Source organism: Larkinella arboricola (genome assembly GCF_003259745.1).
GTDB classification, from domain to species: Bacteria; Bacteroidota; Bacteroidia; order Cytophagales; family Spirosomataceae; genus Larkinella; species Larkinella arboricola.
The window spans coordinates 1-57,671 of record NZ_QLMC01000001.1 but is presented as its reverse complement, the minus strand read 5'-3'; the positions used below and the strand labels follow the sequence as shown (position 1 = coordinate 57,671).

Here is a 57,671-nt window from a genome sequence, read left to right as displayed (position 1 = left end):
CAGCATCCGGGTCTACGCACAGGGTCAGAATCTGATGACCTTAACGAAATACACCGGCATGGACCCCGAAGTACTCGGACGCAATGGCACCACCGGCCGGGGTATTGATGCTATTTACTCGTATCCGCGCACCACGCTGCTATCGCTGGGCATCGACGCCAGTTTCTAATTCACCAGACCTTAATCCGTTGAAAAACGATGTTTCATATCATGAAGCCATTCCTGAAAATAACCCTCTTTATAGCACTCGTCAGTCTGGCAGGCTGTAAGGAAGATTTCATTGACGTAACCAACCCCGGCGCGTTGTCGACCAACAACTACCCGAATACCATCACGGACCTGGAGCAATTGCTGACGGGCGTTTACGGTACGCAGCACTCGGCGGGCCTGTATGGGCACAACATCTACGGCAAAGGGTTTTATATGTGGGATCACACCGCCGACCTGAGCTGGCAGGGCACACCGACCTGGATTCAACTGGCACAGAACAACTCGCAACCGAACGACGGTTTTCTGTCGGAAACCTGGCGCGATAGCTGGAAAGGTGTGCAACGGGCTAATACCCTGCTGATCAATATCGAAAAATTCCGTCCCAAAGCGACGCAGGAAGCCGATAAGAAATCCCTCGACCTGATTAAAGGGCAGGCGCTGTTTTTGCGGTCCTGGTATTACCAGCACCTGATAACGATCTGGGGAGAGTCGTTCATTATCAACAATCAGGGCGGAGACAAAATGGGCGTTCCGATCATCACCGAAGCCGCGACGAGCCTCGACCAGACGCAGGTGCCGAGGGCCACGGTGAAAGAGGTCTGGGATTTTATCATCAACGACCTGAAAGCCGCCGAAACCCTGCTGGCCGGAAAAACCTGGCCGGGTGCGAATGAAAAACACAAGATCAGCGGATGGGGCGCCAAAGCCGCGCTGGGCAAAGCCTATGTGTATACGCAGGACTGGACCAACGCCAAAACCGCGCTGGCTGACGTGGTCAACAACAGCGGAAAATCGCTCGTTTCGTTCGAGGTGTACAAAGATATGTTCAACGGCAAAAACGAGTTCAATTCCGAATCGCTGGTGGAAATGAACCTGAACGTGGACATGACCGCGCGGGGCAATACCGAAAACTCTATGGGTACGAGCATAGGCATGGTACTGGCCCCGACTTACGTAGGCGACAACAACCTGCCCGCGGCTTCGGCCTGGTCGAACGTGTTTCCGCACGCCAAAAACATTGCCCGCTTCGGGTTTAACGAAGGCCATTATTTCAAAGCCGGAACTACGCAGCCGCTGGCAACGAATGTTGATCCGACCTACGTTACCCGTTCGCTCCAGGCCCGTCGGAACAAAACCGTGGACCCGCGTTTGTGGGTATCCTGCTGGCAGCCTTACGTGGATAGCATGACCGTCAGCAGCCGCAAACGGCCTCTGTCGCACTTCCTTGACATCAGTGAGATGGACATGGAAGCCTGGAGTTTCCGCAAATACCTGACCATCGACGCAACCGAAACCGAGGTCAATATGGCCAACGGCAACAACATTCTGCTTCTGCGGCTGGCCGATGTGTACCTGCTCTACGCCGAAACGCTCATCCGGACTGGCGACAACGCCACCGCTTTGGAGTACATCAACAAGGTGAAACGGCGAGCCTACGGGTATCCGGTCAATGGCGCATCGCCGGTTGATTACAAAAGCCTGACCGACGCGACGAAAGCGCCCGACCCGGTCCTGAAAAACGATCCGCTCAAGTACGAACGCTGGGCCGAGTTGTTTGGTGAAGGTCACTGGTGGATCGATGTGCGACGCTGGCAGATCGGGCCGCAGGAAGCCGCTTATTACCAGCGCATCCGGGGCGGGGCCATTCAGTGGGAAGATACCGATTACGCCCAGCCGATTCCTATTGATGAAATTAATTCGAATGTTAGTATGAAGCAAAATTCGGGTTACTAGCCTGACGGATTACGAGCGGAGCAGCCCCCGAAACCGCTGCTCCGTTCCTGCTTTATGAGTCAGGGTTTGTATGTCCATTCTATGAAGAAAGTCCTATTTCTTGTTAGTGCGCTGGTCAGTTTTGCCAGCATGACGCGGGTAGCGCCTTTTCCACAGGCCGAAATCTCCAACGGTATTCTCCGGGCTACACTCTACCTGCCCGATTCGGTCAACGGGTACTACCAGGGCGTCCGGTTCGACGGGTCGGGCGTGATCGCCAGTCTGGATTACAAAGGCCATTCCTATTTCGGCCCGTGGTTCGAGAAATACGACCCGAAGCTCCACGATGCCATCAGCGGCCCGGTGGAAGAATTTACGCCCATCGGGTACGAAGAAGCCAGACCGGGTGACGAATTCCTGAAAATTGGGGTGGGTTCGCTCCGCAAAGCCAAAGACCAGCCGTACCGGTTTGCCACACCCTATGCCCTTGTTAATCCCGGTAAATGGACGGTAAAATCCAATCGTGATGCCGTAATCTTCACCCACGCGCTAACCGATGCCGCCGGTTATTCCTATCTCTACCAGAAAACCGTTAAGCTGCTGAAAGGCAAACCCGTTCTGGTATTGGAACACAGCCTGAAAAACACCGGCCAGAAAGCTATCGCAACCACCGTTTACGACCACAATTTCTTTGTGATAGACAACCAGCCAACCGGCCCGGATGTATCGGTTACGTTTCCCTTTCAGCTTCAGGTGAAACCCACGCGCGGCATGGGCACCCTGGCCGATGTGCAGGGCAACCGGTTTGTTTACCTCCAAGAATTACCAAAAGGCGAAAGCACGCACTGCTACCTGACGGGTTTCGGCGATTCAGTCAACGATTACGATTTCCGCGTCGAAAACCGCAAAACCGGGGCCGGTGTCCGGGTCGTGGGCGATAAACCGATTGTGCAACTGGCGTTCTGGTCCATTCCGACCACGGTTTGTCCCGAACCCTACATTCAGGTGAAAGCCGAACCGGGCCAGACGTTCCGGTGGACGATTTCGTACGAATTCTATCAACTACCCAAAACCGCATCCGTCAAGTAACATTTCCAGTAAATAACCATGAAATATGCGCAACCAATCGTAGTCGGGCTGTGGCTCCTGATGGTCAGCAGTTCGTCCATTACTCCCATTCGGGAAGCGGGCGGCACCGATCAGCCGGGCGGACGAGACTGGCCTACCTACGGCGGTAATAAAGCCGGAAACCGCTATTCATCCCTGAATCAGATTAACCTCCGAAATGTCAAAAACCTGAAAGTTGCCTGGACGTATAATGCCGCCGGAGCTGATGGCCCCGCCGAACGGCAACTCGAAATTCAGTGCCAGCCTATCGTCATCAACGGTATTCTGTACGGCACCACGCCGATGCTGAAGGTGTTTGCGCTGGATGCCGGAACCGGCAAACAACGCTGGCTTTTCGATCCATTTAAAAACAAATCACCGCGCTTCAACCAGAGCCGGGGCGTTATGTACTGGGAAAGCGGTGCCGATAAACGCATCCTGTATACCGCCGGTTCGACGCTCTACGCCCTCAACGCGCTTACCGGCGAACCCGTGGCCACGTTCGGCAAAAACGGCGAAGTGGATTTACGGCAGGGGCTGGACGATGAATCGAAGCGGGATCTGAGCAAAGTGTCGGTAACGTCCACGACACCGGGTGTTATTTACAAGGACATTCTGGTAATGGGCTCGACGGTTTCGGAGCAGGGCGATGCGGCTCCGGGCCACGTTCGCGGATTCGATATTCGTACCGGCAAAGTCCTCTGGGTGTTCCACACCATTCCGCAACCGGGCGAACCGGGGTACGAAACCTGGCCGAAAGATGCCTACAAACGCATTGGTGGGGCCAACAACTGGGCCGGTATGGTGCTTGACGAAAAGCGGAAAACCGTCTACTTCGGAACGGGTTCGCCGTCTGTCGATTTCTACGGCGGTATTCGGGCGGGCCAAAACCTGTATTCCGACTGTATTCTGGCGCTGGATGTGGAAACCGGTAAGATGAAGTGGTTTTACCAAACCGTTCACCACGACCTCTGGGACCGCGACATTCCCTGCCCACCTAATCTGATGACGGTAAAACACAACGGCCGGATGGTGGATGCCGTTGCGCAGACCACCAAAGACGGTTTGGTCTACGTGCTGAACCGCGACACCGGCGAATCGCTGTTTCCGGTGGAAGAACGGAAAGTGCCGACCTCGCCCGCCCTGCCCGGTGAGGTGCCGTGGCCGACGCAGAAATTTCCGCTGAAACCCGCACCCTTTGCCCGGCAGGTTTTTACCGAAGCCGACATTACGGACCTGACGCCCGAAGCCCACAAATTCGTTAAGGAACGGTTTCTGAAAACCCGTCATGGTGATAAGTTTATGCCGCCGAGTCTGGAGGGCACGCTGTTTTTCGGGATTGGCGGGGGCGCTGAATGGGGCGGCAACGCGTCGGACCCGGACGGTATTCTGTACCAGAACTCCAACGAAATGGTTTGGGATCTGAAAATGTCGGACCTGGCGGCCCGGAACGCCGAAATTGCGTCGAAAGGGAAAACGCTTTATCAGGCTAATTGCATGGCCTGTCACGGCCCCGACCGCAAAGGCAGCGGGCAGGAATACCCCAGTCTGGTCGATATTGGCAAACGGCTTTCCGCTCCCGAAATCAATGCCGTACTGAAATCCGGCCGGGGCCGAATGCCGTCGTTTCAGCACATTTCCGACCAGGATCGCTTTACGCTGATCCGCTATCTGCTCAATGCCGATACCCAGGCACCCGCGCCCAGACCCGCCGAAAGTCAGGACAATCACAACGCACCGGTATTGACCCAAGCGGATAAAAGCAGCGAATTTCCGTACATTCCGCCCTACATCAACAACGGGTATACCCGCTTTTTCGACCCGAACGGTTACCCGGCCGTTAAACCGCCCTGGGGCACGCTCAACGCCATCGACCTGAATACCGGCGAATATCTGTGGCGGGTTCCGCTGGGCGAATTTCCGGAGCTAACGAAAAAAGGCATTCCCATTACGGGTACCGAAAATTACGGCGGACCAATTGTGACGGCGGGTGGCCTGATTTTCATTGCCGGAACCAAAGACGAACGCATCCGGGCCTTCGACAAAAAAACGGGCAAAGTCGTCTGGGAATACCAGCTTCCGGCGGGCGGTTTTGCCACCCCGATTACCTACGAAGTGGCCGGCAAACAATACGTGGTCATTGCCGCCGGTGGGGTCAAAAATGGTCATAAACCGGGCGGTTCCTACATTGCCTTTGCGCTGCCCTGACCAATAAGCAGTAACGAAACCCTTTCTGGTGCTTTTATAAGCATATTCTAAATAAACCTTTAACTCCTGAATCATGAAAGAAATCGAAAACCCCGCCGAATGGAACAGCCGTCGTGAGACGTTGAAAAAAATAGGCTTCGGCTCCGGAGCCGGTTTACTCGGTTTGTTCGGCGGCATTTCCAGCGCCGAAGCCCGCGAACGGCAGGGTACGCCCCAATACGCTAAAGGTCTGGCACCGGTCAAAATCAAATCCGTCAAAGCCATTGCCACGGCTCCGCAGGGCTCAAACCTGATCGTTGTGAAAGTGGAAACCACTGAACCGGGCCTGTACGGTCTGGGTTGCGCCACGTTCACGCAACGGGCCGTTGCCGTGGTGGCCGCCATCAATTCCTATCTGAATGACTTTTGCGTGGGCAAGGATGTGGATAACATTGAGGATATGTGGCAGGCGGCTTATGTCAGCTCCTACTGGCGGAACGGCCCGGTCCTGAACAACGCGCTCTCCGGGCTGGATCAGGCGCTGTGGGACATCAAGGGCAAGCGCGCCAACATGCCGGTGTATCAACTGCTGGGCGGAAAAGTGCGGTTTGCCGTTCCCTGCTACACGCACGCGGGCGGTAACACCCCCGAAGCAGCCGCCGAAAGCGTGAAGAAATTTATGGAGCAGGGCTTTCGATACATCCGGATTCAGCAGGGGGGCTACGGCGGTGTTGGCAGCAACCTTGACAAGCCCGATTTCCGGGCCGCCGGTTTTGGGTACGAAGGCGATGCCTACATGAACGTTTCGGGATACCTGAAGTCCGTGCCGAAAATGTTCGACTACGTTCGGAAGCAGTGCGGAGAGGAAGTTGAACTTCTTCACGACATCCATGAGCGGGTACAGCCGATGGAAGCCATTAATATGATCAAGCAACTGGAAGATTACCGTCCGTTCTTTATCGAAGACCCCTTCTCGCCTGAAAACATGAAATGGTTTGCGCTACTCCGTCAAACGACGAGCGTCCCCATTGCAATGGGCGAGTTGTTCAACAACATCAACGAGTTTAAAGAGCCGATGGTCAACCAGTGGTTCGACTACATCCGGATTCACGTTTCGCAGATTGGTGGTATCACTCCCGCCATGAAAGTGGCCCGGCTGGGTGAATGGTTCAACGTCCGCACGGCCTGGCACGGTCCGGGCGACGTATCGCCGGTCGGTCACGCGGCCCACGCGCACATCGACCTGGCGGTCTGGAACTTCGGGATTCAGGAAGCCGTGCAGTTTTCGGATAAAATGAAGGAAGTCTTCAGCGGCTGTCCGACCATGAACAAAGGGTATATGTCGGTCAACGAGGTGCCGGGGCTGGGCGTCGACATCAACGAGAAGGAAGCGGCCAAGTATCCGATTACAACCAAATCGAACTGGCAGGTCCGGAAAGCCGATGGAACCATTATCCGGCCATAAAAACGAGTAATTCTGTTCCGAAAACCTCTTTCAAATCCGACGGTGCTTCGGTTTGGAAGAGGTTTCGTTGGTCTAATGCTGTATTTCCCTCTCTTATGAATAACCCCAAACAATCTACTGATCGTCGATCGTTTCTGAAATCGGCGGCTGGTCTTGGCGCCACGGGCGCTCTGGGTAGCGTAGTACCCGCATCGGTATTGGCCCGGAATCCGTCGTTGCAATCCCCCGATCCGGCTAAAGGCCACGTTTTTCTGAGCGAACCGTATCTGCAATATACCGGACCGGGTTCCATGACCGTTATGTGGATCGCTAATCTGCCTTCTTACAGTTGGGTAGAATACGGTGAGAATGAATCGCTCGGCAAAAAAGCGCATAGCGTTACTGACGGGCTGATCGACGCCTATAACCGGATTAACAAAATCACCCTCAACGGCTTAAAGCCCGGTACAACCTATCAATACCGCGTTTATTCCAAAGAAATTACGGAATTCAAGCCGTATAAACTTACCTACGGCACTACGATTGACAGCGGCCTACTAAGCTTTACAACGCCCAACGAACAGGCCGACACGGTAAGTTGTCTGGTACTGAACGACGTCCACGACCGGCCCGACACCATTACGCATTTATTGAGTCTGAAAGGCAACGATCCGTTCGACTTTGTGTTCCTGAACGGCGATCTTTTCGATTACCAGACCAATGAGCAGCAACTGATCGACCACCTGCTGGTGCCGTGCTCAGCCGGTTTTGCCAGGGAAAAACCGTTTCTGTTCGTTCGGGGCAACCACGAAACCCGGGGCAAATACCGGGGCGAAATTCACCAGTATTTTACCAATCCGCAGAATAAACACTATTATAGTTACACCTGGGGTCCGGTTCATTTTACCGTGATCGACACCGGCGAGGACAAACCGGACACCGAACCCGTCTACGCGGGCATCGTGGATTTTGACGCCTACCGGGAAGAACAGGCCCGCTGGGTTGATCAGGTCATGCAAAGTACGGCGTACAAAAAAGCTAAATTCCGGGTGGTTTTCATGCATATTCCGACCCATCACCACAACAACTGGCACGGTCCCATGCATTGCCAGAAACTCTTTACGCCCCTGTTCAACAAGCACAAGGTCGATCTGTGCATCAGCGGTCACACGCATCGATACGGGGTCCACGAGCCGGTTGCGGGCCAGCACAACTACCCAATCATCATCGGCGGTGGATCGAGAGACGGGAGCCGGACGCTGATCAAACTGAAAGCGGATCGGAAAGACCTGAACCTGAGTATGCTGCTGGACGACGGAAAAGAGGTTGGCCGGTATCATCTGACGGCCAAACGGTAAACGGTTTTAGGCATGAACAAGCGATTGTGGCTGTTTAAAGGACTCGCGGCCCTTTCGCCGTTGCTGGCGCTGGTGCTGGTCGAAGGGCTGCTTCGGCTGTTTGGTTATGGCCACGACTACCGCCTGTTTGTGGAAGACCCACAACGGAAAGGCTACTGGATCATGAATCCACACGCGTCGGAACGGTATTTTACCGAAACCGACAACGCCACCACTGGTAATTTCGAACCCTTCCGGCAACGGAAAGCGGAGGGCACGTTCCGCATTTTCGTGCTGGGCGAATCAACAACGATTGGCTACCCCTACTTTCACAACGGCTCGTTCCATCGCTGGCTGCACTACCGGCTGATGCACACGTTTCCGAACCGGAATTTCGAGATTATTAACCTGTCGCTGACGGCGGTTAATTCCTACACGGTTTTCGGTTTCGCGCAGCAACTACCCGCGTATGAACCCGATGCCGTGTTGATTTACACGGGTCATAACGAATATTACGGGGCAATGGGCGTGGGTTCTACCAGTTCGCTGGGCGGTCATCCGGCGCTGGTGCGGCTGGTGCTCAAACTGCGCGAACTCCGGTTGATGCAGTTGCTGAACCGCACGCTGGCAGGCATCCGTAAAACCATGTCGGGCGGGAAAGTGGATTTGCGCGAAAACCTGATGAAACGCATGGCCGCCGATCAACAGATTGCTTACGGTTCGGCGACGTATCAGCAGGGCATCGAGCAGTTTAAAACCAATCTGAATGACCTTTGCCGGTTATTTTCCGAAAAGCAGATTCCCGTTTTTATCAGCAACCTGGTCAGCAACGAGAAGGATTTAAAACCGTTTGTCAGCGCACCGGGCAGTACGACGGCATCGGCCCAGCACCAGTTTACGCAGGCCACCCACGCTTATGCGAACGGTCAGTTTGCGGAGGCCAAACAGCGGTTTGTGCAGGCGAAGGAACTGGATTTGCTACGGTTTCGGGCGCCGGAAGCCATGAACCAGGTGATTCAGGAGCTGGCAAACCGGTATCCAGAGGTTACGGTGGTGGAAGCCAAAGCCGTTTTCGAACACCATTCGCCGAACGGTATTCTGGGTCAGGAAACGCTGCTGGAACACGTTCATCCGAACTTATACGGATATGCGCTGCTTTCGGACGCGTTTTACGAAGCCCTGAAAAAGAAACGACTGATTGCTCCAGAGTGGAAAAAGGAACTCTCATTTGCTCAACTCCGCCAGCAAATGCCGATTACGCCGGTAGATTCGCTGAAAGGAGTGTTTGAAATGCTGATTCTGAAGGAAGGCTGGCCGTTTAACGAACCAATGGCACCGGAAGAAAACCGTCCCAAAACCATTGAAGAACAACTGGCGGGCGCGCTGGTGGTGAAGCAGATTACGTGGCCCGACGCCATGCAGCAACTTCTGGCCCATTATCAGAAAGCGCAGAACCCGCAGGCTGCGTTGGAAGTCACCGAAGCCCTGATGCTGGAATATCCGTATGATCCGGCTTTTTATGGACAAGCCGGAAAATTGGCCCTAAGCCTGAACCAGCCGGAGCGGGCGGTCTGGTTTCTGAAAAAAGCATTCCAGTTGGAAGAAACGTTTGCGGTCGCGCAGAACCTGTTTATCACCCTCCTGAAGCTCGACCGCCCGGACGAAGCCCTGCCGTATCTGCGCTACGCAGCGGCTCATAACGAATCCGCATTTAGTCTAAACGAATTACAAAACTTTGTCGATCAGCTTGTTTCGGCCAAAAACCAGTATCTCGCTGACACAACGAACGTAGCCCTGAGCAATCAGCTAGCGGCTGGTTACCTGAAATTTGCCAATACCGCCGGGGCCGCTAAATACGTGGCTAAATCGCTCCGGCTGGATCCGCGCAACCCGGTAGCGTTGCAGTTAAAAGCCCAGCTTCAAACTCTTAAACCGTAATCCAATGGAGTTCTTTCAGGAATTCTGGCTTTTCATGCGAACCCGCAAACGGTATTGGCTCTATCCGCTACTGGTTCTGCTACTCCTGCTTAGCCTTTTGACCGTCATGACCACCGGTTCGGCTCTCGCGCCGTTTATCTATTCGCTTTTTTAAACTAAGCCAGACAACATAGTCCTTAAAAAAACCGCCCACGGTTTAGACCGTGGGCGGTTCAATTACCCTGCAACTCAGCTGCGATTGGTTCTTAAGCCCTATTATCGAGCCAGCTTAAAACGCGCTTCTTTCACCTACTCGCCAAACCATACAGGATTCATTTTATTGATTATCTACACCTTGATGAAGTGAAATCTTAACACGCTGCTTTGCATCACCCTGCGCCCATTCAAAGTCATACTTTCCGTCCGGAAGCTGAGCGGTTAGTTGGTGCGTACCTTCGGGATAGGCTTTGTTATCAATCAGTTTTTGCACCTCCCGCCCGGTTGCGTCGCGCACCGTCAGCGTTACGGGCTGGGTTCCTTTTACGGCAAAATCCAGTAGGTAAGCACCCCGGTCAGGATGTTTCCAGAGATCAATATAACCGGTGCGGAAATCGGGCGCGTAGGAGTAAAAACCGGTCGGATAGCTTGGTTTTTTGATGCCCATTTTGCCCAGACCCGCCCACAGTTCCGGCGTTTTTTCGCCCAGTTTCCAGATCAGGCCCGAGCGGTAATTTTCCATCATCACCACAATCGGTCCCTGGTCAATGGCCAGATACTGATTCGAATACCAGTTCAGCCCTTTGTTGTACGCATCGTAAAAACCGTAGGGACCAAACAGGCGGTTGCCTTCGCGCAGATACAGGTTTCGCAACACCTGCATCGAGTAATAGGGCGTATAGGGGAAAGACGACAAAGCCGCCGTCGGGCTGATGGTGCCGTTGTCGTTCGTGGGCGAATGGGCATCGTAGAAGTTGTAATCATCACTGGCGGTCAGGCCCCAGTTGCCCGGTCCGTAGCCAAACATCGCCTGACGCGGTTGCAGGCAGTGCGCCCGGTTGATGAGCGTATGGTTCATGTTCTGCTGCCAGTAATTGGTCTGCTCATCCTGCATCAGCCGCGGATCGAGGCTCAGGAACGAATAATGCGTGAAGAACAGCGGCCCACCCATCGGAAAACCCAGTGGTAGTTTGTAACCAAAATAGGTCTGGTTATTGACGTAATGGTCGCTTTGTTTGTAGGTATTCTGGTAAACCTCCGGTTTGATGGCGTGCGTCGGGGAGCCCAGCGCCAGCACATACGTGATCAGGGTTTCGTCGTGTCCCCGCAACGGGTGGTTCATTTTCCATTCGTGGTTCGGTGACCAGTGCCAGAGCAGTTTGCCGTCGCGGACATACCAGTCCCACTCTACTTCGCGCCAGAGTTTGTCGATCCGTTGGCGCAGGTCTTTTTCGGCGGCTGTGTTGCCATCAAAATACGCTCGGGCACTCAGCAAACCGTTGACCAGAAAAGCCGTTTCGACCAGATCACCCCCGTTATCATACTGCGAAAACGGAATGACCTTGCCCGAATTACCGTCGAGCCAGTGCGGCCAGACGCCATGAAACCGGTCGGCTTTTCCCAGAAAACCGACAATCTTCTGCATCCGCTGAACGGCTTCGGCGCGGCTTACCCACCGGCGTTCGGCCCCGACTACGATGGCCATGATGCCAAAACCCGTGCCGCCCGTCGTCACCACGTTGGGCGTGGCCGTCCGTTCGGGGGCCAAACCGGAAACCGGATGAGCAAAATCCCAGAAATAGCCAAACGTGGCCTTCTGAACGGTTTCCATGTATTCGCTATACTCGTTGGCAAGGGGCGCGGCTGGTGGATTCGATTGCGCCCGGCAGGTCAGTTGACCGAGTATACCCGGTAAAAAGAGGAAAACTATTTTAATGTGTTTCATTCGATTGCGATTTAAAAGGAAAAGAGGCTATAAACATCGCTATAGCCTCTTCGGCATCTGGTTGATGCAAAATAAATCCGGTTTAGTAACCCGGGTTTTGGGTCAGCACGCCCCCGCTGGCATCAATCTGCGGCTGCGGAATCGGCATCAATTCGCTTTTTCCATTCACAAACTTTTTGCCCAGCGCCCGCAATACCGTTCCGGCCCGGCCTTGCCGAACCAGATCCCAGAAGCGGTCGTGCTCCATCGCCAGCTCCACCCGGCGTTCTTTCCAGATGGCCGCTTTCAGTTGTTCTTTGCTTGTGAAGGTTACATTCGGCAGAATACCGGTATTGCTACCCCGTGCCCGCGCCCGAACCGCGTTCAAAGACGTTACGGCCTGCTGCGATTGGTTCAGCTCGTTAGCGGCTTCGGCGTTCATCAGGATGATGTCGGCATAGCGTAGCAGCCGGATGTTCTTATTGGAATCCCCCAAACCGTTGGGCGACCTGGTCTCGTTCTGAGCCACATATGCTTTCTGGTTGTAATACGGGTTGACCGCATTCGAAATGATTACCACACCGTCGGGCATGGTTTCGCCCCGCTCGATAATGGTCGCATCCTTGCGAGGGTCGCCGGGTTCATAGGCTTTCACGAGGTCTTCGGAAGGCACGTTGAAGCCCCAGCCAAATTGCCCGCGGACGCTCTGCACCTCGGCGTACTGTGACCCTCCACCCCCTTGCGGCAAGGCGGCTGCCTGTACTTCGAACAACGACTCCGACGAGTTTTCACCGGCTTCGGTAAAGATCACTTCGTAAGGCGTTTTCAGGTCGTACTGCCCCGACTGCATAATTTCGTTAGTCAGCCGGAGTACTTCGCTCCATTTACCCTGGTACATCGACACCTTCGCCAGCCACCCTTTGGCGGCTCCTTTGGTAGCCCGGCCCAGGTCCGTCGCTGCGTAGGCTGATTTCTCCGGCAGCACGGCAATGGCGTCGTTCAGATCCTTTTCAATCTGGGTGTAAATCTCCGCGCTGGTTGCCCGTGGTACCGCCGGAGCGTTGTCGTCCTGAAGCTGCGTAATCAGGGGAACACCGCCAAACGTCCGGACGAGGTTGAAATACAGGTAAGCCCGGATCATCTTCGCTTCACCGATCAGCCGTGCTTTCAGCGTTTCGTCCATCGCAATGGCCGGAACCCGTTCAATCACCTGATTGGCTTTGGCAATGCCGAGGTATTGCCCCGTCCAGAAGTCGTTTACTCCGCCATTCGTTGGCGTTAGGGTAAACTGGTCAAACTCACTCAGAAAAGAGGCATCCCCCGGTTCACTGCCCTTTTCGGCATCGTCGGAAGTCATACTCGACACGGCCAGGAAAGCAAACACGTGCGTCGGCCACTGGCGAAGCTGCCAATAAATCGCGTTGGTAGCCTGAACAGCCCCTTCCTGGCTGTTGAAAAAATCGTCGGTGACCAGTTCGCCCTGCGGTCTTTTTTCCAGAAACTCTTCACTGCACCCCTGCCCCGTCAGCATCAGGGAACTCAGCAGCGCGATTTTTAAAAACTGTTTTGATATCGAAATCATGGTTGTTGCCAATTAAAAATTAGAACCCAATTTGTAAACCGACGGTTGTTGTACGGTAGACCGGTACGACGTCCAGATCGACACCCCGACTTAATGTGGCGCCTTCGTTACCGCCCACTTCCGGCGAGAATCCGGAATAATTGGTGAACGTAACCGGGTTCAGGGCATTGACGTAAGCCCGGATGGAACGGATTCCAATCGAACTCAGCAAGGTCGACGGTAAGGTGTACCCAATCTGAATGTTCCGAATCCGGACGAATGAGCCGCTTTCGATGAAGTAATCCGACACGTCGTAGTTCGGGCCACCGTTGGTCAGGCGCGGCTGGGTATTCGACGGGTTTTGCGGTGTCCAGCGTTCCAGCGCAATCCGCTCGTAATTTTCGTTACCGAAGCGCACGGCCCGCCGACCGTTGTAAATTTTATTGCCGTGTGACCCCTGGAAGTCTACCCCCAGATCAAAGCCTTTGAAGGAGAAATTGGTGTTGAAACCCCAGAACATCTTTGGAATGGGTGTTCCCAGAAAAACCCGGTCGTCGCCGTTAATCACACCGTCGCCGTTCACGTCTTCGTACCGCAGATCGCCGGGCTTCGCATTGGGTTGGGCACTGCCCCGAACCTCATCCGCGGTCTGGAAAACGCCCGCCATGCGATAGCCGTAGAAGGCACCAATGGGACGGCCAACATCCGTCAGCGTCGCCGTACGGCCGTTACCGAGGCTACCGCCGATGATCGGAATACCGCCGTTTCCGAGGTTGGTTACTTCGTTCTGAACCGTGGTCAGGTTGGCATTCAGGCTGTATTTCAGATCGCCTACGTTATCATTCCAGCCCGCCGTCAATTCAAAGCCCCGGTTATAGGCACTGGCGGCATTGGCCTGCACCTGCCGACCGTTTCCGATGTTGACGTTCAGAATCATGTCGGAGGTCTGGCGGTTGTAATAGTCGATTTCCGCCGTCAGCCGGTTATTCAGAAAGCCCATCTCCAAACCAATATCCGTTTGGGTAACGGTTTCCCAGAGCAGGTTCGAGGTGGTAGTACTTTCGAGCGTAGCGCCCTGCTGAATGGCCTGTCCGGGTCCGAAAATAGCGTTCTGACCGCTGCTGATCCGGGAATAATACAGGTAGTTCGGAATGTTGGTATTCCCCAGTTTTCCATAGCTGGCACGCAGTTTCAGGTTGCTGAACAACTGCTGATCTTTCATGAACGATTCGTCAATAATCCGCCAGCCCAGACCAACGGCCGGGAACGTTGCCCAGCGGCTTTCGGGCGGGAACCGTGACGAGCCATCGCGCCGGAGGCTCACCGTCAACAGATAGCGATCCAACAGGCTGTAATTGACCCGGAACAGGTACGATGCGTAGGTAAATTCATAACTCGGAACGTCGGTTGTTTGCGCCCCGACCGTGCTACCCAACGAAAGGAATTTAACGTCGTTGCTGTAGCCCGGTACGTTAAATCGAATACCTTGCAGGAAATCGGCCCGGGTATTCTGGGCGGTTGCACCTAGCAGGGCGTTGATGTTGTGGATTTTGCCAAATGTCCGGTTGAACGTCAGCGTGTTTTCCCACAACCAGGTGGTATTCAGACCATATTCGCGGGTCAGTTTGCTCTGATCATTCCTTTGGCTGGCCGAAACGAAATACTGCGGCAGGTAAATTCTGGTGTTGTTCAGCCCCAGATCCACCCCGAAGCTGGAGCGCAGCGTAAACGATTTCAGGAAGTCCAGTTCACCGTAGATATTTCCAACTAGTTGTCCACTCTTGACGATATCGTCGGTTTGGTAAGCCAGCGTGGCCGCCGGGTTGGCAACGGTGCTAACGCTCGAAAAGCCGTACGACCCGTTGGCGTTCCTTGGCGTAATGGTCGGGTCGGCATTATAAGCCGTCTGGACAATACCAGACGGTATGTTATTGGACTGTGACCGCGAGAAAGCCAGGTTGTTACCGAGCCGGAAATTGCTCGTCAGTTTGTAAGTATTGTTCACCCGGAAGGTCAGACGGTTGTAGGCCGATTGCTGAACAATTCCTTTTTCGTCGTAGTAACTTCCACTAACGTTGAACGTCACGCGTTCATTACCGCCCGAAGCCGTGATCTGGTGGTTCTGGATGCTTCCCGTCCGGAAGATGTAATCAAACCAGTCGGTTCCGGCCCCCAGCGAACCGGGATTTGGAAACTTGGGTTGTCCGCCCTCATTCACCGCTACTTCATTAACCAGCGTGGCGAATTCACTGGCATTGGTCATTTCCAGCTTCTTGCTAAGTTGCGTAACCCCCGCGTACCCTTCGTAATTGAACGCCGTCCGACCAGATTTTCCGCCTTTTGTCGTAATCAATACTACCCCGTTGGCACCCCGTACACCGTAGATGGCCAGTGAAGAAGCATCTTTCAGAACATCGATGGTTTGAATATCCGATGGGTTCAGAAACCGGATGTCATCGACAAACATACCGTCCACGACGTAAAGGGGATTACTATTCCCCACGGTTCCGACACCCCGGATTCGGACGTTTGGAGCCGCACCGGGCAAACCCTGGTTAGTCGTAATCAACACCCCGGCGGCTTTTCCCTGCAATGCCTGCGTAGCCGATGCCACCGGGCGGCTGGCAATATCCTGCGCTTTTACCGACGAAATGGAACCGGTTACGTCCGCTTTCCGCTGAACCCCGTATCCCACGGCGACCACTTCCGTCAACGTCGTTACATCTTCCTCCAGTTGAATATCCAGAGACGAACCGCTCACGGTGCGCTCGGCCGTTTTCATCCCGATAAAACTAAACACCAGTACATCGCCCTGATTGGCTTCTATGCTGTACTGCCCGTTGGCATCCGTGTTAGCACCATTCGTTGTGTTTTTGATCTGAACACTCACTCCGGGCAGGCCGGTCCCTTCACTATCCGTTACTCTCCCACTTACCCTTTGCTGTGCCCACGTTGTGGTTGCCATCAGCAAAAGCAGAATCAAAAGCCGTATACTCCTCTCCATAACTTTTCCTGTAAAATATTTTATTTTTTGAAGCTCAAATATAAACTAACACAGGGCATAGAGTGTTACAAAACCGGTACATCACTACTACATCATTTTAACTAAATCCTTAGTTAAATCCCTTCAAAAAGGTTCCGCCCCTCGTATTACGCATTAATAGTGAAGCTGTTGTATTTTTGATAAATTTTTTCGTGAATTTCGTTACCCATCATCATGTGTTGCTTTTATCGGCTGGATACGTATTTATTTGCGCTTGTCTGGTTTTTAATACTATTCGGGGCAGAGGCAGCTCCGACTTCCAGGAATCACTTTTTTGCGCCTTACATCCGCAATTTCACTAAGCAGGATTACCAGGGTTATAACCAGAACTGGTCACTCTGTCAGGATACCACTACCGGTTTTCTGTATGCCGGAAATTCTAAGGGCCTACTGGAGTTTGACGGTACACGGTGGCAACTTTATCGACTGCCCAAACAGGCAATTGTCCGCGCTGTAGCGGTGGATCAGACGGGAAGAATCTTTACGGGCGGTTTGGGCGAAATCGGTTACTGGCAGGCGAACCAGACCGGCATTCTTCAGTATCATTCACTGACGAAGCTGATCCGCAACAAACGGTTTGCGAAAGAAGAAATATGGAATATTGTTGTCGGTTCTGATTTTGTTTTCTTTCAGTCCTTCTCAACCGCTTTTCTTTATCGCCTGGGTCGAATGGAAGAACTCCGTCTGCCCGGCAACGTTCTTTTCCTGTACGCCGTTAAGGACCGCTATTATTTGCAGGCTATTGGAAAAGGGCTGTATGAATTAGTTCACGGAAAGCTGGTGGCCCTCCCCGGCACCGAGACCTTAGCTCCAACGGCTGTTCATACCATTTTGCCGCTCGGTTCAGACGGGTTATTGATTGGAACGCACGACCACGGTTTATTCAGCTACCGGAACGGACGGCTTTCGCCTTTGCGTCACGCTGCCAGCCAGCTGCTACAGCGGTATCAGTGTAACAAAGGTCTGGCGCTGCCGGGTGGGCAATACGCTTTTGGTACCATTTCGAACGGTATTCTCGTGACCGATACAACCGGAGTGGTTCTGTATTCCGCCAGCCAGCGGGAAGGCTTGCAAAACAATACCGTCCTTTCGCTAACGCTGGATAAACAGGGCAGTTTGTGGGCGGGGCTTGACGACGGTATTGATGCCATTGCTTTTAATTACCCGCTGAAATACTACAGCGACCCCAACGGGCAGTTGGGTACACCTTATAATGCTGTTCTTTACCATAACCGGCTTTACCTGGGTACCAATCACGGGGTTTACTGGTGCAACTTTCTGCCGTCCGGGATGCCGGTTTACCACCTCATTGAAGGCTCACAGGGGCAGGTCTGGGATTTAACGGTCATGGATGATCAACTGCTATGCGGGCATAATTCCGGTACGTATCGAATTACGGACAACGGTGGGTGGGAGCGGCTTTCCAGTCAGGTCGGTGGATGGCGGCTGCATCCGCTCACTTCGCGCCCCGGTTTTGCCCTTCAGGGAACCTATACGGGTTTGGGGGTGTATCAGCGCGATGGCAGCGGGCAATGGAAGTACAGCCACGCAGTAAGTGGTTTGAACGAACCGATCCGGGATATTTGGGAGGATTCAGCCGGTCAGATCTGGCTGCGTCATGCCCATAATGGCGTGTATGCCATCAAACTGTCGTCGGATTTGCGGAAAGTGAGCAGTTTTAAATGGGCCCCGGCTTATCCGGAAGAAGCGCAACTGAAACGCGATTTCGGGCTTTCCGGCGGCATCCGGCGGGTTTTTAGGGGCTGGCAGGACGAAGTTCTCTTTCTGCGGCAGGACGGCAATCTGCTCGTGGCCAGACCCGACGGCCTGAAAGCTGAATTTACGGTGAGCCATTTTTCCTGGATGGATGACTACGAAAACATTGTGCCGCTCGACTCGGCTTATTACCTGCTGTGTTTTGAAAAAGGGTATGCACTCCTGCCACGCCGGGAAATTTTGACGGTGCGTAACCGGCAACTAACCACCAAACCGCTGATTCGGCAACTGGCGGTGGTCAGTGGTTCGGAACAACGGTCCTTTACGTTTCGCGATGCTTCTTCCCTGTTGGCAACGCTGCCGGTTCTGGATGCGGGGGAAAACCATCTTGTTTTTCGATTCAGCCTGCCCGAGTCAATTCAGGAACCGTTATTCAGCTACCGGCTGGTTGGCCTGGACGAGCATTGGTCGGATTTGAGCAAGGTCGCCGAAAAGGAATACGCGAGTTTACAACCGGGCCAGTACAGGTTTCAGGTGCGGTCTAATGCCGACGATACGTTCACGTCTCTCTCTTTTGAAATCCTGCCGCCCTGGTATCAAAGCGTTTGGGCCTACTGGAGTTACTTTTTCCTGTTTTGCGGACTCGTTGGCCTAAGCTTTTATGTTCACCGCCGACAGGTACGCACCCACCAGCAGAAAGTGCGGCAGCAAATGGAAGAACAACTGGCCCGCGAACAGGAACGGCACCGGCAGCAACTGGTTCAACTTCAGAAGGAAAAGCTAGAGCAGGATGTTATTAGCAAAGCGGAAGAACTCGCCAATACCACCATGAACCTGATTCACAAGAATGATCTGCTGATTAAATTAAAAGATGAAGTTGAAAAACTGAAAGACGAGGTGCAGCAACGGCAAACCATCGATCAGGCCACCGGCCACATCAACCAACTGGTCAAGCTGATTGATTCAAACCTATCCAGCCGGCAGGACTGGAAAGTCTTTGAAAAGAATTTCAACAAAGTTCATGAACAGTTTTTCAAGCAACTGCTCAACCAATACAGCGGTTTAACACCCGATGATTTGCGGCTGGCGGCCTACCTGCGCATGAACCTTTCGAGCAAGGAAGTGGCTAAACTACTCAATATTACCGTGCGCGGGGTGGAATTAAAACGGTATCGACTGCGCAAACGCCTGAATCTGGAACCGGAAGCCAACCTGAACGAATTCATGATGGCGTTTTAAACAAAAAGACCTCCCGTTGGGGAGGTCTTTTCAAAAAATTACACAGGGTTGGATTAGAACCGGAAGTGCGAGAATGCCTTGTTGGCTTCTGCCATCCGGTGCGTGTCATCCTTCTTCTTAACGGCAGCGCCTTCACCTTTTGATGCGGCTATGATTTCCGCAGCCAGACGATCCACCATAGTTTTTTCACCACGTGAACGGGCATACTTGATCAGCCATTTCATGCCTACTGATACCTTACGATCAGGACGCACCTCCGTTGGAACCTGGAATGTTGCACCACCCACCCGGCGGCTTTTCACCTCGACTGAAGGCATTACGTTGTTCAATGCCTTTTTCCAAATATCCAGACCGTTATCGTTGGTTTTTTTCTCAACCAACTCCAGCGCATCGTAGAAAATGGCGTACGAGAGGCTCTTCTTGCCTTCGTACATGAGGTTATTTACAAATTTCGTTACCAGCGTCTCCTTGAATTTAGGATCGGGTAATACGTATCTCTTTTTTGGTTTTGCCTTTCTCATGATCTTCAGATGATAAATCTTACTCTAAGCGCTGCGCATCGTTGATTCAACGCTCAGTCAATTTATAATGAAGGGGTTACTTATTTTTTCTTACCTCCTCCTTTTCCGCCTTTCGTCGGAGCCGCTACCTGACCTGGTTTCGGACGTTTTGCACCGTATTTCGAGCGAGCCTGTTTCCGACCGTTTACACCGGCCGTATCGAGGGCACCCCGAACGATGTGATAGCGTACACCCGGAAGGTCTTTCACCCGACCACCCCGTACCAGTACGATTGAGTGCTCCTGCAGGTTGTGGCCTTCGCCCGGAATGTAGGCGTTAACTTCTTTGCCGTGCGACAGACGCACACGGGCTACTTTACGCAAAGCCGAGTTTGGCTTCTTGGGGGTGGTGGTGTACACGCGCGTACACACGCCACGACGTTGTGGGCAAGAGTCCAGCGCCGGTGACTTCGATTTGAATGTCAGCTTTTCGCGGCCCTTGCGTACTAATTGTTGTATCGTAGGCATTTTATCAGAATTGGTATTACTACAGTCCTCCGCAAAAATAGGAGTGCAAAATTAGTCAAACCGGACGGAAAACCAAAACGCCCGGTGAATTAATTTTCAGTATTTCGCTGGACATTACCGAATTAGGCTTCGCCAATGGGACCGCCAAACTGCGTCGGGAACCGAAAGGCTTCTTCCGCACTGTTGATGGCACCGTAACTATCTTCAAATTTGCGGATGTTTTCTTTCAAAGCCGTTAACAGCCGCTTGGCGTGTTCGGGCGTTAGAATAATGCGGGATTTGACCTTGGCTTTGGGAACGCCGGGCATCAGTCGAATAAAGTCAATGATAAACTCACTGTTGGAATGAGCGATCATCGCCAGATTGGCGTAGATTCCTTCCGCAATTTCTTCGGTCAATTCGACGTTGATCTGACCTTCCTGATCAGGTTCTTGGTTTTCCATCTGCTTTGTAGGTAAGAATCAAATATACACAACTCCCGACGGTTTTCCGCAGTTCAAAGTTGACAGGTTAATTTATTGTATGATCAATAAGTCAGGCGGTGTCAGTCGGTGGTGCGCATCGCGATTCCCTGATTACTCAGATACCGTTTCAAGGCCGGTATTTCGATTTCCTTGAAGTGGAAAATGCTGGCCGCCAGCCCGGCATCGGCTTTTCCGTCCGTAAACACCTCCACAAAATGCTCCATCGACCCGGCCCCGCCCGACGCAATCACCGGAATATTGGCCGCGCCGGAAATCTGCGCTGTCAGTTCAATCGCAAAACCGGCTTTGGTGCCGTCGGTATCCATCGACGTGAGCAGAATTTCGCCCGCGCCCCGGTTTTCAATTTCTTTCGCCCAGGCAAGGGTCCGGATTTCCGTCGGCTTCCGCCCGCCATGTGTGTGAACAATATGCTCGCCGTTCACAAACCGGGTGTCGATGGCTACCACAATACACTGACTGCCAAACTCCTGCGCCAGCTCGTCAACCAGTGCCGGATTCCGAACCGCCGAGGAGTTGATCGACACCTTATCGGCCCCGGCGTTCAGCAAGGCCGACACATCGGCTTTCGACGAAATACCGCCCCCGACCGTAAACGGAATATTGACGACGTGAGCCACCCGCCGGACCAGTTCAATCAGCGTTTTGCGTTCATCGACCGTCGCGGTAATGTCCAGAAAAACCAGCTCGTCGGCCCCTTGGCGGGCGTAAATTGCGCCCAGTTCCACCGGATCGCCCGCGTCGCGCAGGTTGACGAAGTTCGTCCCTTTCACCGTCCGGCCATCTTTAATGTCGAGGCAGGGAATAATGCGTTTAGTCAGCATATTTTAAGGTGCTGTTACACAGAGTTGATCAGAGATAATCAGGGTTTATCAGAGAAGTCCCCGATTACCTCTGATAAACTCTGATCAACCCTGTGTAATAATTCATTTTAAAAATTTCGATAACTCCTTTAACGTTACCCGGCCCTCATAAATGGCTTTTCCAACGATGACGCCAAAAAGATTCATGTCAGCCAGCACCTCAATATCCTCCATCCCACTGACGCCCCCGCTGGCGATGATGTTCAGGCTGGGGAACTGATCCTGCATATTCCGATACAGTTCGAACGAAGGCCCTTGCAGCAAACCGTCTTTGGCCACATCGGTGCTAATCACGTATTTTATCCCTTTTTCCACATAGTTTTCCACAAAGTCATACACCCAGACTTCGGTGGCTTCCTCCCAGCCGCTGACGGTAATCTTCTCGTTTTTGGCATCCGCGCCCAGAATGATTGCTTCCGGGCCATACTGACTCAGCCAGCGTTCGAACACATCCGGTTTTTTGACGGCGATGCTACCGCCCGTGACCTGTTTAGCCCCGCATTCAAACACAATCCGCAGGTCTTCGTCCGACTGAACGCCCCCGCCAAAATCGATGTGTAGCCGGGTTTTACCCGCAATAAGCTCCAGCACTTTCCAGTTGATCACGCGTTTTTCTTTTGCTCCGTCAAGGTCAACCAGGTGCAGGCGCGTCAGACCAGCATCTTCAAACTGCTGGGCCACTTCGAGCGGGCGGGCGTTGTATTCTTTTTTCTGGTTGTAGTCGCCCTGTGTCAGCCGGACGGCTTTGCCTTCAATGAGGTCGATAGCGGGTATAATGTGCATTTTTTTAGACAAAAGAGGTTAGACAAAAGAAGAGAGACAAAAGGGAGCAAGACGGTTTTCGTCTGTATTCTCCTGTCTAATTTCTCGTGTCTATTTTCAAAAAATTTTCCAGAATCCGCTGACCGATGTTGCCGCTGATTTCGGCGTGAAACTGGGCCGCGTAAAAATTGTCCTTCTGCAACATGGCGCTGAACGGTCGGACGTAATTACAAACCGCCGACGTTTCCGGGCAAACATCGGCGCAATAACTGTGTACGAAATACACGTACGCATTCTCCGGCAAGCCCTCGGTTAGCGGCCCTTTCAGATCGGTCAGACTGTTCCAGCCCATGTGCGGCACCTTAAAACCGGGTTGGGCCGGAAACCGCCGAACATCCACATCAAACACGCCCATGCAGGTAGTATCGCCTTCTTCCGAATACCGGCAGAGCAATTGCATTCCTACGCAGGTGCCCAAAACCGGCTGTTTCAGGGACGGAATAACCCGGTCGAGCCCCCGTTCGCGCAGGTAGGCCATAGCCGTGCTGGCTTCCCCGACGCCGGGGAAAATCACTTTGTCGGCCGAACGGATTTCAGCTTCATCGTCGGTCAGCAGGTAGGTCGCGCCAATGCGGTCCAGCGCGTACATCACCGACTGCACGTTTCCGGCGTTGTATTTGATAATGACGGTTTTCATAACAAAAAACCCGGCTCGTGGCAGAACCGGGTCTGGTATCGGGAATTTCGTTGTTTCTTATTCAACCCCAAAAACGCATCCGTTCTGCCGTACTAACAGACAGAATGATGATGGTACCAAATGGTTTTTGCGGGATTCATACGGCAAATGTAAACGGGTTGATTCTAAAATCAAAACAAACTGCCCTGAACCACTTCGGGCCGGATTGTCGGTTCCTGCAAGTTCAGTCCGCAAACCGCATTTAGCCGCTGCACCCAATACCGAATCAGTTCGGGGGCCGTATCGTTTAGCTCCCCGCCGTGAATAAACAGGTAAGCGGTTTGCAAGCCCTGCCCAAACCAAGTTTTCAGCCGCTCCACCCAGGCGTCCGTGCGTTCGTAATCCGTCTTATGGCCTTCATTGGCGACAAAACGCAACACCAGATTCGGGCTGGTCAGGCTCATGTGCAACACGTCGCGCCGACCGGCCACGTCGCTAATGACAACATGACGGTGCAGGGCGCAAAGCCGTTCGAGCGTCTGCTGCCAGACCGCCGGTTTGCGAAACCAGTCGGGATGCCGAAACTCCACGGCCACTTCCAGATCGTCGGGCAGGCTTTTCAGATACTTCTCCAGCACCGGCCACTTATCCGGCCCAAAGTTCGGCGGCAGTTGCAGAAACGTCGTGCCCAGAAATTCTTCCAGACTCAAAACCGCATTGACGAACTCCTCCGTCAGCGATTCGGCGGCAACCAGCGCCCGCTCGTGGCTGATGGCCTGCGGAAATTTCGGGCAATACACAAACCGCGGACGAATCGGTGAGCTGGCGGCTTCGGTTTTCCACTTCTCGATCATCCCCGGCGTCGGAATCTGGTAGTGGGTGCTGTTCAGCTCAATGGTATTGAACTGGCGGGTGTAATAGTGCAGAAAATCCCGTTCTTTGGCCTGAGACGGATAAATCCGGCCCACGTACGATTTATTCGCCCAGAGCGGTCCGCCGATGAACACCTGCGGAGATGCGGTCGGCTCCACTTTGTCCCAAACCGTTTGATTGAACAGCGAATCGGCTGGTAGCGTAAAGTCAACGGTATCGACGTTGGGCAGTTTTCCGAAGTCCATGGGCGTAAAAGGATGGTAGTGTGCACGTAAAACCACCAAATCCGGTGTTTCGTTTTCGCACCCGTTCCGAATTGACTAATTTTGTGGAAGAATCTAACCTCTGATTATCTCTGATGACCTCTGATAAACCCTGTGTAACCGCATAAACGTTTTTCACAGAGTTGATCAGAGAACATCAGAGATAATCAGAGCAACCTAGTTTATGATTTCGAAAACATATAATCCGAAAGACATCGAGGATAAGTGGTACCAGTACTGGCTGGAAAACCGCTTCTTTCATTCCACCCCCGACGAGCGCGAACCGTACACCATCGTCATTCCGCCCCCGAACGTAACCGGCGTGCTGCACATGGGCCACATGCTGAACAACACGATTCAGGACGTGCTGACCCGCAAAGCCCGGATGCAGGGCAAAAATGCCTGCTGGGTGCCGGGAACCGACCACGCATCCATTGCGACGGAAGCCAAAGTGGTGGCGATGCTGAAGGAACAGGGCATTCATAAACAGGACATTGGCCGGGAAAAATTTCTGGAACATGCCTGGGAGTGGACGCACAAATACGGCGGTATCATTCTGAAACAACTCCGGAAACTCGGCGCGTCCTGCGACTGGGACCGGACACGCTTCACGATGGAACCGGCCCTGTACGATGCCGTCATTGATACGTTTGTCGATCTGTATAACAAAGGCCAGATTTACCGGGGTGTCCGGATGGTGAACTGGGACCCGCAGGGCCGCACCGCCGTTTCGGATGAGGAAGTGCTTACCAAAGAAGTCCAGCAGAAGCTGGTATATATCCGGTACGAAATTGCCGGAAGCGCCGAAGCGGGTAGTGAGCCGGATTACATCACCATTGCCACGGTCCGACCCGAAACCATCATGGCCGATGCCGCCATTTGCGTCAATCCCAACGACGAGCGGTATACGCATTTACACGGCAAAAAAGCCCTGATTCCGCTGATCAACCGCGAAATCCCGATCATTACGGACGAATACGTGACGATGGATTTCGGGACCGGTTGTTTAAAAGTGACGCCCGCCCATGACCCGAATGACTACGAACTGGGCATCAAACACCGACTGCCGGTGATCGACATTCTGAACGATGACGGTACGCTGAACGAAAAAGCGCAGATTTACGTCGGCCAGGACCGGTTTGCAGCCCGGAAAGCCGTCATCAAGGAACTGGAAGAAAAAGGTTATCTGGTTAAAACCGAAGAATACAAATCGAACGTCGGCTTTTCGGAGCGGACCAACGCGGTGATTGAGCCGAAGCTCTCGCTGCAATGGTTTCTGAAAATGAAGGACATTTCGAAACCGGCGCTGGAAAACGTGATGAACGATACCGTTCAGCTGCACCCGGCGAAATTCAAGAATATGTACCGCTCGTGGATGGAGAACGTTCACGACTGGTGTATCAGCCGGCAATTGTGGTGGGGCCATCAGATTCCGGCGTTTTACATGAAAGACGGCACCATCATCGTTGCCAAAACCAAGAAAGACGCCCTGCGAATTGCCCGCGACAAATACCAGTTGTTTGCCCTGAGCGAAACCGATCTGACGCAGGATGAGGACGTGCTGGATACCTGGTTTTCGTCGTGGCTCTGGCCGATGTCGGTTTTTCTGCCGTCTAACGACCCGAACGATCCAAAAGCCGCACCGGGCGATCTGGATTATTATTACCCGACAAACGATCTGGTAACGGCCCCCGAAATCCTGTTTTTCTGGGTCGCCCGGATGATCATTGCCGGTTACGAGTACAAAGGCCGCGAACCGTTCCGGAACGTGTACCTGACCGGTATCGTGCGTGATAAACAAGGCCGCAAAATGTCGAAATCGCTCGGCAACTCACCCGATCCGCTGGATCTGATCGAGCAGTTCGGGGCTGATGGCGTGCGAACGGGGATGTTGTTCAGCTCACCGGCGGGTAACGACCTGCTGTACGACGAAAAACTGGTGGAGCAGGGCCGTAATTTCTGCAACAAAATCTGGAATGCCTTCCGGCTGGTGAAAGGCTGGCGGGTGAGCGAGGATACGGCGGTGGCGGAAAAACCGTTGGCGGTTCAGTGGTTTGAATCGAAGCTGAACCAGACGCTAATCGATCTGGAAGATCACTTCAGCAAATACCGGATGTCGGACGCCCTACAGACGGTTTACAAGCTGATCTGGGACGATTTCTGTTCGCAGTACCTCGAAATGATCAAGCCGGGTTACGAGCAGCAGGATCAGGTTCGGCCCATCGACAAAGTTACCTACGACGCGACGATTGACTTCTTCGAGCGATTGATGAAGCTGGCGCATCCGTTCATGCCGTTCATTACGGAAGAAATCTGGCAGGAAATCAGCGAACGAAAAGAAGGCGAAAGCATCTGCGTTTCGGACTACCCGGACGCCGGAGCCGTTGACAAAGCGTTGCTGGCGGATTTTGATACCTTATTCGAAATTATTTCCGCCGTTCGGAACCTTCGGAACAGCAAGCTGATTAGCCCGAAAACCGCCCTGCCGCTAGCGATCAAAACCGACGATGCGGGCCGTTTCCGGCCACTCGAAGGGCTGATTCAGAAACTGGCGGTGGTTTCTGAAATCAGTTACGTTTCCGAAAAAGCCGAGGGCGTTTCCTTCCTGATTAAAAGCACCGAGTTCTTCGTCAACATCGCCGGGGAAATCGACGTGGAACAGGAACGCGCCAACATTGAGAAGGAGTTAGCCTACACGAAAGGGTTCCTAGAGTCGGTGATGAAAAAGTTGTCCAACGAGAAGTTTGTTGCCAACGCCAAACCGGAAGTCATTGAACGCGAACGCCAGAAACTGGCCGACGCCGAAGCGAAAATAAAGGCTCTGGAAGAAAACCTGGCCGCCCTTTAAATTTACTAGAACCGAACCGGTATCTGTGTTCTGTAACGGCATGGATACCGGTTCGGATTTTTTAGTCCATCATTTCAGGGCAAAGGCGATGTAATTTCCGCCGATCTTCTGCCCTCTCCCACCGCCAGCGGCAATGACCACGTATTGTTTGCCGCCCACTTCGTAGGTAATCGGGGTGGCAAAACCGCCCGCCGGAAGCTGATATTCCCAAACCACTTTCCCGGTTTTTCGGTCGAACGCCCGGATTTTTTCGTCTTTGGTTCCGGCAATAAACACCAGTCCACCCGCCGTAGATACAGGTCCGCCGTAGCTATCCGTTCCGGTGGTTGGCACGCCTTTTTTCGCCAGTTCCGGGTATTCGCCCAGCGGCACCCGCCAAAGGTATTCACCGGTATTTAAGTCAATGGCGTTCAGCGTACCCCAGGGTGGTTTGATACCGGGATAACCGTTCTGGTCTGTAAACCGTCGCCAGACTTTGCTTACGTAGGCCGGTTGATACGGAAAACCGCTTTTGCTGCCAGAAGCCGCCTTGTCCGGCTGATTACTGGCCACCTTCGGACCGGTTTCCCGGTTCAGCAAAAAGCTCACAATGGCGTCGCGGTCCTTTTCCGACAGATGCCCAAACGACGGCATCCGACCGCTCCCGGTTTTCAGAATGGCCCTGATTTCGTCGGCCGAGCGTTTTTTACCAATGTCTACCAGGGGCGGCAATTCGGGGCCGCTGCCTTTGCGGTCCTGCCCGTGACAGGCGGCACAATTGGCGATGTAAAGCGCATTTCCGGCGGTCACGGGTGCATCGGGTTTGCCTATACTGGCTCGTTCCGCCATAATCAGTTCCCAGGGTTCTTCGTTCACATTCTGATAGAGAATACCGTCGGGATCAATTGAATTGCCGCCCCATTCGGCCCCTCCGCTGTAGCCAAAGAGCAGCGTACCGGTTGTGTTGGGGGGTGTAAACTTATGGTCGGTACGAATTTTCTCAAAGCGCTCCTTCACATACGCACGCGCTTCGGGCGAGAGGTCGGTAATGTCGGCTTCGGTATACACCTGACGGTTCAATGGCAGTGGTTTAAGCGGAAACTTCTGCGTCGGATACGGGTGTTCGCCGGGCAAACCGTTTACTGGTACCTTGCGCTCCTCGACCGGAAACAGCGATTCGCCGGTATCGCGGTTCAGTACATACACTAAACCGTCTTTGCTGGCCTGCACCACCGCATCGACGTTTTTTCCGTTGCGTTTCAGCGTGATCAGGTTGGGAGGACAGGAATGATCGCGGTCCCACAAGTCGTGGTGAATGGTCTGATAATACCATTTCATTTTGCCGGTTTCGGCCTCCAGCGCCATAATGCTGTTGGCAAACAGGTTGGCACCTTTTCGATCACCGCCGTAAAAATCGGACGCTGGCGAACCCGTTCCGAAATACACAACGCCCCGTTTTTCGTCGAGGACCATGCCGCTCCAGTTGTTGACCCCGCCGATTTTCTTGTACGCATCTTTGGGCCAGGTGTCGTAACCAAATTCGCCGGGCTGCGGGATGGTATGAAACACCCACTTGAGCTTACCGGAAACCGCATCGAACGCCCGGATGTGGCCCGGAGCCGCGTCGCCCGATTCAGAAACACTCGATCCCATAATAACCGTATTGCGGTAAACAATACCGGGCGAGGTGGCCGTTACCGACAGTTTGCTGACGTCATGATCCAGATTTGTCTGGAGTCCTTCGTGCAAATCCACCCGACCGTTGGTGCCAAAGCTGGTAATTAACTGGCCGTTCTGCGCATTGACGGCGTACAAACTCGCACCGACGGTATAAAAAATGCGTCTGTCGTCTCTATTTTCCCAATACATAACACCCCGGTTGGAGTTTAGCCGGTCGTCTTTCGAGGGTTCAAATTTCCAGAGCTGCTCACCCGTGTCGGCCTTGAGGGCAAAGAGCTTCAGTTCGGGCGTAGTGCCGTATAAAACACCGTTGACCACGATGGGCTGGCACTGGATCGCGCGTTCTCTCCGGCGGCCGTTTGCATCCGGCTTTTCGGAGGCATCGTACATCCAGGCAACCTGTAAATTTTTAACGTTTCCGGTGTTGATCTGCGTCAGGGGCGAATACCGGTTTCCGGCTTTGTTACCGCCATAATTGGGCCAGTCGTGGCCGGTTTCCAGTCTGTTGCCCGGCTCCTGCATACCGTACATCAGGCAGCTTCCCAAAAATAGGCCCGTCAGAATTACATGGCGGGTGGTGGGCAACAAAGCCGTTGATACCAGCCTGAATCGGGCGGCTTTACTCGTTTTTTTACGTTTCATTTGAGGGTTTAGATTTTACTCCCGATGTGATAGCAAAGCCATCGCATCTTACTGATTGCCATTGGTGGTTAAAACGCTCCGAACCTATTTGCAGCCGTATCTTCTGATCCATTTTATACGACGACTTTGCAAGCTGGTTTAAAACCGTCACGTTCTTCAACTGACTGAATGATAAAAGACCCGGCGGCCCTCATCCTACTAAATGGCCCGCTTCGTTTTAAACGGGTCACCTGATCAACTAGTCCATCTCAAACCAACGGGAAGACGGCGGCAAATGCGTAGAAACCACAACGCCTAACCATATACGTCTATCTGCTGTGAGCCATAACGATCTGAAAAGCCAGGAAGATGGAGATGGATGTCCGCTACTTCAAAATTGTCACTTCTACCCGGCGGTTTAATCGGCGGGTTTCTTCCCGCGAATTATCAGCAAGCGGTTTACTACCGCCATACGCCCGGGTCTGAATCCTTTCCGACTGGATGCCTTTATTTACCAGATAGCTCTTGACCGCATCGACCCGTTTCTGCGACAGAGCCACGTTTAGTTTCGGATCGCCGACATTATCCGTATGGCCGGACAGTTCAATTTCCATGATTGGATTCCGGTTCATAAGGGCCACCAGCGAATCCAGTTCGGGGTACGACTCCGGCTCAATTTCGTAAGCCGACTGTTTAAACAGTAAATTATTCAACCGGTAGGTCCGGCCCGTTTCAACGTTCGACCCAAAATTTTCTACCTTCTCAGCCGGTGCTGGTTTAGCTGGCACTTTTGGCGGTTTTTGGGCAACGACAGAATCGGATGGTACGGCTTTCGGCGCCGGCTTCTGAGCGGGCGGACGGGTGGTTTTTACACCCGGTTTGGCGGGTGTCTTCCGGACAGGCGGTCTGGCGTTGCTCAAATCATCACGGTATACCATAACCCGAAGATCGTAAACATTGTAAGGCCACTGCGAACTGACGCCCCCAAACGGATCTCTCGGATCGACCCGGCCTTCATACCGCTCAACGTCCTGCTCAATCAAATTAACAGAACGCACATTTTTACCGGGGCGCTCAAAATGGGCTTCGCAGGTAATGGTTCTTACATCGCGCAGACGAATGCCCCGCGGCTCATCCAGAATGCTTTCCACGAGTTCGCCATCCGCCTTGATATTCCTGATATACAACAGGGCATATTCCTGATTACTTTTCGTATCAAACAACCGCCAGCAATTGGGGTGTCCTGGACCGTAGATGGTAGCCCGCTGGGCCTCATCCCGATCTTCCGCCACAAAAAACACAATCATCTTGTGGTTGGTATACTCAACCTTCACTACTTTCCCACCTCCCCGCACATTCCGCTGGGGTGGATCATAGTCGCGCTGGACAATTTTGGGTGCCGGTTTTTGCGCTTGGGCAACCTGTAGCATACCGAAGCACGCAAACCATAAAATCAGAAACCACTGCTTCATTGTACTAATCTTTTCTCTTCACTCTTAACGCATAAAGCCCAGTATATAAACACATTCTGTCCGGCTTTTTTGTTAATCCCCACTAAAAAGATACTATTTTATTACTAATTGTTTCAAATAAAATACTATTTATACGAAACAATTAGCACTAGTGAATCCGTTACCGATAAATAACCGTATTCCACACAATGAGCAAATGTATTTTTCTGGATCGTGACGGCGTATTGAACGAAGACCGGACCGACTATGTGTACCGGGTTGAAGATTTCGTTATTCCGGAAGGAGTCATTGAAGGCTTACAACTGCTGAAAAACGCCGGTTATTTATTAATTGTAGTGACCAATCAGGCTGGCATTGCCCGTGGACTTTATTCGCGGAACGACGTGATGCGGTGTCATGAGTATCTTCAGCAGCAGTGCGGTCATCTGATTGACGATATTTACTACTGTCCGCATCATCCTGATTTTGATACGCAGTCGCTGCTGCGGAAACCCGATTCGCTGATGCTGGAAAAAGCCATTGCCAAATACAACATCGATGTCAGCCGTTCGTGGTTGATCGGCGATACCCTTCGGGATATTCAGGCTGGCAAGCGCGTTGGCGTCCGGACGGTGCACATCACAGACCAAATACCAAAGCCGCCCGTTGGTGATCAACAGGCGGCCAATTTACTGGAAGCGTCAAAAATGGTCGTCAGTACGACTTTGTAATTAAGCCACTTGTTCCGCTGGAGCGGGTTGTTTCGGCTGTAGCTGGCTGTCATAAGCCGGGCACGATCGGCGTGCGCAGGAACCAAGCGATACGAGGGCAACCAGGCCCAGAAGGATGCTTATCTTTTTCATCTGTTTTTTCTTTTTCTGTCCACAACCTATCAGATGGTTGTGGACAGGCAAAAACTATGCTATATTTTAATTTTCCTGTTTTTCCAGTTCCTCAACCGGCTGCGCTTCCTGCTCTTCTTCAGCCGCTTTAGCCGCTTCAATTTCACGGGTGTTCGGTGCAGTCGGATTGGTATAACCCAGTATTTTAAGCATCACTTCGCTATCCTGTTCCGCAGCAAAAAGCCGTGTTGTCAGTTTCCCTTCGCTGTCGCGGTCCACAATCACATGCTGCGGGGCCGGAATCAGGCAATGCTGAATACCACCGTAACCGCCCAGCGACTCCTGGTAAGCGCCCGTATGGAAAAAGCCAATATACTGATCTTCTGACTCCTGTTCAAATATCGGCAGGTACAAGTCGGCGCTGTGGGCTTCGGTATTATAAAAATCGTGCGAGTCACAGGTCAAACCACCCAGATTGACTTTCTGGTAGGGATTGTCCCAGTTGTTCACCGCCAGCATAATATATTTCTGGCCCAGGCCCCACGAATCCGGTAACTGCGTAATGAACGAGCCGTCGATCATGTACCACAATTCCTTATCGTTCTGTAATTTCTGATCAATTACTTTATAGATAACGGCGCCACTCTCTCCAACCGTATAACTGCCAAACTCCGTAAAGATGTGCGGTACCGGAACGTTGTTCTTGTTACAGATCCACTGAATGCTCTCCACGATCTGATCGACCATGGCCTGGTAGTCGTAGGTGAACTGAAAAGACGTTTGAATTGGCATACCGCCCCCAATATCAATCGAATCCAGATCGGGACAAATCTTGCGCAGTTCACAGTATTTATACATGAACCGGCTCAATTCACTCCAGTAGTAAGCGCTGTCTTTAATACCGGTATTGATAAAAAAGTGCAGCATTTTCAGTTTAAACTTATCGCTGTTCTGAATTTTGGAGCGATACAGTTCATTGATGTCGCTGTAACGAATGCCGAGCCGGGAAGTATAAAAAGCAAAATTAGGTTCTTCGTCGGTTGCAATCCGGATACCCAGGTTCACGGTTTCAGCGGTTACATCCTGATAGGCATCAATCTCCTTCAGGTTATCCAGCACCGGCACCACGTTAAACCCTTCATTTAACAGCTCACCAATGTACTGGGTATACAGTGGCCGTTTGTATCCATTGCAAATGATGAAGGTACTTTTATCAATCTTCTCATCCTGATACAATTCCCGAATCAGAGGAATGTCGAAAGCCGATGAGGTTTCCAGATGGATTTTATTTTTTAACGCTTCTTCCAGCACAAACCGAAAATGCGACGACTTGGTGCAGTAACAGTAGGTGTATGTACCCTTGTAATTATACCGTTTCATGGCATTCTTGAACAACAGACGGGCATGTTCAATGTGCTCGGTAATTTTGGGCAGGTAGGTGAGTTTCAACGGAGTTCCGTACTGCTTGATAATATCCATCAGCGGAACATTGTTGAACAGCAAATTATTGTTTTCAACTTTGAATTCCAGTGTCGGGAATTCAAAGGTCTGTTCGATCAGGTCGTTGTAGCTTTTCATCCTTTCGGCAGAAGCATATAAGCGTGTTTTGGTTTTTGAAAAAATTCTGCGAAAATGCCATAAAAAAAGCAGCTTTGCAATGACGCAGGAACCTGTTTACAAAAACAAAATGTAACCCCGGCCCCACGCCTGATTTTCAAGCTGCTGCGTGGCGATTCATTCACAATAAGGAAAACGAAAAAACAACGGTTTTGATTCGGTCGGTAATGTTAATTTTTAAAATGCGGACGCAGCCGTTTTGTAAAATCCCGGCGGTTTTATGACCGGTCCGGCGACTTTTCGGTTTAAGATCAAAAGAACTTGTATTTTTAGCGCCACAAATTAGACAGAATGAAGCCATTGACTATTCATTTTATTTCTATCGGTGGTAGTGTGATGCACAATCTGGCCATTGCACTCCATCAACAGGGACACCACATCACCGGCTCCGACGATGAAATTAATGACCCCTCCCGGAGCCGCCTTGAACAATACGGTTTACTGCCCGCCCAACCCGGCTGGAATCCGGATGCCATTCTCCCTACGCTCGATGCCGTCATTCTGGGGATGCACGCCCGGCCCGATAACCCCGAACTCCAGAAAGCGCGGGAACTGAACCTGCCGGTCTACTCGTACCCGGAATTTGTGCATCAGCAGAGCCTGCATAAACAGCGCATTGTCGTGGCCGGCAGTCACGGCAAGACCAGCATCACGTCGATGGTTCTGCACGTTCTGAAATACCATAACCGCAACTTTGATTACCTGGTTGGCGCCCAGCTTGAAGGCTTTGATACAATGGTCAGGCTAACGCCGGATGCCCCCATTATTGTGATTGAAGGTGACGAATACGGCTCGTCTCCCATCGACCGCCGTCCGAAATTTTTACATTACCAGCCCCATATTGTTCTGATCAGCGGGATAGCCTGGGATCACGTCAATCTGTACCCCACCTACGAAGAATACGTTGCTCAGTTTGAACTGCTGGCCGACGGCATGGCAAAATCCGGTACCATTATTTTTGACGACACGGACGACATGCTGGATGTGATTGCCCTGAAGGAACGGGAAGATGTGACCCGCCAGCCGTATGATGTACACCCGTACCGAATTGAAAACGGAAAAACGGTTCTGATCACCAAAAGCCAGGGGCAGGTGCCGGTTCTTGTGTTCGGCGAACATAATATGAAAAACATCAGCGGGGCGCTGGCGGTCTGCGATCATCTTGCCATCACGGAAGAGATGTTCTACGAAGCCATCCAAAGTTTCAAGGGTGCGCAGAACCGACTTGAAAAAGTGGTTGATACCGACTCGACGGTTGTCTTCCGGGATTTTGCCCACGCCCCCTCGAAAGTAGAAGCCACCACCGAAGCCGTGAAAGCCCAGTACCCCGAACGGCGGCTGGTTGCCTGCGTCGAGCTACACACCTTCAGCAGCCTGAACAAAAGTTTTCTGACCCAATACCGTGATAAGCTCGACAGAGCCGATGTGGCCGCCGTCTTCTACAGTCCGCATACGCTGGAAGCCAAAAAGCTCGAAGCCATTGATCCGGCCGACATCATCACGGCGTTTGACCGCCCCGACCTGCGCGTCTTCACCGATCCAGCCGAACTACAAAGCTTCCTGAAAAGTCAGCAGAATGGTCATCCTACGGTTTTCCTGCTCATGAGTTCGGGAAATAACCTGAAGTGGGAGTAACCGGAACCGGATTCCGCGGATTGAAGGGTAACCAGACTAACGGTTTTGGCAGCCAATCGTAGTTCATCGCTTAATCCGCGGAATCCAGGCTCCGGTGATTTCTCTACTCTAGGACTTCTTTAATAAATAGGCGATCAAGTCCGCAAGCTGTTGCTCTGACAGGCCCAGCGAAGCCGGGTCCGGCATCAGGCTCGTGCTGTACTGTTTTCGGGAGGCCACCTGCGCCGTCGGGATAGTGTGTTTCTGGCCGCCCGCATCTTTTATGACCAGCGCCTGTTGTCCGTCACTAATCAAAAACCCGTAATAGGTCTGTCCGTTTTTGGTTGTCACCAGCCAGGGCTCATACCCAAATGCCAACCCTGCGCTCGGATTCAGGATGGCATCGAGCAAACCGTTCCGGTCAAATTTCTGATGAATCTTCGTCAACTCCGGCCCAATGTCTTTTCCCTGTTCTCCATGCCGATGGCAGGTTGCGCAGGTAGTTTTAAAAACCGTCAGCCCTGCCGTTTCATTGCCGGTCAGAACCGTGATGTTTTTTAGGGATAAAGCCGTCGAGCTGTTGGGTCGCTTGAAGTAATCGCCCGCCATGGTCCGCACGCTTTGGTCGGGGTTGGTAAAAATCACTTCGCTGATCGCTGGTTTCAGATTATCGGCCAGTTTCTTCTCGGCTGCCAGACCGACCAACAGTTTGCCTCCCTCCGGACTAATGGCCAGTTCTTTCGCCAGTTTCAGCTTATCTTCCGCCGGGGTGTACTCGTCCATCAGCTTCTGCCGCAAGGCCAACGCCTTTTGTTCAGCTTCTGATAGTTTCGGCGGCATCACCTCGTCCCAGTTCAGCAACATGGCCCAGTCGTTCGACCGGCGGAAGCTGGCCCAGTATTCAGCCTGTTCGGCTACGGTTTTGTCATCTAGCTTTGTCAGTTCAACCATGGCCCGGGCGGCTGCGGGATCTTTCATAAATCCCAACGCCACCATTGCCTGCTTGCGGGCCTCGGCGGTCAGGGACGGTGCCATTGCGCGTTGCTTCATTAACTCGGCGGTACTGCCCGGATGAAGCCGCCAAATCAGATTAGCGGTTTTCTGATCCCATTGAACCGGGTTCGACGGAATCAACGGTTTTAAGGCTGCATACAACTCCTCTTCTTTTTTGTCAGCCGCCAGACCAACCGCTTCCAGATAAAACCGATCCAGACCGTCATAGTGGTTTGCCAGTTTCACCAGCAAGTCACGGCATTGCTCAAACGGTACATCCCGCAAGGCAATTGCCACTTCCCGTCGAACCGCCGGAGAAGGATCATCTACCATCTGCCGGGCCAGCGCAATGACATCCGGCTCAACCTGTTTCAAGGCCCGGAAAGCCGTTACCCGTAAATCGGCCTGATCAGATTTCAATAGTTCTTCTACCTTCCTGCGGCCTTTGGGTCCGAGTTGGGCAAGCAGCCAGACCGCCCGGGCGCGGTGGTAAGGGTTTGGCGTATTGAGCAATGTAGCAACGGGTTTCACCACCTTATCGCCCTGGGCTTTCAGTTTTTCAAAACCCAGCATCCGGACGTTGATCGCCGGATTCATCACGGCCTGAATCTGCCCTTTCGTTTTAGCGGTATTGATTTCCGGTTTCTTCAGGTTTTTGCCTTTCGGCGTAATCCGGTAAATACGCCCGTACCCTTTCGGGTCCTTCATCTGGTGCCCGCCCACCACCGGGTCAAACCAGTCGGCGATGTACAACGCGCCATCCGTTCCGACGGCCACATCACTCGGACGAAACCATTTGCGGACATCTTCTTTTATGTCATTCCATTTATAGTCTTCATCGACTTTGGCAAACGTGCTGATAAAATCCGTTCGGAGCATTCGGTATCCGGCGCCCAGCGGTTCGGGCTTATAGCTAAAGATAACGTTGCGACCGGCCTCCGCGCTCAATAACAACCCACGGTATTTTTCGCCAAGTTCATCCCCTTCGTAAAACACCATCCCCGTTGGCGAACCGGCTCCACTAATGTCGCCCGCCGGAATCACGCCCGGGTCTTCCTGATGCCAGTGGGCCGTCGGTATATCCTGGCCGGGCCGTTGGTCGCCCTGCCAGTAGCGGGTTCCATCCTGACTGAAGTACCCCATGTTTCCGCCCTCCATGAGCCAGCTTGTCCGGCAGGCCACCACCTGGTCGTCGTTATCGTTTTGCCAGAGATTACCGTACGAGTCGATAGCGGTTTCGTAGTTGTTCCGAAAGTTATGACCCAGTACTTTCAGCCCCGTTCCGTCCGGATTAATCCGGAGCGCCAAACCGCCTACCCAAACCCGGCCATCATCGCTCACCATATTCCCTTTGTTGAGTTTGTTGTAGGGCGTACCGCCGGTGTAGAGGCTTCCCGACCGAAGCGTCCAACCGGCTTTGTCGGTGACGGTATGCGGTCCAGCGTTCCCGGTGTTAAAATACCACTTGCCGTCCGGGCCAGCTACCAGCGCGTGCAGAGAATGGTCGTGGTCGAGTCCACCAAAACCGGTCAGAAAAATCTCTTTTTTGTCGGGCTTATCGTCCCCGTTTTCGTCGGTGTAAATGACCAGATGCGGGGCCGCTGAGACGATGGTCTTGTTGCCGATGACGGCAATGCCCAGGGGGGAAACCAGATCCTTATCCTCCACGTATACCTTCGACTGATCGGCCTTACCATCGCCGTCGGTGTCTTCCAGAATCATGACCCGTTCACCGTTCGGATGGTCGAGCCGGGTTTCGGGTTTATTGTTGAAGTTACGGTAGTTGACGGCTTCGGTTACCCAGATCCGACCCCGCGCATCAACGTCTATATTGGTGGGGTTATAGAACATCGGCGCTTCGGCCCAAAGGGTTGCTTCCAGGTCATCGGGCAGATACAACCTGTTGGAGTCAGTTGAGTCAGTTGCTGCTGTAATGCTCTGCCTGGCGGGTTCGGATGGTTCTAACAACAGCCTGACAGGTTGGCCCGCTTGTTGTAGCTGAATACTCCACCAGGAGAGCCCTCCCAGCAGGATGGATGTACTTAGAAGTCGGGTTGGGTTTAGAATAGTCGCTTTCATTGCTTGGTGTTCCACGTGGAATAATTACCTGAAAAACAACATTTAAGAGTAGTATAACTTATTATAATAAGTGGGTATTGTAAAAAACCGTGGAACACTGATGGCTCCATCCTATGACAGAATATCTCTAACAAACTTATTATTATAAGTGTAACTTTCCAATAGGTTTTTGCCCTCTGGCACAGCACCTTCGATATGAATCCAGCCCCGGTATTGAATGTCGTCCAGTGCCTTCCGAACTTCGGGATAGTTGACCTTCCCCTGCCCTAACAGGAAGCTGTTTTCCTTAAAGTGGAATTCGCAGATCTGATTCTGCTTGCCAAGCCACCGAATTTCCTTTAAAATATTATATCCCATTACAGTGGAATTGCAGACATCATAGTAGACTTTCAGAGCCGGCGAACCAACGGCTTCGATAATCTCCATGTGTTCCTCGGCGCTTAGCCAGGATTCGATTGCCAATACGACTCCCGCTTTCTCGGCTTTGGGAGCTACGGCTTTTAACCGGTCAATAACCACCGTCCTGCCTTGTGGATCGTTTTTCAAATCGCCTTTGTTAAAGAAGGCCAGCAGAATGTTTTTAGCGCCAAGCGCCCGGGCTACATCGACGCTATCCTGCACCCATTGTTCGGCCCGCGGATCGGCTTTGTAAGGGATGTTGTTCAGCTCGCCCAGGGCCAGACCACCGATCTGAATACCGGTTCGTCGGGCCGCTTCGCGCCAGGCTTTTTGCAGGTCTTTCCGACGGAGGTGCATGTCGTTTTTTTCAGAACCCATGTTCACCTGAATACCGTCGAGGCCGATGGTTTTGGCCACGTCGAACGCTTCGATTTTGCTGGACTGCCCGATTGACCAGTCACAGGCCCCGACGCGGAAACGTTGGTCCTTTCGGTTTTGTAAATTAATTTTAAAGGTTGATAGAGGTGCGGCCAGATGGGGGCTCAGACCCATAAAGCCCAGTGTTTGCCGGAGCGCCGTACGTCGATTCATGAAAGTTTAGGAATAGATTTTGTTCAAAAGTACAGGCTAAAAGTAATATTCTCTCGTTGCCAGTGAGTTAGGCTTAAATTTATTTTAAATCCTTTCCAACTGTTAGACCTGCGTTGGGGTCAATAGCCATGAATTAATATGTTGGATGAACGAGCGTTAGTTGACGGCTGTCGACATAAAGACCGAACTGCTCAGCGAAAACTTTATGAGTTATTCGCCAGGAAGCTCTTTGTGGTCAGCCAACGGTATACCAAAAACCGTGACGACGCCGAAGATGTGCTACAGGATGCCTTCGTTAAAGCCTTTCAACATATTGATACATTTCGGTTTGAGTGCCCGCTGGAAGCGTGGTTGAAGCGTATTGTGATCAACACGGCACTCAAGCACATCCGTAAACAAAAGCCGTGGCAAAACCAGGCTGAACTGGAGGATGTGGCTCCTAACGCATTACCGCAGACGGAAGACAGCTTATCGGGTCTGCACTATCAACAGCTTTTAAAGATGGTGCAGGAACTCCCGCCGGGATGTCAGGCCGTATTTAACCTGTACGCAATTGAAGGGTATACCCACCCCGAAATTGCCGAATTATTAGATATTTCAGAAGGTACATCTAAATCGCAGTTTTCGCGTGCCCGCATGCTGCTGCAACAAAAGATTCAGAACGAACGTCCGATTCCGAAATGAGTCTCCCAAACGAAGAACAATTTAATGAAGAGTGGCGCAAGGTCTTCGAAGATGCTGCCGAAAGCCCGTCGGATGGGCTTTGGGATAGTATTGCCCGTCAGTTAGACGAAGAAGAAACTACGCCGGTTCTACCGCTCTGGCGCCGGGCAACACCGTGGGTCTATGGAGTGGCAGCTGCCGTTATTACCCTTTTAGTAGGTTGGTGGGCAACGCAGTCTATCGACAATGCCGGTTTAAATCATCCGACGGTAGGGCACACCACCCGTCCGGCCAACTCTTCTAAAGCCGGTGAGCAACTGGCCAAACAGCAACAAAACCGTGTTCCGGCCAACCCGCAAACAATACCCGACGAAGCCAGGACCGGGTCCGAATTGGCTCAAAACCGGGAGGAAACGCTGGCGGCCAACCGACCGGCTAATGCTGAAAAAAATACGTCAGCTACTCCCGAACGTGAGCCATCTCAAACGGCGGGTACACGTGATCGGCTTAGCACAGACAGAAGCTTTTTAGCCCGAAAATCCGAACGTACTCCGACTGCCGAGCAGCCAGTATTTGCCGGTTCCTCTCGGCGCGCAAACCGTGTGCCCGATGCCGCTCGGGTTAACAGCGATGCGCCATCCGAACAGGCTCCTGGCTCCTTGCAAAATACCGATCTTGCAGCCGACACCCGACTGGCTTACGAAGCTTCTTATATCAACAGTAAGTCGGCCCTTTCGAAGAAACCGGCTCCGATCAGCCGCATCATCTGGTACCGGGCTCCGGAAACCGCTATTGAGCCGCAGGAAAAAGGACACTCCAGGAAAGAATACTGGGCGGCTTTAACGGCCACCCCCATGTCGTTTAATCCGATGGCAAGTGTGCAGTCGAATCTTAATCAGGCTTATGTAGCCCTGAATGGTGCTCAGCAGAGCAGCCGTCAGTATAGCCCGTCCTCACTGCAAAACCAGGCGCAGGTTTCGATGGCCTGGCAGGCTAGCTCCGGCGTCAAGTTGAGTAAACACTGGTCGGTGGAAGCCGGTATTCAATACCTGAACGGACGCTCGCAGGCGCAGAACAATGCCGTCGTGACCAACGCATTTACCAACCAGACGGAAAACCTGCTGGTTAATGCCGTTCGGAGCAGCAACCCATCGCTCCCGCAATTGGCGATGGATATGCCGAATAATTCGTACGTGTCGCCTACGCTAGTCGATAAATCAAATGGAAATCCTTTGTATCTGGCTGTTATCCCCTCCAACGATGTGGTTTCCAATAACTTCCAGTACATTCAGGTTCCGGTTCAGATTGGGTATCATATTCTGCCCGAACACAAATTCAGTTATTCTGTACTGGGCGGTTTGATGGCCAACGTTTTTCTGAAGAATACGATTAACGAGGCCCTGGAAGTCAACCCGTCGGATCAGGTTTACCGCCCTACGGCATTGGCCGGAACGGCTGGCTTACGGGTTAACTACCACCCTACTCATCATTGGTCGGGCTCTTTGACAGGCTCTTACCAGCAGTCGCTGCAAAGTGGAACAAACCCGGATGCGCAGCTACAGATTCGTCCACAAGCCATCGGAATCGGCTTTGGGCTGAATTATCATTTTTGATAGCCCCCTATTCCCCTGCCGACTTAGGGTCGGCAGGGGAATACCTCATATTTTCATTTTTCCTCCTTTTTTTCAAGTCGCTTCCAACCAATTCATTTCCAATCGGGTCATTACTCTTGAGTACTCAACATGGCAAATTAAATCCTATTTGAGATGAGAAGAGTAGCATTTTTTTCGAGTACACTGGCAGCCGCTTTTTTCCTGACCACGGCCAGTTGTCAGACCGAAAACGCACCGAACCCAGCCCAGCCGGGGTTGAAAGCGACACCGCAAGCGCGGCTATTTGCGCAGAAGACCAACGATTTTTCGTTTGACTTTCTGAAGCGCGTCAATGAGCAGGAGAAGAAAGACGAAAACATTTTTGTTTCACCGCTGAGCCTGCACATGGCCCTCGGTATGCTGCTGAACGGCGCGGCTGGTCAGACAGGGGATGAAATGAAAAAAGCGATGCATCTGGACGGTGTTTCGCTGGCCGACGCCAACCAAACCTATGAGTTTTTAATGCAGGGACTGCCCACCGCTGATCCGAAAGTAACAACAAAACTGGCTAACTCCATCTGGTACCGCAACGGCTTTTCGGTAGAACCGTCGTACTTCGATGCAACTAAAAAAACGTTTAACGCCCAGATTTCCGGCGAAGATTTCAGCAATGCGGCCCCGGTGATCAATAAAATCAACCAATGGGCCAGCGACAACACAAACGGCAGAATCAAAAACGTCATTCAGGAAATCCGAAACGACCACGTCCTGTTTTTGCTGAACGCGCTTTATTTCAAAGGAGACTGGAAATACCCGTTCGATCCCCAGAAAACCGTTGATGCTCCGTTTAAGCTGGCTTCAGGCTCCAGTAAGCACGTGAGACTGATGACCATGACGGGTGGCATTCGTCACGCTTTCCGCCCAACCTACGGCGCGTTTCAATTGCCTTACGGTAACGGTACGTATTCGATGACGGTTTTGCTGCCGAACGAAAACTCTTCCGCAGATGCACTTATCAACAACCTGAACGCAACCGAATGGGCCGAATTGCAGCAGTCCATGAAGGAAACGAAAGTAGCCATTGGCCTGCCCAAATTTACGCTGGAATACGAAGCTCATCTTAATGATGCACTATCCCAGATGGGAATGCCAACGGCTTTTACGGACGGTGCCAACTTTACCGGTATCAGTACGAAGCAAGGGCTGAAGGTGAGCTACGTCAAGCAAAATACATTTGTGGCCGTCGATGAGAAAGGGACGGAGGCCGCGGCTGTTACCAGCATTGGTGTTGAAGTTACCTCCATGCCGCCTTCGCTGATTTGCGACCGTCCATTCGTTGTTCTGATCACCGAAAAGGAAACAGGTTCTGTGCTCTTTATGGGCAAAATCATGAATCCACAAACAACGGTACAATGAAAACGATTCTTACCCTGGTTTCAGCGATTGCACTGATCGCTGCTTCCTGCAACGACAAAACGAATTCAACGATTCAGCCTCTTTCTGCCACTAGTTTTGCCGAAACTTACAAGCTCGTCGAACCGGCGTCAAAATTTGAAGTAAGTCTGGTGCTGACGCCCGACTCGACCAGCAGTGAAATTACCAACCGGGTGGCTTACAAAATCGGTGGCCGCTCGTCGGTGAACCACTACTTCGGAACGCTGACCGGTTCATCGGCGTCTCGTGACGTGCAGATCAGCGCCATTGGGGCGACCAAAATGGCAGGTCCGGCGGATGCCATGCAGTTTGAAACGGACTATTTCAAGAAACTACAGGCCGTAAAACGGTATGAAGTGACCGGAAACCGGCTGAAGCTCTTTCCGGAAGGCGGTGATACCAGCGCTCTGGTGTACGAAAAAGAAAAATAATACAACCTGAAAATAGGGCGTGGGGCCGGTAAAATTCCACACCAGCCGGCCACCACCCTATCAAAGATTTTGACCTCTGATTCATTGTGCAAACCGGATTGCCCGGCGGCTCTGCCTGCCGGGCAATTTTTTATCTACATATTCCAACGCTTTCATATTCAGACGGGTCTGTGAGAAGTATACCTAAACACCTGTAGTATGAAACTGACACTTTACGCGTTTCTCGGGATCGTATTGGTGGCCCTGAACGGCTGCACCGACAAATGCAAGGAAACCCGGACGTTCCGGCAGTTTACGCCCTTTACGCTGACCGTTGCCCAGGTGCGGAACGGTATTCAAACCGAACAGCCCCGCACGCTCGCCAGTCCGGGCAAGCTCTACACCAAAGACGGTTTTCTGTTCATCAATGAAATCAAGGAAGGAATCCATGTGATTGACAACCGTAATCCGTCGGCTCCAAAAATGGTTTCGTTTCTGCGCATTCCGGGCAACGGCGATATGGCTATTCGCAACAACATTCTGTATGCCGATAGCTACATGGATCTGGTAGCGTTCGACATCCGGGACCCGCAGAACATCCGCGAGCTCAACCGCGTAAAGGACGTTTTCCCGAATGGGCAGTTCGACGGCGGCTACTGGAGTCTCAATGCGCCACAGGAGATCATCAATGACCAGCGGGTCACGTATGTCACCCAGACAACTCAAACCAATTGCGAAGACGGCACCGGTGGTTGTCCCAACTGTGCCATGGATGTATGGCGCGGAGGAGGAGTTTTTTTTAATGCCAGCTCCATCCAGTCCGGTTCTGCCGCGGTTTCAACCAACGGGACCGGTGGCTCAATGGCCCGGTTTGCCCTGTACGACAATTACCTGTACACGGTCAGCCAGTCGGATATGCAGTTATTCGACATTAGAAAGCCCTCCGATCCGAAGCAGGGCACCAAAGTTACGCTGGGCTGGGGCATCGAAACCATCTTCCCCTACAAAGATAAGCTCTTTATCGGAGCGCAGTCGGGTATGCATATTTATGACAACAGCAACCCCGAAAAACCAGTCCGGATGTCTACCTTCGAGCACGCCCGCGTCTGCGATCCGGTGGTGGTACACGAAGACAAGGCGTACGTCACGCTGCGGTCGGGCTCGGCCTGCCAGGGTTTTACCAACCAGCTGGAAGTGGTCGATATCTCCAACCTCTACAATCCACGTTTGCTGAAAACCTACCCGATGAAAAACCCGCACGGGCTGGGCATTGATTTTCCGAACCTGTTCATTTGTGAGGGAGCGTATGGGCTTAAAACGTTTAATGCCGCCGATGCCCTGCAAATCGATCAACTGGACCATCTGGAGGGCTTTCACGCATATGATGTTATTCCGCTTGGGAAATCGCTTCTGCTGGTCGGGAGAGACGGTTTTTACCAATTCGATTACAGCAACCCCAAAAAGTTGCGTCTGCTGAGTAAAATTCCCGTACAACGCCCGTTTCCGGCCAGCTAACCAATCATGAACATGAAAAAGATTGGTTATACAGCCCTGTGGCTTCTGTGCTGCCTGGGGTTCCCGGTTTGTGCGCAAAAAGCCCCTTTCAGGCCTGTTTTTACGAACATGACAGAATTTGGCATCTCCCTTGGGCAGGTGCGCTACAACGTCAATCTAGCTACGGAAAACGTCGAGAAAAGGCAGACTATCACAGCGCAGACGTTCAATGGTGTGCAGCTTCGTCCTAAACTGGCCGTCGGCGGCACCGTGGGCATCGACTGGTATACAACCGCCCTGCTCATGCCGGTTTGCGCGGGCCTTCGCTACGACCTTGCCCAGCCCGGAAAAAAGAATCTGCGGGTATTTACCAGCCTCGACACGGGCTACGGTTTTGCCTGGCTGCACGAAGACCCGACGGGTTACGAAACCCGGGGCGGTTGGGTAATCTCGCCCGGCCTTGGCTTCCGAATCGGTCGACCCCAGAACGCGAATTTCATCTTGTCGCTTAGTTACAAACGGCAGGAAGCTGAAGCCGATAAACCACTGATGGGTAATGATATTTACAAACACGAAACCCGGGTTTACAACCGGATTGCGTTTCGGCTGGGTCTCAGCTTTTAAACAAAGCGCCCCGGTTTAGGCCGGGGCGCTTCTGGTTTTAAACCATTTCAAATTTATGCTGATTGCGTTTCCGCTCGTTCTCATCGAGATAAATCTTACGGATCCGCATCGACTTCGGCGTTACTTCCAGATATTCGTCTTTCTGGATGTATTCCATTGATTCTTCCAGCGAGAAAGAAATCTTCGGTGCAATCCGGACGTTCGTGTCTGAACCAGAAGCCCGCATGTTGGTCAATTGCTTGGCCGTTTGTACGTTGACGACAATATCGTTCTGGCGGTTGTGCTCGCCAATTACCTGACCCGTATAAACCTCATCACCCGGTTCGATAAAGAAAACACCCCGGTCCTGCAATTTATCAATGGAATAGGCCGTGGCCGAACCGCTGTTCATCGAAATCAACGACCCGTTGATCCGCTCGGGAATAGCCCCTTTGTACGGCTCAAAGCTCTTAAAGCGGTGCGTCATAACGGCTTCACCGTACGTTGCAGTCAGGACATTGGAACGCAGGCCGATCAACCCGCGCGACGGAATTTCGAATTCCAGGTGTTGCAGATCGCCTTTCGGTTCCATAATCAGCAACTCGCCTTTCCGCTGCGTAGCCAGTTCGATTACTTTTCCGGCGGTTTCTTCCGGCACATCCACAACGAGTGTTTCCACGGGCTCCAGACGGTTTCCGTTTTCGTCAAACTTATACAATACCTGTGGCTGACCCACCTGCAACTCGTAGCCTTCGCGACGCATGGTTTCGATCAGAACTGACAAGTGCAGAATACCGCGTCCAAAAACCAGGAACCGGTCTTCGCTGTCGGTATTTTCAACGCGCAGGGCCAGGTTTTTCTCCGTTTCTTTATACAACCGGTCACGAAGGTGACGCGACGTAACAAATTTACCTTCTTTGCCGAAGAACGGTGAGTTGTTGATGGTGAACAACATACTCATCGTCGGCTCATCAACGGCAATCCGCGACAGTGCTTCCGGATTTTCGGCATCGGTCAGTGTATCACCAATTTCGAAATCGTCCAGACCGGTCACGGCGCAGATATCACCGCACTGTACTTCGGCAACTTTCTGTCTTCCTAAGCCTTCGAAGGTTTGCAGTTCTTTAATTTTGACTTTTTTGATTACATCACCCACTTTCGCCAGCGCCATATTCGCACCTTCTTTGAGCGTTCCGCGAACCACCCGGCCGATGGCAATCCGACCCACAAAAGCTGAATAATCGAGTGAGGTAATCTGCATCTGCGGGGTACCTTCCACCGCCGGAGCGGACGGAATAGTTTCCAGAATGGTGTCCAGCAGGTACGTAATATCATTGGTAGGCTTTTGCCAGTCTGGACCCATCCAGCCTTGCTTCGACGAACCGTATACCGTTGGGAAATCCAATTGTTCTTCGGTAGCGCCCAGGTTGAACATCAGGTCGAATACCTCTTCGTGTACTTCTTCTGGACGGCAGTTTTCTTTGTCAACCTTGTTGATCACCAGAATCGGTTTCAGGCCCAGTTGCAGGGCTTTTCCCAACACGAACCGGGTTTGCGGCATGGCGCCTTCGAAGGCATCAACCAGCAGACAAACTCCGTCGGCCATTTTCAGTACGCGTTCCACTTCACCACCAAAATCGGAGTGGCCCGGTGTATCGATAATGTTAATTTTTACGTCTTTGTACCGAACCGAAACGTTCTTCGATACAATCGTAATACCCCGTTCCCGTTCCAGATCGTTGTTATCGAGGATCAGGTCACCGAATTCCTGATTTTCCCGAAAAATCTTGGAAGCGTGAATAATTTTGTCAACCAGCGTTGTCTTACCGTGGTCAACGTGTGCTATGATAGCTATGTTGCGAATGGATTGCATACAATATTGTAATAAAAGAGTATAGACAATAGATTAAAGACGATGCCGTCTGATTTCTGAAAAACAAGTTTTTCGGTGGTTTTCTGTTGTCTTCTCAATTAAGCCGCAAAGATACGAATTTTTGGCTGAATAACAGTATTTTACAATTTATTAACCGACTAAAAAACAAAAAGCCGGGTTACCCCGGCTATAAGTACAATTTACGATGCATTGAGATCAGAACTTCGGACAGCCACACGAATTTTTCTTCTTGAAAAGACCCCACATAAAGCCTTTTTTCTTCCGATATCCGCGTGCTTTTTTCCGTTTGAAGCTCAATGTACTTTTTAGTTCCTTCTGGGTTGACGTAACGACGGCGGCTTCAACCGGGGCTTCCAGCGGAAGCATCAGGCTCATCGTAACTCCCAGTAACAAAAGCTTTTTCATAATTTCCGGCTCTTTGTACTTAGTAAACGCAAAGATGCCTTAAAAGTGCGTACAGTTTATAAAGTTTTTCTTAAGACAAAGATTTTCCGAAACGTATCCGCGCAAATAGTACAAAAAAAATACCGCCTTTACGACGGTATTTTTTCGTTTCGTTAACGCGGCCCGCGACTGCGGTTTGGACGATAACCGTATTGCGGGGCCCGCCGGTTGTCATGTCTAAAGTGACGTTCCCGGTAGCGCCGGGGATGCGATTTATAATAAACTCTCGGCGGAGGAGTCACAATAACGGGTGGCTGGCGATAATACCGGTAGGGAGCATAACCATAGCCGTAGGGATAGCCCGGCCCATAATCAGCTCTCACACCGACGCCAACCGAAGGCGCACAACTGGTCAACACAATCCCCAGCAGGGCAATCACCAGCAACGAAGTCAGATTATGCGTTTTCATGATGATAACAGTCTATTGGTCAGTACTGAATAACCGTTAGACCCGTTTGGTTCATAATGGTTTAACGCATAATCCGAAAAAGTTGTTCGAATAATGCCTACAAACCGACTAGACTTTCAGGTGCGTTTTCAGATAGTTCAGCGTAATCTGATAGGCATCAGCCGTCGCTTCTTTGTTGTAGCCCGGATTGCTCGGATTGGCAAACGCGTGGGGCGCGTCGTACATTTTGATGGTGACATCTTTCCCGGCTTCCTTCATGTTCTTCTCGAATTCAGATACGGTTGCGGGCGGAATGCCGGAGTCTTTGGCTCCAAAAATGCCGAGTACATCGGTATTCAGGGTTTTCAGGCGTTCTATGTTCTTTTCCGGCTGGCCGTAATAAAGCACACAGCCAACGGTTTGTTTTCCGCCCAGGATAGCCGACTGCAACGACATACCTCCTCCAAAACACCAGCCTACGCTTGCAATTTGCGCCTGTGGGCCTACATACGAGATGGCACCCTGCATGATAGCACCCAGCCGTTCGCGCGGCACCTGAACCAGTTTTGAGGCTTCCTCACGGGTGGTTGCCACTTTCCCGTCGTACATATCGACGGCCAGCACATTGACATCTTTCAGGTCGTTGTAAAGCTTTTCGGCTTCCTGTTTAATGTAGTCGTTAAGCCCCCACCACTCCTGGTAGACAAACAGCCATTTGTCGGTTTCTTTCGGAGCCTTTAGCAAAAAACCGTTGGCTTCCTTACCGTCGGGCGTTTTGAATTTGACCATTTCGCCGGCAGCGCTCTTGTACGTGAAGGGCAGCGGTTCTTCGTGAAGCATGACAAACGATTTGTTACTGGCCAGCAACGCCATGTCGTTAGACACCTCCGCAGCGGGTTGGTCGCAGCAGGATGGAGCCTGGGCATAAGAAGTCAGGGCAGCCAAAAGACCGCCGGCAAGTAGGAAGAGCTTTTTCATGGGTTGATTTTGACGGGTCTTAAACTTGGATTATACTTTTTTCAATTCAAAAATGGTGACTTCGGGCCAGATACCGATGCGCCCGGGATAGCCCAGATAACCGTAGCCGCGATTGACATACAGGTATTGCTGGCCCTCCTGATAAAGCCCGGCCCACTGCTTATAGACGTATTGCGACGGACTCCAGCGGACGCTTCCCACCTCAACACCAAACTGCATTCCGTGCGTATGACCGGCAAACTGCACATCAATATCCGGAAATTCTGGCCGTACCTGAGCGTCCCAATGGCTGGGGTCATGCGAGAGCAGGAGCTTAACCGGGTAATCTTCAACCCCTTTGTAGGCTTTGGCCAGATTACCGTATTTCGGCCACCGGCCCGACCCCCAGTTCTGGATGCCTATTAAAGCGATTTTGTCACCATTTTGTTCTAAAATACGGTTTTCGTCCATCATCAGGTTCCAGCCCATCAGTTTGTGAGCAGCCATCAGGTTTTGTAAATTCTGTCGTTTGGCCTGTTGGCTTGACCAGTTTACATAATCGCCGTAGTCATGATTGCCCAGCGTTGAGTAAACGCCCATCGGCGCTTTAACTTTACTGAAAATATCAATGTAGTTTTCCACCTCATCGGCGGTGTTGTTCACCAGATCACCCGTAAAAAAGACAACATCCGGTTTTTCGCGCAGGAGCATTTCAACGCCCCCTTTCACCGCCGTCTTATTGAAAAAGCTCCCGGAGTGAATGTCCGAAAGCTGCGCAATTTTTAGTCCGTCGAAACTCGAAGGCAAATTTCTGAGCGGTAGCTTGATGCGCCGGATGCGGTAATCGTGAGCGCCGGAAATAATACCGTACGTAAACCCAACCAGCGGCACCGCCCCCGCCACCAATGCGGTTTTCATCAGAAATTCGGAGCGCGGAATGACGTTCGTAGCCGGAATGGTAGATTGGGTGGTGTCGTTGACGGCTTCGCGAATATCGGGCCGGTAGAAAAGGGAGGCTACCCAGCGCACAAACCGCCCCAGATCGTCGACAAATATGAACAGGATGGCAAATACTTTAGAGAAATACGGGATCAGAATTGCCGACCAGATAAAACCCCGGGCTATGCGCCCTACGGCATCCGGCGGCAACAACTGCATGGTCAGGTAGGTGATGACCGTGACGACAGTAAATCCCCAGTAGACAAATTGAATAATCCGCTGGGTGGTTTCAGAAGTCGAGCGGATGACGGTTTTTATAGCCTGAAACACATACCAGTCGATCAGGACCAGAATAGCCGATACAATGACAAACAAAACGAGACGGTTCATAACGACAGAAAATAGAAAACCCACAGCGTAAACAGACACTGTGGGTTTTTCGGTTCAATACAGTTAGTTATTATTCATTGACCAATTCGGGCTCCTGTACGGATTCAGCCGTTTTTTTCGAGATCCGCCCTTTCACTTTTTCACTGACCCAGTACATACACGGAACAATCACCAGGGTTAGAACCGTCGAGAACGTGAGTCCGTAGATAATCGTCCAGGCCAGGATGTTCCAGAATACCGCGCTGTCACCGCCAATAATGACGTGCGGAGCAAAATCCCGGAATAGTCCGACAAAGTCGATTGTCAGGCCCAGCGCCAGCGGCACAAGACCTAGCACAGCCGCCGAAGCCGTCAGCAGAACCGGTGTCAGACGGATGGCCCCGCCCTCAATGATGGCTTCGCGCAGGGGCATACCCCGCCCCCGGAGTTCTTCAATAAACTCAATGAGCAAAATACCGTTCTTCACCACAATTCCGGCCAGCGCGATGATACCGACTCCGGACATGATCACGGAGAAACTTTTACCGGTAATCATGAAGCCCAGCAACACCCCAATCAGCGACAAGACGATGGTAAAGAAGATAATCACCGGTTTGCCCGCCGAGTTGAACTGCGTAGCCAGAATCAGGTAAATCAGCAGCATGGCCATACCAAAAGCCGATGTCAGGAACGTCATGGATTCGGCCTGTTCTTCCTGCTCACCACCCATTTTGATGACATAACCGTTCGGCACATCAAGATCGGTAATCAGTTGCTGAATCTGCCCGACAATCTCGTTGGCATTGTAACCCGGCACCACATCAGAAGCCAGGGTAATGACCCGCTCCTGATTCTGGCGGTTAATCTGGCTGAACGTAGTCGAATAGCTGATGTTAGCCACCGACTGGATTGGTACCTGCCGCAGTTGACCGCCCATGTTCATATCGCGGTACACGATGTTCAGGCTGAGCAGTCGCTCAATCTGGCTGCGATCATCCGGTTTCAGACGCACCATGATCGGGTATTCGTCCTTGTCGTCCCGGAATTTCGATACTTCCAGACCAAACAAAGCCGTCCGGACCGCCATTGCCACCTGTGCGGATGAAATGCCTTCGCGCTCCGCTTTATCGCGATCAATGTTGATTACAATTTCCGGCTTGTTGGTAATCAGATCGGATTTCAACTGGTCGATTCCCTGAATACCGGATTGGGCAATTTTCTGACGCACCTGTTTCTCCAGACTCGCCAGGGTTTTGAAATCATCTCCGGCAATTTCAATCGAGATCGGCTTCCCGGTCGGCGGACCGTTGCTTTCCCGTTCAACCGAAATCTCTGTTCCCGGAATCCCCTGCATGGCCGTCCGAACCTCATTCAGCAGCATTTCGGATGAAATACCGTTCCGGAGTTCTTTTTTCTCGAAAGCCACCGTCACCTTCGATTTGTGGGGTGTATCGGAACGGTCGGGGTTGTAGGGGTCACCGGCATTCTTACCCACGTTGGCAATCACCGAATTAACGATGTCGTTGGCCTTGTGCTTATCCAGCACATCAAAAACCCGTTTCTCGATAATCTTCGTGACCGAATCCGTCACCTTAGCATCCGTACCAACCGGCATGACGTTGTAGACGTAAATGTAATCCGGGTCACCGCTGGGGAAGAAGATGACTTTTGGCTGCACAATGCCCATCAGAAAAAACGTCACAAACAGCAGGACAACCATGCTGACAATTGCGCCGATGGGCCGCCAGCCAACTAATACCCAGGCAATCAGTTTCCGGTACCCGTTCTTCAATTTGGGCAACAGTTTTTCCTGGAAAGGAACGATAATATGAGGGGTGAGGATATAGTGGTTGAATACGTACAGAATCATGAACAACACCAGGAAGTTACCAATACCGCGGTCGATCAGGTAACCAATGACCGTCAATACCGCCATAATGATCAAGGGTCGCCGAATCGGCTGGAAGCCCTGATTGTCTTCGTGATGATCTTCATCGTGGCGTTTCATGAATGTAACGGCAAAAACCGGGTTCATAACGTAAGCCACAAACAACGACGAGAACAACGTCAGAATCAGCGTCAACGGCAGAAACTTCATGAACTCGCCAACGATGCCCGGCCAGAAAAGCAGCGGAAAGAAAGGCGCGATGGTGGTCAGCGTACCGGACAATACCGGAATGAATACCTCACCCGCAGCCGCTTTTACGGATTTTTTGATGTCCCAGTCTTTATTCAGGTTGAACAGACGGTGGGTGTTTTCAATCACCACAATTGCGTCGTCTACCACCAGACCAAGCCCCAGCAGAAAAGCAAACAGAACAATCGTGTTCAGCGTGAATACCGTACCAACGACGGGCCCAACAATCGGCATACAGACGAAAGCCACCAGCGCCGAAAGCGGTACGGACAAACCGACGAAAATAGCGTCACGAACCCCCATGAAAAACATGAGAACCAACACCACGAAGATAAAACCGAGGATAACGGTATTGACCAGATCGTGCAGATCGGCCCGGGTCCGCTCCGACTGGTCGGCGGTTACCTTAATGTCCAGCCCTTGCGGAAAACGGGTTTCCTTGTATTCCCCAATGATTTCTTCAATCTTATCGGAAGCCGAGATCAGGTTGGCACCGGAGCGTTTGATGACGTTCAGAGTAACGACCGATTTATTGTTCAGGCGGGCAAAATCCTGCTGCTCTTCGAAGCTGTCCTGTACCTGCGCTACATCGCCCAGGCGGACGGTGGCGCCCGTTGAAGTCCGGATTTGCAGGTTTTGTAACTGGTCTACGGCATTAAATTCCCCTTTTACCCGCAGGGTCCGGCGAATACCGTCTACGTTGAGTTCACCACCCGAAACGTTGATGTTTTCACCCTGAACGGCTTGTTGAATATCATAAAATGCCAGTCCCGCCGACTGCATTTTGGGCAAATCGACATTGATCTGAATTTCGCGTTCCAGTGCTCCGACAATATCCACCCGGCTGATTTCCGGCATGGCTTCAATGGCGTCCTGTAGATCTTCGGCGTATTCTTTCAACCGTTTCAGCGAGAAATTCCCCGCCAGGTTGACGTTCATGATCGGAAACTCCGAGAAGTTGACATCCTGCGCCGTTGGGCCAACGTCCAGTTTCTGCGGCAGATCCTGCCGGGCTTTATCAATCGCATCCCGAACCCGCTGCAAAGCGTCCGGTATCTGAACGTCCGGGTTAAATTCAACCAGAATAACCGATACGTCCTGCAACGCATTGGATTTAATTTTCTTGACGCCATTGATGGATTTTAACTGCTTCTCAATGGGCTTATTAATCGTATTCTCCACATCCGCTGGGGCGGTACCGAGGTACACCGTATTGATGTAAATCTGCGGTACTTTAATATCCGGGAACTGCTCTTTCGGCAGGTTATTATACACCACCAGACCGCCCAGCGTAATGATAATGGTAAAAATGTAAATGGCCGTCCGGTTCTCTACGCACCAGTTGGTAAAACTCAGGGTTTTATACTGCTCGAACTTCATGGCTTAAAGAGTTGAATAGAAACACAAAAACGGGCAGATTGAACCGATCAAACGGATATCAGTTAAAATCCGTCGAACCCGCCGAATCGATGTACCTACTGTTTTAGAAATTTATCGGTTGTCCGTCCACTAACTCCTGATAACCTTGCGTGATAATTTGATCGCCCGATTGCAACCCGTCCGTAATTTCGATCTGACCGCCGTAGCTCAAACCCGTTTTCACCTGGCGGGCCCGGGCTACTTTCTTATTGTTTTCATTGACCGCTATATACACCAACTGGCCGTTTTCCGTGCTCTGAACCAGATTCTGATTGATAACAATAGATTTCGCTTTTGAAATGTCGTTAATCTTGACCTGCGCCAGCATGTTTGGTTTCAGGCTATTATCCGACGGCAGGGGAGCTTCAATCGTAAAGGTTCGGCTGAGTGGGTCAACCGTTGTGGAGACGAAACTGATCCGGGTTGTTAGTTCCTTGTTAATATCCGGGAAACGAACAATCACGGCATCGCCCCGGCGCACACTTCCCGCGTAGGTATCGGCTACCTTGGCCACCACTTTGAGTTGCGAGAGGTTGACTACATTAACAATTCCGACGCCCGGCATGGCCGTTTCACCCGCTTTCACATTGACCCGGTCTACAACCCCCGAAATCGGCGAAGTCACGCTTGATTGCGACAGTTGGGCATTCAGCGTCGCCAGCCGTTTCTCGAGCCCTTCCTTGTTGTTTTTAGCCTGGAGATACTGGATTTCCGTACCGATCTGCTGTTTCCACAGATTAGCCTGTTTTTCGTAAACCGTATTCGCCAATGTCAGTTGGTTTTTAATTTCCTCCAGTGATTCCCGCAGAATCTGGTCGTCAATTTTGGCCAGAACCGTACCGGGTTTTACCGCATCGCCTTCTTTCACATAGACTGCGGTAATGGCACCACCCGATTTTGGGCTCACCTGTACATTATTCTTTGCATCAATCGTACCCTGCAACTCAACAAAATGCTTGAAAGTTGTCGCCGTCAAGGGCGCTACAGTTACTTCCTTTATTCTGGTTTGTTCGGCCTGTTTCGGATCGAGTTTGGCAACTTCGGCTTCCAGCGCACGGATTTTTGTCGATATTTCGCTCTGCTGACTTTTCAGTTCGGCCAGTTCCTGCTTTTTGGAAGCCAGGTCCGACTTCTTTTCCTCTGATGAGCAGGACATCATTAAGGCCGTTGCCAATCCGATTACGTAGTAAGTTTTCATCTTTGATTACTGTATAATACTGCTTGAATAGCGTGAATGAGAAGAGTGATTATTGACCGGTGTATAATTTGCCCAGGGCTTTGTCGAGGTCAACTTTGGTAATCATGTAATCCAGTAGGGCCGAGAAGTAATTGGTCTGCGCTTCCCGAAACGACGTTTCCGCATTCAGCACTTCAATATTGGAGCCGACGCCTTCCTTGTATTTAATCCGAGTCACCCGTACGATTTCCTGCGCCAAATCCATGTTGCGTTTCTGGCTTTGCAGCGTTTGCAGATTATTGGTAAGCGTTACCGTTGCCTGCCGGATTTGCAGATCAATGGAGTTCTTCAGCAGCTCTCCAGTTTGCCGGGCTTTGTCGATGGCTATTTTCCGTTGTTGAGCTGCATAACGCTTCTGAAAACCGTCAAAAATCGGCACATTCAGGTTTAGTGTAATAGCCGCCGAATTGAACCATTGCGTTGTCCAGAAATCCATGAAGTTATTTCGACCGTTGTTGTGACCATACGTGGCAGCCGCCGTTAACCTTGGATAATACTGCTTGCCAATGCTCTGGTAGTCTAGGTCAGCCAGGGTAATCTGCGTTTGTAAGGTCGAAAATTCAATGCGTTGGCCGTAATCAAAAGCCGAGTCCAAAACCGCTGCCCGTTCCAGATCCTGCTGGCTATAGGCTTCAATCCGATCTGTTAACTGAATAGGTGCATTGATAGGCAACCCCATTTGAAACTTTAACAGGTTATAACTTAAATCGACCAGATTCTTAACATTTTGCCGGTCGGTTTTCAGGTTATTCAACTGGACTTCCAGACGGTCAATATCGATCTTTTCGACAAATCCCTGCGTGTTCATCGCTCTGGTTTCCCGCAAAAGCGTATCAACTCGGGAAATATTTATATCCAGTAATTTTAACCGTTCTTCACTCACCAAAACCCCGTAGTAAGCTTTTGCAACTTGTTCAGCAACGGTAATTTTAGAGGCTGTAATGTTTTTCTGAGCCAGTTCTCGGTACGTAGCTGCGGCTCTCAGACCAATTTTATAAGAAGCATCGAAGATTAGCTGGTTAACATTGGCCGCCACACTTCCCTGATACTTTACCCCAAAAGGGATAGCCGTAACGTCATCGCCACTACTGGCCCCGCCGGTTGCGGTTGAGTCTACAGGTGCGCCAAAACCGCCTGCCGGAAAAATAAACTTCTGGATAATGGCATTATACGTTGCCGACGCTCCCACATTGACTTGAGGAAGAGCCAGGCCCTTAACCTCTCTGATGCGGGCTTCTGCACTTAAAGCATCTAATTGCGTGTTTTTTACATTTATATTCTGTTGGGTAGCAAAATGAATAGCGTCATTTAAGGAGAAATCACGCGGAGTTTGAGCCATTACCGAACCCAATAAACCCGTGAGCAATAGAAGCAAGAACGGTTTATTGGGGAGAAGAAGCGGGGTCATTCTGATATTGTTGAACATATTGGTTGTAGATAATTGATCCTTTTTCAGTAAGTATCCCACGCACAAAATGATGAAGTAACTGAATTTGAATTTCCGTCATACCCGCCAACATCCGGGGGAAAACATCCGTATCATAAGCCAGGCGTATTAACTCTACACGAAGTCTGGCCATTATTTCAATATCTATCTCGGCTCGATACAGGCCCTGCTCAATACCTCTCTTCAAATTAGATCGTATCGACTCAAGCAAAAACTTCTCTTTAAACTCTGTGCAAACTTCCCAGGCTCTGGGGTAATGGCGCTGCACATCTATTAATAAAGCGGGGTTCATCTCTGCTAAATATTGCCGCATCGTTTCTGCCGCCAGTAATATTTCCTCAATAGGATCGTGGGCATCTGCTACCCGGCAAGAGACATGTTCCCGATTTTGCTCCATCCGATATTGAATTACTTGATAAACAATATCGTCTTTGTCAGTAAAATGTTGATAAAGCGTTTTCTTAGAAATACCGATATCCCTAGAGATATCATCCATAGTGATACTACGTGTTCCGAATTTCCAAAATAAGGCTTCTGCCTTTGATAGAATACGCTCTTTGATTTCCAAGGGCTTATTGCTTTTTTAAGCCATAAACTCTGGAAACTATTTTTAAGTTCATAGTTTCCAGAGCTTCTATTGTTGCTTTTCCCTAGATTCCACTACAAATGTCTGCGAAAAAAGGACGCACAACAATTAGTAAGGAGTGAAACGGCTATTTTCCTTGATGAACCTATAGCTTTTTAAAGATGAAAGGTAAAGCAGGGAAGGGTATTTACCCGCTATTAGCCGACATTGCGGAAATGATAAAAGAAGCACCTATAGCTAAAAAAAAAGTCCGCATCGGTTGAGATGCGGACTTGGAAAAATCTGTGGTGGCGGTAACCTACTCTCCCGGAAGTGACTCCAGTACCATCGGCGTAACGGGGCTTAACGGCTCTGTTCGGTATGGGAAGAGGTGTTCCCCCGCACCCTTACCACCATCCCAGCTCTTGCGTTGGACATCCCTAAGGATGACCACAACGTATGGTAGTTTCTTTTTTAGCTCTTTAAGAAGAAAGAGATTCACAATCACAAGCCCTGACCAACAAGGTCTACTGCTACGGCCTTCAGGTCATTAGTACGGCTCGGCTGTAACGGTCTCCCGTCCTGCACCTGCCGCCTATCCACGTCATCGTCTCTAACGTCCT

General features: G+C 51.7%; 42 protein-coding genes and 2 rRNA genes (1 of these 44 running past the window's edge). 18 read left to right on the top strand and 26 right to left on the bottom strand.

The window, feature by feature from the left end:
• The 8 genes from LX87_RS00205 to LX87_RS28705 form a co-directional block, all read left to right on the top strand.
• Nucleotides 1–169, top strand: partial view of a SusC/RagA family TonB-linked outer membrane protein gene (locus LX87_RS00205; RefSeq protein ID WP_111627416.1) — the 3' portion only. It extends 3,281 nt beyond the left edge of the window; the window shows 169 of its 3,450 coding nt (coding positions 3,282–3,450); its start codon lies beyond the left edge, outside the window; it ends in the stop codon at nt 167–169.
• Between the two features lie 41 nt (nt 170–210).
• On the top strand, nt 211–1,944 hold the full coding sequence (locus tag LX87_RS00200; RefSeq protein ID WP_111627415.1) for a RagB/SusD family nutrient uptake outer membrane protein: 1,734 nt from the start codon (nt 211–213) through the stop codon (nt 1,942–1,944).
• An 81-nt stretch (nt 1,945–2,025) separates the two neighbouring features.
• Entirely contained in the window at nt 2,026–3,012 is a 987-nt protein-coding gene (locus LX87_RS00195; RefSeq protein ID WP_111627414.1) for a hypothetical protein, read from the top strand.
• Nucleotides 3,013–3,030: 18 nt separating this feature from the next.
• The gene (locus LX87_RS00190; RefSeq protein WP_111626172.1) at nt 3,031–5,238 is read left to right on the top strand and encodes an outer membrane protein assembly factor BamB family protein; all 2,208 of its coding nucleotides are present in this window, start codon (nt 3,031–3,033) and stop codon (nt 5,236–5,238) included.
• Nucleotides 5,239–5,311: 73 nt separating this feature from the next.
• Nucleotides 5,312–6,682: an enolase C-terminal domain-like protein gene (locus LX87_RS00185; protein WP_111626171.1), complete on the top strand. Its 1,371-nt coding sequence runs from the start codon at nt 5,312–5,314 to the stop codon at nt 6,680–6,682.
• A gap of 95 nt (nt 6,683–6,777) precedes the next feature.
• Nucleotides 6,778–8,019, top strand: coding sequence for a metallophosphoesterase (locus LX87_RS00180; protein ID WP_111626170.1), 1,242 nt, complete (start codon nt 6,778–6,780; stop codon nt 8,017–8,019).
• Nucleotides 8,020–8,031: 12 nt separating this feature from the next.
• Entirely contained in the window at nt 8,032–9,936 is a 1,905-nt protein-coding gene (locus LX87_RS00175) for an SGNH/GDSL hydrolase family protein (RefSeq protein ID WP_211325258.1), read from the top strand.
• Between the two features lie 4 nt (nt 9,937–9,940).
• Nucleotides 9,941–10,090, top strand: coding sequence for a DUF5989 family protein (locus tag LX87_RS28705; RefSeq protein WP_170139282.1), 150 nt, complete (start codon nt 9,941–9,943; stop codon nt 10,088–10,090).
• A 162-nt stretch (nt 10,091–10,252) separates the two neighbouring features.
• On the opposite strand, the gene LX87_RS00170 is transcribed toward LX87_RS28705, so the two are convergent.
• From LX87_RS00170 to LX87_RS00160, 3 genes are all read right to left on the bottom strand, one after another.
• On the bottom strand, nt 10,253–11,857 hold the full coding sequence (locus LX87_RS00170; protein WP_111626169.1) for a glucoamylase family protein: 1,605 nt from the start codon (nt 11,855–11,857) through the stop codon (nt 10,253–10,255).
• Between the two features lie 82 nt (nt 11,858–11,939).
• Nucleotides 11,940–13,418 carry a RagB/SusD family nutrient uptake outer membrane protein gene (locus LX87_RS00165; RefSeq protein WP_111626168.1) on the bottom strand — a complete coding sequence of 493 codons (1,479 nt, stop codon included), beginning with the start codon at nt 13,416–13,418 and terminating at the stop codon, nt 11,940–11,942.
• Between the two features lie 19 nt (nt 13,419–13,437).
• Nucleotides 13,438–16,401: a SusC/RagA family TonB-linked outer membrane protein gene (locus LX87_RS00160; protein ID WP_111626167.1), complete on the bottom strand. Its 2,964-nt coding sequence runs from the start codon at nt 16,399–16,401 to the stop codon at nt 13,438–13,440.
• Between the two features lie 213 nt (nt 16,402–16,614).
• On the opposite strand from LX87_RS00160, the gene LX87_RS00155 reads away from it, so the two are divergent.
• A complete protein-coding gene (locus LX87_RS00155) occupies nt 16,615–19,395 on the top strand; it encodes a ligand-binding sensor domain-containing protein (RefSeq protein WP_111626166.1) in 2,781 nt (926 codons plus the stop codon).
• A 53-nt stretch (nt 19,396–19,448) separates the two neighbouring features.
• On the opposite strand, the gene rpsG is transcribed toward LX87_RS00155, so the two are convergent.
• The 7 genes from rpsG to LX87_RS00120 all read right to left on the bottom strand — a co-directional run bounded on the left by rpsG (nt 19,449) and on the right by LX87_RS00120 (nt 24,323).
• The gene (rpsG, locus tag LX87_RS00150; RefSeq protein WP_111626165.1) at nt 19,449–19,916 is read right to left on the bottom strand and encodes a 30S ribosomal protein S7; all 468 of its coding nucleotides are present in this window, start codon (nt 19,914–19,916) and stop codon (nt 19,449–19,451) included.
• 80 nt (nt 19,917–19,996) lie between these two features.
• Entirely contained in the window at nt 19,997–20,422 is a 426-nt protein-coding gene (gene rpsL / locus LX87_RS00145; protein WP_111626164.1) for a 30S ribosomal protein S12, read from the bottom strand.
• Nucleotides 20,423–20,544: 122 nt separating this feature from the next.
• Nucleotides 20,545–20,865, bottom strand: a complete 321-nt coding sequence (locus tag LX87_RS00140) for a DUF3467 domain-containing protein (protein ID WP_111626163.1) — start codon at nt 20,863–20,865, stop codon at nt 20,545–20,547.
• 101 nt (nt 20,866–20,966) lie between these two features.
• Nucleotides 20,967–21,728 carry an imidazole glycerol phosphate synthase subunit HisF gene (gene hisF, locus LX87_RS00135; RefSeq protein ID WP_111626162.1) on the bottom strand — a complete coding sequence of 254 codons (762 nt, stop codon included), beginning with the start codon at nt 21,726–21,728 and terminating at the stop codon, nt 20,967–20,969.
• A 102-nt stretch (nt 21,729–21,830) separates the two neighbouring features.
• A complete protein-coding gene (gene hisA / locus LX87_RS00130; protein ID WP_111626161.1) occupies nt 21,831–22,550 on the bottom strand; it encodes a 1-(5-phosphoribosyl)-5-[(5-phosphoribosylamino)methylideneamino]imidazole-4-carboxamide isomerase in 720 nt (239 codons plus the stop codon).
• Nucleotides 22,551–22,626: 76 nt separating this feature from the next.
• Nucleotides 22,627–23,226, bottom strand: coding sequence for an imidazole glycerol phosphate synthase subunit HisH (gene hisH, locus LX87_RS00125; RefSeq protein ID WP_111626160.1), 600 nt, complete (start codon nt 23,224–23,226; stop codon nt 22,627–22,629).
• 170 nt (nt 23,227–23,396) lie between these two features.
• On the bottom strand, nt 23,397–24,323 hold the full coding sequence (locus LX87_RS00120) for a DUF72 domain-containing protein (RefSeq protein WP_111626159.1): 927 nt from the start codon (nt 24,321–24,323) through the stop codon (nt 23,397–23,399).
• Between the two features lie 202 nt (nt 24,324–24,525).
• Between LX87_RS00120 and LX87_RS00115 the strand changes: the two genes are divergently transcribed.
• Entirely contained in the window at nt 24,526–27,189 is a 2,664-nt protein-coding gene (locus LX87_RS00115) for a valine--tRNA ligase (protein ID WP_111626158.1), read from the top strand.
• Between the two features lie 69 nt (nt 27,190–27,258).
• Here the strand turns inward: LX87_RS00115 and LX87_RS00110 are convergent, their stop codons facing one another.
• Nucleotides 27,259–29,379, bottom strand: a complete 2,121-nt coding sequence (locus LX87_RS00110) for an outer membrane protein assembly factor BamB family protein (RefSeq protein ID WP_445470958.1) — start codon at nt 29,377–29,379, stop codon at nt 27,259–27,261.
• Nucleotides 29,380–29,855: 476 nt separating this feature from the next.
• Complete coding sequence (locus LX87_RS00105; RefSeq protein WP_111626156.1) at nt 29,856–30,941, bottom strand: OmpA family protein; 1,086 nt, start codon at nt 30,939–30,941, stop codon at nt 29,856–29,858.
• A 188-nt stretch (nt 30,942–31,129) separates the two neighbouring features.
• On the opposite strand from LX87_RS00105, the gene LX87_RS00100 reads away from it, so the two are divergent.
• Nucleotides 31,130–31,651, top strand: a complete 522-nt coding sequence (locus tag LX87_RS00100; protein ID WP_111626155.1) for a D-glycero-alpha-D-manno-heptose-1,7-bisphosphate 7-phosphatase — start codon at nt 31,130–31,132, stop codon at nt 31,649–31,651.
• Between the two features lie 198 nt (nt 31,652–31,849).
• Here the strand turns inward: LX87_RS00100 and LX87_RS00095 are convergent, their stop codons facing one another.
• Nucleotides 31,850–33,340 carry a type III PLP-dependent enzyme domain-containing protein gene (locus LX87_RS00095; protein WP_111626154.1) on the bottom strand — a complete coding sequence of 497 codons (1,491 nt, stop codon included), beginning with the start codon at nt 33,338–33,340 and terminating at the stop codon, nt 31,850–31,852.
• Nucleotides 33,341–33,670: 330 nt separating this feature from the next.
• Between LX87_RS00095 and LX87_RS00090 the strand changes: the two genes are divergently transcribed.
• Nucleotides 33,671–35,014 (top strand): UDP-N-acetylmuramate--L-alanine ligase, encoded by a 1,344-nt coding sequence (locus LX87_RS00090; RefSeq protein WP_111626153.1) that lies wholly within the window; start codon nt 33,671–33,673, stop codon nt 35,012–35,014.
• Between the two features lie 108 nt (nt 35,015–35,122).
• Here LX87_RS00090 and LX87_RS00085 read toward each other — a convergent pair whose 3' ends face one another.
• Nucleotides 35,123–38,065: a PVC-type heme-binding CxxCH protein gene (locus LX87_RS00085; protein ID WP_111626152.1), complete on the bottom strand. Its 2,943-nt coding sequence runs from the start codon at nt 38,063–38,065 to the stop codon at nt 35,123–35,125.
• A 111-nt stretch (nt 38,066–38,176) separates the two neighbouring features.
• On the bottom strand, nt 38,177–39,055 hold the full coding sequence (locus LX87_RS00080) for a sugar phosphate isomerase/epimerase family protein (RefSeq protein ID WP_111626151.1): 879 nt from the start codon (nt 39,053–39,055) through the stop codon (nt 38,177–38,179).
• A gap of 138 nt (nt 39,056–39,193) precedes the next feature.
• On the opposite strand from LX87_RS00080, the gene LX87_RS00075 reads away from it, so the two are divergent.
• The 6 genes from LX87_RS00075 to LX87_RS00050 all read left to right on the top strand — a co-directional run bounded on the left by LX87_RS00075 (nt 39,194) and on the right by LX87_RS00050 (nt 45,272).
• Nucleotides 39,194–39,739, top strand: a complete 546-nt coding sequence (locus LX87_RS00075) for an RNA polymerase sigma factor (protein WP_111626150.1) — start codon at nt 39,194–39,196, stop codon at nt 39,737–39,739.
• Nucleotides 39,736–41,331, top strand: coding sequence for an anti-sigma factor (locus tag LX87_RS00070; protein ID WP_111626149.1), 1,596 nt, complete (start codon nt 39,736–39,738; stop codon nt 41,329–41,331). Before LX87_RS00075 ends, LX87_RS00070 begins: the two co-directional genes overlap by 4 nt.
• A gap of 153 nt (nt 41,332–41,484) precedes the next feature.
• A complete protein-coding gene (locus LX87_RS00065) occupies nt 41,485–42,726 on the top strand; it encodes a serpin family protein (RefSeq protein WP_111626148.1) in 1,242 nt (413 codons plus the stop codon).
• Nucleotides 42,723–43,175 carry an META domain-containing protein gene (locus LX87_RS00060; RefSeq protein ID WP_111626147.1) on the top strand — a complete coding sequence of 151 codons (453 nt, stop codon included), beginning with the start codon at nt 42,723–42,725 and terminating at the stop codon, nt 43,173–43,175. Before LX87_RS00065 ends, LX87_RS00060 begins: the two co-directional genes overlap by 4 nt.
• A 198-nt stretch (nt 43,176–43,373) precedes the next feature.
• Nucleotides 43,374–44,669 (top strand): LVIVD repeat-containing protein, encoded by a 1,296-nt coding sequence (locus LX87_RS00055; protein WP_111626146.1) that lies wholly within the window; start codon nt 43,374–43,376, stop codon nt 44,667–44,669.
• A 12-nt stretch (nt 44,670–44,681) separates the two neighbouring features.
• Entirely contained in the window at nt 44,682–45,272 is a 591-nt protein-coding gene (locus tag LX87_RS00050; protein ID WP_111627413.1) for a hypothetical protein, read from the top strand.
• A gap of 37 nt (nt 45,273–45,309) precedes the next feature.
• Here LX87_RS00050 and typA read toward each other — a convergent pair whose 3' ends face one another.
• The 11 genes from typA to LX87_RS28945 form a co-directional block, all read right to left on the bottom strand.
• Nucleotides 45,310–47,124: a translational GTPase TypA gene (typA, locus tag LX87_RS00045; RefSeq protein WP_111626145.1), complete on the bottom strand. Its 1,815-nt coding sequence runs from the start codon at nt 47,122–47,124 to the stop codon at nt 45,310–45,312.
• 216 nt (nt 47,125–47,340) lie between these two features.
• On the bottom strand, nt 47,341–47,550 hold the full coding sequence (locus LX87_RS00040) for a hypothetical protein (RefSeq protein ID WP_111626144.1): 210 nt from the start codon (nt 47,548–47,550) through the stop codon (nt 47,341–47,343).
• 152 nt (nt 47,551–47,702) lie between these two features.
• The gene (locus tag LX87_RS28490) at nt 47,703–47,999 is read right to left on the bottom strand and encodes a hypothetical protein (protein WP_146624405.1); all 297 of its coding nucleotides are present in this window, start codon (nt 47,997–47,999) and stop codon (nt 47,703–47,705) included.
• Nucleotides 48,000–48,107: 108 nt separating this feature from the next.
• Nucleotides 48,108–48,956 (bottom strand): dienelactone hydrolase family protein, encoded by an 849-nt coding sequence (locus LX87_RS00035; RefSeq protein WP_111626143.1) that lies wholly within the window; start codon nt 48,954–48,956, stop codon nt 48,108–48,110.
• Between the two features lie 30 nt (nt 48,957–48,986).
• Nucleotides 48,987–50,264, bottom strand: a complete 1,278-nt coding sequence (locus LX87_RS00030; protein ID WP_111626142.1) for a metallophosphoesterase — start codon at nt 50,262–50,264, stop codon at nt 48,987–48,989.
• Between the two features lie 70 nt (nt 50,265–50,334).
• Complete coding sequence (locus tag LX87_RS00025) at nt 50,335–53,760, bottom strand: efflux RND transporter permease subunit (RefSeq protein ID WP_111626141.1); 3,426 nt, start codon at nt 53,758–53,760, stop codon at nt 50,335–50,337.
• A 103-nt stretch (nt 53,761–53,863) separates the two neighbouring features.
• Nucleotides 53,864–54,997 (bottom strand): efflux RND transporter periplasmic adaptor subunit, encoded by a 1,134-nt coding sequence (locus LX87_RS00020; protein WP_111626140.1) that lies wholly within the window; start codon nt 54,995–54,997, stop codon nt 53,864–53,866.
• Nucleotides 54,998–55,046: 49 nt separating this feature from the next.
• Nucleotides 55,047–56,411 (bottom strand): TolC family protein, encoded by a 1,365-nt coding sequence (locus LX87_RS00015; RefSeq protein WP_229310496.1) that lies wholly within the window; start codon nt 56,409–56,411, stop codon nt 55,047–55,049.
• A 7-nt stretch (nt 56,412–56,418) separates the two neighbouring features.
• Complete coding sequence (locus LX87_RS00010; protein ID WP_229310495.1) at nt 56,419–57,051, bottom strand: TetR/AcrR family transcriptional regulator; 633 nt, start codon at nt 57,049–57,051, stop codon at nt 56,419–56,421.
• Nucleotides 57,052–57,354: 303 nt separating this feature from the next.
• A 5S ribosomal RNA gene (gene rrf, locus LX87_RS00005) occupies nt 57,355–57,466 on the bottom strand.
• Nucleotides 57,467–57,577: 111 nt separating this feature from the next.
• Nucleotides 57,578–57,671, bottom strand: a 23S ribosomal RNA gene (locus tag LX87_RS28945); the annotation flags it as partial.

What these genes read in the sequence shown, in the direction of transcription:
- LX87_RS00070 (WP_111626149.1), top strand. Translation starts at nt 39,736, where the DNA reads ATGAGTCTCCCAAACGAAGAACAATTTAATGAAGAGTGGCGCAAGGTC.
- LX87_RS00040 (WP_111626144.1), bottom strand. Translation starts at nt 47,550, where the DNA reads ATGAAAAAGCTTTTGTTACTGGGAGTTACGATGAGCCTGATGCTTCCG.
- LX87_RS00120 (WP_111626159.1), bottom strand. Translation starts at nt 24,323, where the DNA reads ATGGACTTCGGAAAACTGCCCAACGTCGATACCGTTGACTTTACGCTA.
- LX87_RS00100 (WP_111626155.1), top strand. Translation starts at nt 31,130, where the DNA reads ATGAGCAAATGTATTTTTCTGGATCGTGACGGCGTATTGAACGAAGAC.
- LX87_RS00095 (WP_111626154.1), bottom strand. Translation starts at nt 33,340, where the DNA reads ATGAAAAGCTACAACGACCTGATCGAACAGACCTTTGAATTCCCGACA.
- LX87_RS00175 (WP_211325258.1), top strand. Translation starts at nt 8,032, where the DNA reads ATGAACAAGCGATTGTGGCTGTTTAAAGGACTCGCGGCCCTTTCGCCG.
- LX87_RS28705 (WP_170139282.1), top strand. Translation starts at nt 9,941, where the DNA reads ATGGAGTTCTTTCAGGAATTCTGGCTTTTCATGCGAACCCGCAAACGG.
- typA (WP_111626145.1), bottom strand. Translation starts at nt 47,124, where the DNA reads ATGCAATCCATTCGCAACATAGCTATCATAGCACACGTTGACCACGGT.
- LX87_RS00030 (WP_111626142.1), bottom strand. Translation starts at nt 50,264, where the DNA reads ATGAACCGTCTCGTTTTGTTTGTCATTGTATCGGCTATTCTGGTCCTG.
- LX87_RS00065 (WP_111626148.1), top strand. Translation starts at nt 41,485, where the DNA reads ATGAGAAGAGTAGCATTTTTTTCGAGTACACTGGCAGCCGCTTTTTTC.
- LX87_RS00165 (WP_111626168.1), bottom strand. Translation starts at nt 13,418, where the DNA reads ATGATTTCGATATCAAAACAGTTTTTAAAAATCGCGCTGCTGAGTTCC.
- LX87_RS00170 (WP_111626169.1), bottom strand. Translation starts at nt 11,857, where the DNA reads ATGAAACACATTAAAATAGTTTTCCTCTTTTTACCGGGTATACTCGGT.
- LX87_RS00140 (WP_111626163.1), bottom strand. Translation starts at nt 20,865, where the DNA reads ATGGAAAACCAAGAACCTGATCAGGAAGGTCAGATCAACGTCGAATTG.
- LX87_RS00110 (WP_445470958.1), bottom strand. Translation starts at nt 29,379, where the DNA reads ATGTACGGTATGCAGGAGCCGGGCAACAGACTGGAAACCGGCCACGAC.
- LX87_RS00020 (WP_111626140.1), bottom strand. Translation starts at nt 54,997, where the DNA reads ATGAAAACTTACTACGTAATCGGATTGGCAACGGCCTTAATGATGTCC.
- rpsG (WP_111626165.1), bottom strand. Translation starts at nt 19,916, where the DNA reads ATGAGAAAGGCAAAACCAAAAAAGAGATACGTATTACCCGATCCTAAA.
- LX87_RS00050 (WP_111627413.1), top strand. Translation starts at nt 44,682, where the DNA reads ATGAAAAAGATTGGTTATACAGCCCTGTGGCTTCTGTGCTGCCTGGGG.
- LX87_RS28490 (WP_146624405.1), bottom strand. Translation starts at nt 47,999, where the DNA reads ATGAAAACGCATAATCTGACTTCGTTGCTGGTGATTGCCCTGCTGGGG.
- rpsL (WP_111626164.1), bottom strand. Translation starts at nt 20,422, where the DNA reads ATGCCTACGATACAACAATTAGTACGCAAGGGCCGCGAAAAGCTGACA.
- LX87_RS00105 (WP_111626156.1), bottom strand. Translation starts at nt 30,941, where the DNA reads ATGAAGCAGTGGTTTCTGATTTTATGGTTTGCGTGCTTCGGTATGCTA.
- LX87_RS00055 (WP_111626146.1), top strand. Translation starts at nt 43,374, where the DNA reads ATGAAACTGACACTTTACGCGTTTCTCGGGATCGTATTGGTGGCCCTG.
- hisH (WP_111626160.1), bottom strand. Translation starts at nt 23,226, where the DNA reads ATGAAAACCGTCATTATCAAATACAACGCCGGAAACGTGCAGTCGGTG.
- hisF (WP_111626162.1), bottom strand. Translation starts at nt 21,728, where the DNA reads ATGCTGACTAAACGCATTATTCCCTGCCTCGACATTAAAGATGGCCGG.
- LX87_RS00090 (WP_111626153.1), top strand. Translation starts at nt 33,671, where the DNA reads ATGAAGCCATTGACTATTCATTTTATTTCTATCGGTGGTAGTGTGATG.
- LX87_RS00200 (WP_111627415.1), top strand. Translation starts at nt 211, where the DNA reads ATGAAGCCATTCCTGAAAATAACCCTCTTTATAGCACTCGTCAGTCTG.
- LX87_RS00115 (WP_111626158.1), top strand. Translation starts at nt 24,526, where the DNA reads ATGATTTCGAAAACATATAATCCGAAAGACATCGAGGATAAGTGGTAC.
- LX87_RS00035 (WP_111626143.1), bottom strand. Translation starts at nt 48,956, where the DNA reads ATGAAAAAGCTCTTCCTACTTGCCGGCGGTCTTTTGGCTGCCCTGACT.
- LX87_RS00160 (WP_111626167.1), bottom strand. Translation starts at nt 16,401, where the DNA reads ATGGAGAGGAGTATACGGCTTTTGATTCTGCTTTTGCTGATGGCAACC.
- LX87_RS00075 (WP_111626150.1), top strand. Translation starts at nt 39,194, where the DNA reads ATGTTGGATGAACGAGCGTTAGTTGACGGCTGTCGACATAAAGACCGA.
- hisA (WP_111626161.1), bottom strand. Translation starts at nt 22,550, where the DNA reads ATGCACATTATACCCGCTATCGACCTCATTGAAGGCAAAGCCGTCCGG.
- LX87_RS00155 (WP_111626166.1), top strand. Translation starts at nt 16,615, where the DNA reads ATGTGTTGCTTTTATCGGCTGGATACGTATTTATTTGCGCTTGTCTGG.
- LX87_RS00185 (WP_111626171.1), top strand. Translation starts at nt 5,312, where the DNA reads ATGAAAGAAATCGAAAACCCCGCCGAATGGAACAGCCGTCGTGAGACG.
- LX87_RS00025 (WP_111626141.1), bottom strand. Translation starts at nt 53,760, where the DNA reads ATGAAGTTCGAGCAGTATAAAACCCTGAGTTTTACCAACTGGTGCGTA.
- LX87_RS00180 (WP_111626170.1), top strand. Translation starts at nt 6,778, where the DNA reads ATGAATAACCCCAAACAATCTACTGATCGTCGATCGTTTCTGAAATCG.
- LX87_RS00060 (WP_111626147.1), top strand. Translation starts at nt 42,723, where the DNA reads ATGAAAACGATTCTTACCCTGGTTTCAGCGATTGCACTGATCGCTGCT.
- LX87_RS00085 (WP_111626152.1), bottom strand. Translation starts at nt 38,065, where the DNA reads ATGAAAGCGACTATTCTAAACCCAACCCGACTTCTAAGTACATCCATC.
- LX87_RS00195 (WP_111627414.1), top strand. Translation starts at nt 2,026, where the DNA reads ATGAAGAAAGTCCTATTTCTTGTTAGTGCGCTGGTCAGTTTTGCCAGC.
- LX87_RS00080 (WP_111626151.1), bottom strand. Translation starts at nt 39,055, where the DNA reads ATGAATCGACGTACGGCGCTCCGGCAAACACTGGGCTTTATGGGTCTG.
- LX87_RS00190 (WP_111626172.1), top strand. Translation starts at nt 3,031, where the DNA reads ATGAAATATGCGCAACCAATCGTAGTCGGGCTGTGGCTCCTGATGGTC.